Source organism: Streptomyces sp. NPDC059788, assembly GCF_042732265.1.
Classification (GTDB): domain Bacteria; phylum Actinomycetota; class Actinomycetes; order Streptomycetales; family Streptomycetaceae; genus Streptomyces.
In genome coordinates, this window is the sequence record NZ_JBHWHY010000064.1 from 1 (window position 1) to 55,771 (window position 55,771).

A 55,771-nucleotide genomic window follows, 5' to 3' on the forward strand; every position below is an offset into this window, starting at 1 on the left:
CGGCCCACCCACCCCGGAACGGGTGAGGGCCGCGCCCGGCCGGGGTATGACGGCGAGAATCTTCGACATGTGGGGTCTCCTGAGTGGGAGGAAGGGGACATCCGCACGGTTGCCCGCACCCCGCGGCGGGTCGACAACCGGTCCCGTCCCTTCACCCGCTTGGCACACGCCGCGCCGCCCGAATGCAGCAAGCGAGGGCCATCACCATGGGTGGGAAGGGGTACCCCGGCCGTCCTAGGCTGGAGCATGGACTTCGACGGCTCGGAACTCGGGGGCGCCCCCTCCGGTACATACGGCGACCGGGTCCGGCTCGACCCCGCGGAGCACGATCCCCGCTCCGGCGCCGCCTCCCTGTGCGCGGCGGGGCCGGTGGTGCCCGTCCTGCTGCCGGGCGGGGTGCCGGCCTGGCTGGTGACCCGTCATCAGGCCGGTCGGGCGGTGCTGGCCGACAGCCGCTTCGTCAAGGACATCGGCGCCTGGCGCGCCTGGCGCAGCGGGGAGGTCCCGCGCTCCTGGCCGCTGGCGCCGCTGCTGACCGTCGCGAACATGACCACCGCCACGGCGGGCGACCACACCCGGCTCCGCGCGCCGCTGGCCCGCGCCTTCACCGCCCGCCGCGTGGAACGGCTCCGGCCCCGGGTGCGGGAGCTGGCCGGTGAGCTGCTGGACGGCCTCGTGAGCCTCGCGAAGGACCGGCCCGGGGAGCCGGCCGACCTGCGTGCCGGGTACGCCCACCCGCTGCCGATACAGGTCATCTGCGAGCTGTTCGGCGTGCCCGACAGCCGCCGTGCCCGGCTGCGGTCACTGTGCGGCGCTCTGTTCGGCCCTCCTTCGGAGCCGTCCGGGGCACTGGCCACCCACCGCGAGCTGCGCGCCGCGCTCGCCGGCCTCCTCGGCGAGAAGCGCGAGCGGCCCGGTGACGACCTGACGAGCGCGCTCGTGGCCCCCGGCCCCGACGCGCTCAGCGGGGCCGAACTCGTCGACACACTGCTGCTGATGATCGTGGCCGGTCATGAAACCACCGTGAACCTGCTGGGCAACGCCGTACACGCGCTGCTCACCCATCCCGCGCAGCTCGCCCTGGCGCGCAGCGGGCAGGTGCCCTGGAGCGCGGTCGCCGAAGAGGCGCTGCGCTGGGACCCGCCGGTCGCCAACTTCCCGTTCCGCTACGCGCTGTGCGACGTGGACGTGGCCGGCCGGACCATCCGGGCGGGCGATCCGGTGATGCTCTCGTACACCGCGTTCGGCCGCGACCCGCGGCAGCACGGGCCCGGGGCCGAACGCTTCGACATCACCCGTACCCCCACCCGGCACCTGTCCTTCGGGCACGGCATCCACCACTGCCTCGGCGCGCCGCTCGCCCGGCTGGAGGCGGCCGTCGCCCTGCCCGCGCTCTTCGAACGGTTCCCGGAACTCGCGCTGCACGATCCGGGGCAGCCCCCGCCACGCCGTCCGTCCCTGGTCTTCAACGGCTTCGCGGAACTGCCCGTCGTCCTCGCGCCACGGGGCGGCCGGCGGCAGCCGCCGCGCCCGCGCACCGGCTCATGACGCCCGGTCCCGGTCCTCACCGCCGCACACGGACCGTACGGAGCGGGCCAGCGCCACCGTGTGCAAGGCGTCCAGATGCCGGTCGTGGCGTACCCGCGCGGCGGCACCCGCCAGCGAGGGGACGCAGCGCGACGACGCCCGCGCCTCCCCGGACGCGGCGATCGCCCGTACCAGCGCGTCGTTCACGCGGTTGATCTCCTTGCGCACCTCGCCGAGGTCCGGCCGCTCGACCGGAGCCTGCGCGGGGTACGCGTCCCACCGGCGGTGCAGCCCGCGCTGCACCAGCTTGTTGGCCTCGATCTGATCCCGGAAAATCCGCGCGGCCCGCCGTGGGTCGGTGCCCAGTTCCGCCGCCTGCCGCGCGACCGCGTCCAGCACCTGCTGCTCACGCACCGGGTCGTCGACCGGGCTGCCGGTACCCCACTTCGCGGCGGCCACCAGGTCGGCGGTGGCGAGGCGTCGGGCGGACAGGGCGGCGAGAGGACGCAGCGCTTCCGCTTCCCCGTCCGTGTGTCGGGACGCGGAGGCGGGCGCGGGTTCGGCCGGTGCCGAGGCGGTCGCCGGAGCGCCGGTGAGGAGGGCGGTCGCGGCGGCGCCCACGGTGAGCAGCCGACGCAGGGAGGAGCGCGGGTTCAGTGCCACAGTCAGCCCTTCCGGCCGCTCGGGTCCGGGGCCACGGGGCCCCGGTCGTACGGCGCTTGAGTCCGGCGAGGCCGGAGTCCGGCGCGTCCGGCGTGGACGCGCCGGGATGAGCCTACTGCGGGTGGCGGACGCGCGATCGTACGGCCGCGGCTGCCGACCGCGCGTCACCGGTGACCGGTGGCCCAAGACCGGCAACCGGTCACCGGTGGCCCGTCATCGGTCCCCCGTCACCCGACCCTCCGCATCGTCGAGTCGTAACCCCCGCCGCCCGGGTAGACCCACGCTCCGGACAGGGCGTCCCCGTCCGCCTCGAAGGTGCCCCTGAAGTACGCGGGCGAGCCCTTCTCGCCGCCCCAGATGGTCAGGGTGTCCCCCTCGATCTCGTACACGTAGTCGAAGGTGTGCCCTTCGCCGCCGTAGAAGCGGGACCTGATGTCGTCCCCCGGAGCTGTCGCGCCGAAGGGCTGCTCCCGGCCGATCACCTCGATGCCGGTGACCGGCCGTCCCTCCTGCACCAACTCCACCTCCTGCAACAGGAAGTGGCCGCCGTCCAGCCACCGGTAGGTGACGGTGCCTTCCGTACCTCCGCCGACCCGCCAGCGGCCCACGAGCCGCTCCAGCGCCCTGACCTGCTCGTCCGGACCCTCGATCGGTTCCGTCATGACTGCCCCTGCCCTTCGTCCACGCTCGTCGCGATACCTCGGCGCGCCCGGACCGTAATCGGATTGCCGTACGGCCGCGGCGCCTTACCGCTCATACGACCGGCGAGGCCGCCCGGAGGAATCGGCGGCCGGGAGTGACCCGCGTCACTCTCCGCTCCCTCGCCGAGGGCGTCATCCTCGTACGTCGGCGGGCGCCACGGTGGCGGGAAGGCCGAAGGCGGGCAGCACGTCCGGCGCGAAGGTGGTGATCTCCGCGATCCGGCCGTCCTCGATCCGCAGCACGTCGATGTTGACCGCGGTGTACGACGGCGCCCCGGGCAGCCGCACGTAGTTCGCCACGGCCGGCTGCCGGTTCGCGGACAGCGGTACGGCGTGCCAGTCGCCCCACGCCCGGTCGCCCTCCAGGGCCGCACGCCACATGCCGATGATGGCCGCGCGCCCGTCGAACACCAGGTGGGCGGGCGGCATGGTCTGCCGGGCGTCCTCGCGCAACAGGGCGGTCAGTGCGGCGACGTCGGCCGCCTGGGAGGCCGCGACGAACCGCTGGAGGAGCGCGCGCTCGGCCTCGCTCGGGCCGGTGGCGCCCCGCCCCCAGTCGGCGCGCCGCTCGGGCAGGTGCTCGCGCAGCGTGGCGCGGGCGCGTTGCAGCGCGCTCTTGACGGCGGCGACGCTCAGTTCGAGCGTCCCGGCCGTCTCCGCGGCGGGCAGGCCCACGATGTCGCGCAGGATCAGCACGGCCCGCTGTCGCGGCGGCAGGTGCTGGATCGCCGCCAGGAAGGCCAGTTCGACGGTCTCCCTGGCGATCACCGCCGCTTCCGGGCCGCCGTCGGCGGGGGCGGCCCGGTCCAGCAGGGCGTCCGGGTAGGGCTGCAACCAGGTGACCTCGGCGGGCGCGGAGCGCGTCGGCGCACCCGCGCTGTCGACCGCCACCGCGATCTCCCTGCTGCGGGCGGGACTGGCCAGCGCGTCCAGGCAAGCGTTGGTCGCGATCCGGTACAGCCACGCCCGGAACGTCGCCCCGCCCCGCGCCTCGAAGCTCCGCCGCTTCCGCCAGGCCCGCAGCAGTGCCTCCTGCACCAGGTCCTCGGCGTCGGTGAAGGAACCGAGCAGGCGGTAACAGTGCACCCGCAGCTCATGCCGGTAGCGCTCGGCGAGGCGCGCGAACGCCTCCTCGTCCCCCTCCAGGACCGCGTCCTGCGCCTGCTCGTCCACCCCGTGCGGCCCACCGGTCCCGCGCCCCCGCGTACCCATGTCCGCCCCCCTTCGCCCTCGCACCCCGCGCGCGCCGCCGCCCGGCCGGACGCGTGAGGGCCGGGCGGGCAGCGGCGGCAGTGACACCTGGGAGTATCCCCGTGAGCGAGTGGCGTGTGCCGACCGGGGCAGGGTCAGGTGCGGTCCGACACGCCGGTGACGCCCACGTTGGCGTTCTTGGCCAGCCCGTCGACCGGGAACAGGAACCCGCTCTTCGAGGGGAGTTGGGCGTCGCCGTGGCTCCCGGAGGCGGGGCGGTCCCCCGGCTCGTCGTCGGAGTCGGCATGGGCCACGGCGGGCAGGACCGCGCCGGACAGGGCAGCGGCGGCGAGGAGACCGAGGGCCGCCCGCGCGGTCGTACGAAGCGATGTACGCATGATGATCCTTTCAGGATGGTGGCGGTCAGCGCACCACGGAAAGGGGACACCGCTGCGGCATTGGGCCGCCCGTGGGCGCGCCCGGTGCTCCGTACGGGCGGGTCGGCAGCCCGCGCACCCGCATACCCCGCACGCTCCGCGTACGGAGGCGGCCGGGCGGCCCGTACCGTCGCTCAAGGCCCAGGAACGAGAAACTGCCGCACCGCGTCGAGGAACTCCAACGGACGCTCCTCGTGCACGAGATGCCCGGCGCCCTCGACCGTGACCAGGCGGCCGTCCGGTATCCGTTCGGCCATGTCCTGGAGCTGCTGTTGCGGGAGGTGGCTCGCCGGGCCGCCCGCGATCACCAGGGTCGGTGCGGCGACCTTCGCCAGGCCGCCCCACCACGCCGGGTCCGGCGCGTTGCGCTGCGCCACCACCGCGACCTTGGCCTGCCAGTCGAAGGCCGGCGGCCCCGGCGGCGGGGCGGGCACCTCCTGCGCCGGATCACCCTGCCGGGGCGGCGCCGCCTCCTCCAGCACCAGCCGTTCCACGAGGTCCGGCCGGTCGGCGGCCAGCAGCACCGCGACGATCGCGCCCAGCGAATGGCCGATGAGCGCGGCGGGCCCCAGACGCATCTCCTGGAGGAACCCGGCCACGTCGTCGCGCCAGCCCTCGAAGCTGTACGCGCCCGGCCAGTCGCTGTGCCCGTGTCCCCGGAGGTCCAGCGCGTACACCCGGTGGGTGGTGGCGAGTTGGCCGACCACGCCGCGCCAGTCCTCCCCGTCCTCGCCGAGGCAGTGCAGCAGCACCGCCGGGGGCGCGTCCGCCTCACCCCAGCACCGGTACGCCAGACGGACGTCGCCGACCTGCACCTTCTGAACGTCGCTCATGCGCTCGAAGCTACCCGGGTAGGACTTCCGCACTCCCCTTGACGCGTTCGCCGCCCGCTGATTACTTGGATCGCACTCGGCTACCGAATGATCGGTAGGGACACGGAACGGTGACGGACATGCCGGATGCGCGAAGCAGGGACGGGCGGCGGGGGCGGGAGACGGACAGAGGCGGGCGGCGAGGGCGCGGGACGGACGGGAATCCGGACGCCACCATGGACGGGGGCCCCGACGCGACCATGGACGAGGCCCCCGCCCCGACCACGGACGTGACAGCGGACGCGGACGCGGTGCGGCGGCTGTCCGGCGAGGAGCTGCGGGCCCGGCAGCTCGACCGGCTGCGCGCCTCGCTGCGCCACGCGTACGACAACGTCCCCTTCTACCGCCGGTCCTTCGACCGGGCAGGCATCCGCCCGGAGGACTGCCGGTCCCTCGCCGACCTGGCCCGTTTCCCGTTCACCGGCAAGGACGACCTGCGGGCCAACTACCCCTTCGGCATGTTCGCCGTGCCCCAGGACGCCGTGCGCCGCATCCACGCCTCCAGCGGCACGACCGGCCGCCCCACGGTCGTCGGCTACACCGAGCGCGACCTGTCCGTCTGGGCCGACGTCGTCGCCCGTTCGATCCACGCGGCGGGCGGCCGGCCGGGCCACAAGGTGCACATCGCGTACGGGTACGGGCTGTTCACCGGCGGCCTCGGCGCGCACTACGGCGCGGAACGGCTCGGCTGTACGGTCGTCCCGGCCTCCGGGGGCATGACCGCCCGGCAGGTACAGATCATCCGGGACTTCCGGCCCGAGATCATCATGGTGACGCCGTCCTACATGCTCACGCTCCTCGACGAGTTCGAACGCCAGGGCGTCGACCCGCGGACCACCTCACTCAAGACCGGGATATTCGGCGCGGAACCGTGGACCGAGGAGATGCGCCGGGAGATCGAGGAGCGCTTCGCGATCGACGCGGTCGACATCTACGGCCTCTCGGAGGTGATGGGTCCCGGCGTCGCGCAGGAGTGTGTGGAGACCAAGGACGGGCTGCACATCTGGGAGGACCACTTCTACCCGGAGGTGGTCGACCCGGTCACCGGCGCGCCGCTGCCGGACGGCGAGCACGGGGAGCTGGTGTTCACCTCGCTGACCAAGGAGGCCATGCCGGTGGTCCGCTACCGGACCCGGGATCTGACCCGGCTGCTGCCCGGCACCGCCTGTCCCGCCTTCCGCCGTATGGAGAAGGTCACCGGACGCTGCGACGACATGATCATCCTGCGCGGTGTGAACCTCTTCCCCGCCCAGGTCGAGGAAGTCGTGCTGCGCACCCCGGGCATCGCGCCCCACTTCCAGCTCCGGCTGACGCGCGAAGGACGACTGGATCAGCTGACCGTACGGGCGGAGGCCCGCGCGGACGCGACCCCGGAGGCACGCACCGCCGCCGTCGGCCGGATCGCCCGCGGCGTCAAGGACAGCATCGGCGTCACGGTCGCCGTGGAGATCGTCGACCCCGAGACCCTGGAACGCTCCGTCGGCAAACTCAAACGCATCGTGGACGCGCGCGACTGACACCCCGCCCCGGAGGCCGTCATCCGGGCGCCAGGGGCCGGGAGCCGTGGGAGACAGCGACATAGGCCAGCCCGTCGTACGCGTCGGCCGGAACGACCGGGCTGTGGTTGAGGCGGTAGGTCCAGCGTGGCACCACCGCGCCGAAATTCCGCGTGACGTGGTCGGCGTGGAACCACTGCCGTACGGCCGGCGGCGCGCCGGTCCCGTCGGCCGCGCCAGGGAGGTCACGGAGGTCACGGAGGTTGACGAAGTGGTCGCCCGGGTTCGCCGCGGCCAGTTGGGCCTCTATCGCGGCCGCGCGGGCAGGGCCTATCCGGTTGTCGACGACGGCACCGGCACGGGGCCGTAACCGCGAGCCCGGTCCCGTCCGGCGCGCGCGGAACGATCCGCTGCCGAACAGCAGGCCCAGTGCGTAGTAGGCGTCGCCGTGTCGCGCGCGCAGGTGTCGCCCCAGCGTCGGTACGGCTCCGCCGTGACAGCTCGTGGTGATGTGGCCGTTGTGAGCCCACAGGGCGATTTTGGCGGCCGGGTCGGCGAGGAGCTCATCGACGGCGTCGGCCATGTACCGGTCACGGGCGGCGAAGACGGACTGCTCGGTAGCCGGGTGCTGCGTATCCGGGTGAGGTAGATCCGGGTGAGGTAGATCCGGGTGAGGTAGATCCGGGTGGTGGGTGCCTGAGCGCGGTGTGTCCGGGCCCCGGGTGGCCGGGCGCGGTGAGTCCCGGTGCTGTGCGGAGCGGGTCACCAGGTCGGCGGCCCGGCTGAGAATCCGGGCGTGGCGCACCCCCTCGGCCGCTTCGGGGACACTCCCCAGGAAGGCCAGGAGCGCATCGACATCGTGGACCAGGCGCTGTTCGGGGTCGGGGTGCGATCCCGGATGCGCTGTGGCGAGCACGCGGAGCGGGTCGAGCAGTCCGGCCGCCCGAGCGGGGGCCACCCGCCGCAGCAGGGCGTCGAGCGCGGTGAGCGAGGGCCCGCAGCGTTGGGGGTCGATCCCCACGAAGCGCACCTTCCGGGCCTCCGGGCGCCCTCGGTTGTAGGCCCGCATCCACTCGATCACCGCGAGCACCTCCTGCGTATGCCAGGTCCAGAACCCGAGCCCGGCCAGCACCTCGGCGCCATCGCCCACGCCGTGGCGTACATAGGCGTCGACGGCCGGCCCCGCCGACGCGCTCGCCTCCATGGCCAGCACCGAGAAGCCCAGCTCGGTCACCAGGAACTCCAGCAGGCGGTGCTTGAGCTGGAAGAACTCACGCGTGCCGTGCGTGGCCTCCCCCATGCCCACGATCCGCACACCGTCGAGAACGCTCGTGAGCGGTCGCAGGTCGCCGGTGGAGGTGCCAGGCGTCAGGCTGTTCAGCCGCTGGGCGTTCCGGGCCAGCCAGCCCGTCACCGTCAACTCGTCGGGGGCGGGCTCGCGATGGGTCGTCGACATGGTCGTCGAGGCTACCCGTACGGAACGTGGCCACGAGAGCCCGAAGGTGGGCGAGAGTCCGAAGGCACCGCCCGGGCGGATACGGCGGCCGCGGAAACGGCCGCCGTGCTCCGCCTGGCCGGCTACCCCTGCCTGGGGCTCGGCGTGATCAGCGCGAACGGCGCGCCGAACGGGTCCACCAGCATGGCCAGCCTGCCTATGCCCTCGGCGTCCGCCGGCGCGATGACGACCGTCGCGCCGCGCTCCGTGGCGGCGGAGACCGTCGCGTCGCAGTCCTCGACGGCGAAGTACGGATGCCATTGCGACGTCGAGCCCGCGGCGCGGTTCTCCGGGGGCAGTTGCATGAGGCCGGCGTGGCCGGTGTTGCTGTCGGGGACCGTGCCGGCGGGCGAGGCGACGGTGTAGACCATGTTCCCGCCCATCTCGTTGTCGGCCGTCTCCCAGGCGAAGACCGTGCGGTAGAACTCCTTCGCGGCGGCCGCGTCGGTGGTGTACAGCTCGGTCCAGGACAGGGCGTTCGAGACGCCGATCGCCTCCAGGCCGGGCACGTCGCGCGGCTGCCAGACCGCGAACTCGGCGCCGGTGGGGTCGGTGAACCCGGCCAGCCGGCCGGCGGTGAACACGTCGCACGGGCCGAAGCGGACCGTGCCGCCGGCCTGCTCGACCGATTTGGCCAGGGCGTCCACGTCCGGGCTGTGGAAGTGGACGGTCCAGGCCGCGCCGGCGCCCTCCTCGGTCAGCGGCCCGGCACCGGCGACGGTCTTCCCGTCGAGCTGGAAGAAGCCGTACCCGCCGGCGTCGGGGCCGGCCGACTGGAAGGTCCAGCCGAAGACGCCGCCGTAGAACGCGACGGCCGCGTCGATGTCGGGCACCCCGATGTCGAGCCAGTTCGGCGCACCCGGTACGTACTGGGTCGTGAGCATGGTGATCTCCTCCGGCGTCCTGTCTCGCGTCCGGACGCGGGCGGCCGCCGAGCGAGCACGTACGCCCTCGTCACCGGGGAACGCGCGATGTCCCACCGCGTCTTCTCCCCGGCACTTTCAGCATGGCAGGGGGGTCTGACAATCGCCCTTCGCCGACGAACCGCACGGGCCCGAACGGGACCCCGGCGGGGCCAGGACAGCAACCCCGTACGGGATTCCGGACGGGGCCCCGGCCCGGAAACCCGACGGGAATCCGGCCGGGCCCCGGCCCGGACCGTTCACCCCCCGCCGGAGCGGAACCGGTCCCGCAGTTCCCGCTTGAGGATCTTGCCGGCGGCGTTCCGCGGCAGCGCGTCGACGAACAGCACCCGCTTGGGCACCTGGAACCCGGCCAGCCGCTCCCGCGCCGCCGCGATCAGCTCCGCCTCGTCCGGCGCCCCGGCCCCCGCGCGCAGGACGACCACGGCGGTCACCGCCTCGATCCACCGCTCGTCCGGCAGCCCGATCACCGCCGCCTCGGCGACCGCCGGATGCGCGTACAGCGCGTCCTCCACCCGCCGCGAAGCCACCAGCACACCGCCCGAGTTGATGACGTCCTTGACCCGGTCGACGATCGTGAAGTAGCCCGCCGCGTCCCGCACGGCCAGGTCCCCGGAGCGGAACCACCCGTCCCGGAACGCCGCCGCGCTCTCCTCGGGCTTGTCCCAGTAGCCCGAGCACAGCTGGGGCGAGCGGTAGACGACCTCCCCCGGAGTGCCGTCGGGCACCTCGATGCCCTTCTCGTCGACCACCCGCGCCTCCACGAACAGCACCGGCCGCCCGCACGAGTCCATCCGGCCCTCGTGCTCGTCCGGCCCCAGCACGGTGGCCAGCGGGCCGATCTCGCTCTGCCCGAAGCAGTTGTAGAAGGCGAGGCCGGGCAGGCGGTCGCGCAGCCGCTCCAGTACGGGCACCGGCATCACGGACGCGCCGTAGTACGCCTTGCGCAGGCCGCTGAGGTCGCGCAGCCCGAACCCGGGATGCCGCGCGAGCCCGATCCACACCGTGGGCGGGGCGAAGAGGCTGTCGGCCCGGCCCGACTCCACCAGTTCGAAGATCCGGTACGGGTCGGGGGCGTCGAGGATGACGTTCTCCGCTCCGACGGCGAGGTAGGGCATCAGGAACACGTGCAGCTGCGCCGAGTGGTGGAGCGGCAGGCTGTGCACGGGCCGGTCCGTCGCCTTGAGGTCGAGGGCGTCGATGGCGGACGCGTACGCGTGCACCAGTGCGCCGTGCGTCATCATCGCGCCCTTGGGCAGCCCGGTCGTGCCGGACGTGTAGAGGAGCTGGGCCAGTTCGTCGGAGTCCGAGGCGTACGGTCCGCCCGAGCCGCCTGCCCGGAGGAACGCGGTGCCCGCGGGCAGCCCCTCCCGCGCGCTCTCCAGCAGCGATCCGGTGGCGTCGCGCAGCGGCACGGTGCGGAGGCCGGGCGGCAGCCGGTGCTCCAGCGCGGGGTCGGTCAGGACGGTGGAGCTGCCCGACTGTTCGATGATGTAACGCAGTTCGTCGCCGGTGAGGTGGTGGTTGACGGGTACGTGCACCAGCCCGGCGCGGGCGCAGGCCAGGAAGCCGATCACGTACGCGTCGGAGTTGGGCCCGTACGCGGCGACCCGGTCGCCCGGTACCGCCCCGCGGTCCAGCAGGGCGCGCATGGCGGCCGTCACGCCGTCGTCCAGTTCGCGGTAGGTCCAGGACCGGTCACCGTAGCGCACCGCCGTGCGGTCGGGGGTCCGGTGCGCGCTGCGCCGCAGGACCCCGTCGACCGTGTTCGTCCGTACTCCCGTCATGGCGTGATCCTGTGCCCCGGCCCCGGGCGGGTCAAGGGCACGCGGCGGGGCGCGGCCCTACGGTGCGTTCCGAGCCAAAGGCGGGAAGGTGCGGGGCCGGTGGCGATCGATCGTGGTTATCCTCAACACCCTCTGCTCTCCCATGAGTTGACGTACGAGGCAGGTACGTCATCCGTCAGGACCACAGGGAGGATCATCCGATATGCGCGACCGACTCAGAAGGCTCGCCGTGGCCGGGGTGGTGCTGCTGTCCGGGGCGGGGGGGGGGGGGGGGCCCGGCCCGGGCGGGCCGCGCCCGCGGCCCCCCCCCCCGGGGGCGGGCGCGCGGCGACCGACTATCAGGGCGCGGTGGGGCGGGGGTGGTCGTGGTTCCCGGGGCGGGGCTCCCCCCCCCCCCGGGCGCGAGCGCCGCGGCGTCCCACCCGTCGGGCGGCGGCCTCGCGGCCGACATCCGCTATACCGAGTACGGCATTCCGCACATAGTCGCCGACGACTATCCGGACCTGGGCTTCGGCGTGGGCTGGGCGCAGGCCGCCGACCAGGTCTGCACCCTCGCGGACGGCTTCGTGACCGTACGCGGCGAACGGTCCCGGTACTTCGGCGCCGAGGGCCGTCCCGACGGTTCGCACTCCTCCGCGAGCACCAACCTGGCCGGCGATCTCTTCTTCAAGGGCGTACGGGAGGCCGGCACCGTCGAGAAGCTGCTGCGGCAGCCCGCGCCGGCCGGCCCGAGCGACGAGGTGAAGGACCTGATGCGCGGCTGGGCGGCCGGGTACAACGCGTGGCTGGCCCAGCAGAAGATCACCGATCCGGCCTGCGCGGGCAAGGACTGGGTCCAGCCGGTCACCGCGCTCGATGTGGCGGCCAACGCCTACGCGCTCGTGATCACGGCCGGTCAGGCCGACGTGGTGGACAACATCGTCGCGGCCGCGCCGCCCGCCGCCGGTACGGCGCACGCCCCCGCCGCCCACCGGCGGCAGAGCGCCGGCCGGGCCGTCGCCGCCGTGCGTTCCCGCCTGGCCCGCGGCGAAGGGAGCATGGGCTCGAACGCCGTCGCCTTCCGGGGCGACACCACCGCCAACGGCCACGGCCTGTTCCTCGCCAACCCGCACTACCCGTGGTCCGGCGGCCGCCGCTTCTGGCAGTCGCAGATCACCATCCCGGGCGAACTCGACACCGCGGGCGGCTCGCTCCTCGGCCTCCCCACGCCCACCATCGGCCACAACGCCCACGTCGCCTGGAGCCACACGGTCGCCACCGGCGTACCCATGAACTTCCACCAGCTCACCCTGGACCCGTCCGACCCGGCCTCGTACCTCGTGGACGGCAAGCCCGAGCGGATGACGCCGCGGACCGTCACGGTGCCGGTCAAGGACGGCCCCGACGTGCGGCGCACCCAGTGGTGGACGCGCTACGGCCCGGTCGTCACCGGCTACGGCGACCTCGACCTGCCGTGGACGAACCGCACGGCGTACGCGATCGGCGACCCCAACGCGGCACAACTGCGCATCTTCGACACCTCCCTGGGCTTCGGCAAGGCCCGTGACGTGGCGGGCGTGCAGCAGGCGCTGCGCCGGTGGCAGGGCATGCCCTGGGTGAACACGGTGGCCTCCGACTCCGCGGGCCGCACCCTCTACACCCAGTCACAGGTGGTGCCGCGCATCACCGACGAACTGGCCGGGCGCTGTTCCACCGCACTGGGCCGGGAGTTGTATCCGGCCACCGGCCTGGCCGTCCTGGACGGCGCGCGCTCCGACTGCGCGCCGGGCCGCGACCGGGACGCCGTACAGCCCGGCATCTTCGGCCCGTCCGCGATGCCCACGCTCACCGACGCGCCGTACGTGGAGAACTCCAACGACAGCCCGTGGCTGGCCAACGCGGACCGGCCGATCACCGGCTACCCGCGTGTCTTCGGCGACATCGGCACCCCGCGCGCGCTGCGCACCCGCGGCGCCGTCGAGGATGTCGCCGCCCTGGCGGACCGGGGCGGCCTGACCGTGGCCGGTCTCCAGCGCCAGCAGTTCGCCAACCGGGTGCCGGCCGGTGACCTGGCCGCCGCCGACACCGCGCGAGCCTGCGCCGCTCTTCCCGGCGGCACCGCGACCGGCAGCGACGGCAAGGCCGTCGACGTGTCCGAGGCGTGCCGGGTGATCGGCTCCTGGGACCGTACGGTACGGACCGACAGCAAGGGCGCCCTCCTCTTCGACCGGTTCTGGCGCCGACTGAACGGCAAGGTGTCGCAGACCGACCTGTGGAAGACGCCTTTCGACCCGGCCGATCCCGTACACACCCCCCGCACCCTGAACACCGCGGCCCCCGGCTTCGCGACCACGCTCGCCGACGCCGTAGCCGAGCTGCGCGCCGCCCGCATCCCGCTCGCCGCCCCGCTGGGCGAGCACCAGTTCGTCGTACGCAACGGCAAGCGCATCCCGGTAAGCGGCGGCGTGCACGGGCTGGGCGTCTGGAACATGACCGTGGGCCAGTGGAACCCGGCGGACGGCGGCTACACCGAGGTACTGCACGGCTCCAGCTACATCCAGGCGGTGGCCTTCACCGGCGGCGGCTGCCCGGTCGACGCCCGTACGCTCCTGACGTACTCGCAGTCCTCGAACCCGCGCTCGCCGCACTACAGCGACCAGACCGAGCTGTACTCGGCGAACCGGATGACGCGTTCGCGCTTCTGCGAGAAGGACGTCCTCGCCTCCCCGCAGCTGCGGGTGGTGCACGTACGCGGGCACTGAGGGCCGCTACACGGCGCGCTCCCGGCCCGTCCAGTACGGGTCGCGGAGCCGCCGCTTGTAGAGCTTTCCGTTGGGGTCGCGCGGCATGGCCGCGATGAAGTCGACCGACCTGGGGCGTTTGAAGCCCGCCAGCCGCCGCGCGCAGTGCTCCAGGATCGCGTCGGCGAGGTCCGGCCCCGCCGCGTAGCCGTCGGCGGGCTCGACGACGGCCTTGACCTGCTCGCCCCAGTCGTCGTGCGGGATGCCGAAGGCCGCCGCGTCGGCGACGGCGGGGTGGGCGAGCAGCGCGGACTCGATCTCGGCGGGGTAGATGTTGACCCCGCCCGAGATGATCATGTCGATCTTGCGGTCGCGGAGGAAGAGGTAGCCGTCCTCGTCGAGGTGGCCGAGGTCGCCCACGGTGAAGAAGTCGCCGATACGGTTCTTCCGGGTCTTGCCCTCGTCCTTGTGGTAGCGGAAACCACCGGTGGTCATCTTCATGTAGACGGTGCCCAGCGCGCCGGGCGGCAGGCGCTTCCCGTCGTCGTCGAAGACCGCCAGTTCGCTGATCGGCCAGGCCCGGCCGACCGTGCCGGGCTTCTTCAGCCAGTCCTCGGCGGTGGCGAACGCGCCGCCGCCCTCGCTCGCCGCGTAGTACTCCTCCACGCAGCTCCCCCACCAGTCGATCATCGCCCGTTTGACGTGGTCGGGGCAGGGCGCGGCGCCGTGGATCGCGTGCCGCATCGACGTCACGTCGTAGCGCGCCCGCACCTCCTCCGGCAGGGCGAGCAGGCGGTGGAACTGGGTCGGCACCATGTGCGTGTGGGTGCAGCGGCAGGTGTCGATCAGCCGCAGCATCTCCTCGGGCGTCCACTTGTCCATCAGGACGACCCGGTGCCCGATGTGCAGCGCGGCGCCCGCGAACTGCAGGACGGCCGTGTGGTAGAGCGGCGAGCACACCAGGTGCACGTTGTCGTCGAACGGCCGGATGCCGAAGATGCCGAGGAAGCCGCCGAGGTGGGACTCCTCGGGCGGTTTCCCGGAGAGCGGGCGGCGGATGCCGCGGGGGCGGCCGGTGGTGCCGGAGGTGTAGTTCATGACCCAGCCGAGGGTGCGGTCCCGCGGCGCGGTCTCCGGCTGTCCGTCGAGGAGTGCGTCGTACGGCCGGAATCCGGCGGCCTCGCCGACCGCGTACCGGTGCTCCGGCGGCAGTCCCGCCTCGTCGGCGGCGGCGCGGGCCGCGTCGGCGAACCGTTCGTGCGCGATGAGCGCCTTCGCGCCCGAGTCGGCGACGATCCAGGCGATCTCCGGGCCGACCAGATGGTGGTTGACCGGTACGAGGTAGAAGCCCGCCTGAGTGGCGGCCAGGTACGCGGTGCAGAGTTCGACGCCGTTCGGCAGCACCACCGCGAAGGCGTCGCCCCGCTCCAGGCCGGCGGCGCGCAGCCCGTGCACCAGGCGGTTGCAGGCGGCGTGCAGGCGGGCGGCGGTCCACTCCTCGCCGTCCGGGGCGGTCAGGACCTCGCGCCCCGGATCGGCGGCGGCCTGCGCCCAGAAACCGTTCGGGGGTGATGACGCCTTGGGTGCCGACATGCGTGTCCTCCTCGGCTCAGCCACGTCCGGCGATGCGGTTGATACGGTCCACGGCCCGCTCGAACCCGCGGGTGAGGTCGTCGAAGACCGCCTGCACCCCGCGTTCGGAGTTCATCTGCCCGACGATCTGGCCGACCGGCGTGCCGAGCAGCGGCTCGACCTCGTACTTCTGGATACGGGAGACGGCGTCGGCGACCAGCAGCCCCTGGAGCGGCATGGGCAGCGCCCCGGGACCCGACGGGTCGTCCCAGGCGTCCGTCCACGCCGTACGGAGCTGCCGGGCGGGCTTGCCGGTCAGCGCGCGGGAGCGGACGGTGTCGCCGGGGCCAGCGGCGAGCAGCTTCTCGGTGAGCTTGCGGGAGTGCAGCCCGGCTTCCTCGGTGGTCAGCCAGACGGAGCCCAGCCAGACGCCCTGGGCGCCGAGGGCCAGCCCGGCGGCGATCTGTTCGCCGGTGCCGATGCCGCCGGCCGCGAGCACCGGCAGCGGGTCCACGGCGCGGACGACTTCGGGGGTGAGCACCATGGTGGCGATCTCGCCGGTGTGGCCGCCGGCCTCGTAGCCCTGGGCGACGACGATGTCGATGCCGGCGTCCGCGTGGTGCCGTGCGTGCCGGGGGCTGCCCGCGAGGGCGGCGACGAGGATGTGGTGTGCGTGGGCGCGCTCGACGACATCGGCGGGCGGTGGGCCGAGCGCGTTGGCCAGCAGCTTGATCGGGTACTCGAAGGCGACGTCGAGCTGCGAGCGGGCCACCTGCTCCAGCCAGCCGGTGATGCGCCAGCCGGACGCCTCGCCCGGGGGGAGTTCGGGCACCTGGTGCGCGGCGAGGGTCTGTGCGACGAAGCGGCGGTGCTCGGGCGGGATCATCGCCTCGATGTCGGCTTCCGTGACGCCTTCGACCTTCTTGGCGGGCATGACGACGTCGAGGCCGTACGGTTTGCCGTCGGTGTGCCGCTCGATCCAGTCCAGGTCGCGGGCCAGGTCGTCGGCCGCCGCGTAGCGGACCGCGCCCAGCACGCCGAAGCCCCCGGCCCGGGTGATCGCGGCGGCCACCGCGGGGAACGGGGTGAACCCGAAGACGGCGTGCTCGACTCCCAGCCGGTTGCTCAGCTCCGTCTGCATGGCCGCAGGATGCCGCAGGGCGCCGTACGAGGGAAGAGATTTTCTGATGCTGCGTCAGTAAATGCACCGGGGGGTGCGCCGCGGGCGGCCGGGCTTCCGGGACGCGGCGCCGTCACCGCCGTCTGACGGGGCGGCGGCCGGTCAGTCCTGCTCAAGGACGGCCATGGCGGCGTTGTGGCCGGGAATCCCGCTCACCCCGCCGCCCCTGACCGCGCCCGCCCCGCACAGCAGCACATTGGCGTGCGCGGTCCGCACGCCCCACCGGGCTGGCGCGTCGTCCCCGTCGCCCTCTTCCCCGTACGGGAACGCCAGCTCGCGATGGAAGATGTTGCCGCCCGGCAGTCCCAGGTCGCGTTCCAGGTCGAGGGGGCTGCGGGCCTCGATGCACGGGCGGCCGTCCGCGTCGGTGGCGAGGCAGTCGGTGAGCGGTTCGGCCAGTACGGCGTCGAGCTGGGCGAGGGTCGCCGCGAGCAGGCGTTCGCGGGTGGCGTCGTGGTCGCCGGCGAAGAGACGGGCCGGGGCGTGCAGGCCGAACAGCGTCAGGGTCTGGTAGCCCTGGCGGACCAGGTCGGGGCCGAGGATGGAGGGGTCCGTGAGGGAGTGGCAGTAGATCTCCGAGGGCGGCGCCACGGGGAGTTCACCGGCCGCCGCCTGCCGGTAGGCGGCCTCCAACTGGCCGTAGCCTTCGGCGACATGGAAGGTCCCGGAGAAGGCCAGACGCGGGTCCACGCTCGTGTCGCGCAGCCGGGGCAGCCGGGTGAGCAGCATGTTGACCTTGAGCTGTGCGCCTTCGGCGGGTTCCGGGGCCTGCTCGCCGAGGAGTCCGGCGAGGGTGTGCGGGGCGGCGTTGACGAGTACGTGGCGCGCGGCGACCGTGCCCTGGGCGCAGGCCACCTCGGCCGTACCGCCGTCCGTGGCGATGCCGGTCACCGGGCAGCCGGTGACGATCTCGGCGCCGGCCTTGCGGGCGGCGTCGGCGAGCGCGTCGGTCAGCGCGCCCATGCCGCCGATCGGCACGTCCCAGTCGCCGGTGCCGCCACCGACGACGTGATAGAGGAAGCAACGATTCTGCGCCAGCCCCGGATCGTGGGCGTGCGCGAACGTGCCGATCAGCCCGTCCGTGAGCACCACCCCGCGCACCAGGTCGTCGGCGAACGCGGCCTCCACCGTCTCGCCCAGCGGCCGCTCGAACAGCGCCTCCCAGGCCGCCTCGTCGTCGATGCGGGCGCGCAGCGCGGCGCGCGTCGGCAGCGGTTCGGTGAGCGTGGGGAAGACCCGCTCCGCGACCCGCCGGGTCATGCCGTAGAACCGCTGCCAGGCCGCGTACTCCCGGTCCGAGCCGGTGATCCGGGCGAACGAGGCGCGGGTGGCGTCCTCGTCGGAGCTGACGTACAGGCCCGTGGGGCGGCCGCCCCGTACCGCGGGCGTGTAGGAGGAGACCGAGCGCTTGCGGACCGCGAAGCGCAGCCCGAGATCGTCCACGATCTTGTGCGGCAGCAGGCTGACGAGGTACGAGTAACGCGACAGCCGCGCGTCCACCCCCCGGAAGGCGCGGCTGGAGACCGCCGCGCCGCCGGTGTGCTCCAGCCGCTCCAGGACCAGCACCCGGCGCCCGGCGCGTGCGAGATAGGCGGCGGCGACCAGGCCGTTGTGCCCGCCACCGACGATGACCACATCGTACGAACTCTCTTGCAGCATGTCTCTTGGTAGCACGCGGTGATCGCCGCCGCCAGGTACGGAAGGCTGAATTCCGGCAGCCGCCCAGCGCGGCGCCTTGCCCCCCAACTCCTACGTTCCTACCGTCCGACGATGCGTTGAATCGGCCTGCCCCGTCCACCCGTGAGGTGCCCTGTGCGTGTTTCGTCGGTACCGCGTCCCCCGAGACGCACCCTGACCGGTCTGAGCGCCGCCGCCCTGTGCGCGGCGGGCGTCGTGTCCGCGGCCGCCGCCGGGCCGGCCGCGGCCACCCCCACCGCGGCGGGCGGGGACGGTGCGCGCGCCGCGGCGGCCTACCCGAACCTCACCCCGAAACCCCCGATGGGCTGGAACAACTGGTCGTACTACATGTGCGACATCGACGAGAAGGTGATCCTCGGCAACGCGCGGGCCCTGGTGCGGTCCGGCCTCGCGGCCAAGGGCTACGACACGGTCACCGTCGACGACTGCTGGATGCTCAAGCAGCGCGACGCCAGGGGCAACCTCGTCCCGGACCCGGCCCGGTTCCCGCGCGGCATGGCGTACGTGGGGCGCGAACTGCACCGGATGGGCCTGAAGTTCGGCATCTACGAGGACGTCGGCAACCTGACCTGCGAGAAGTACCCGGGCAGCCAGGGCCACTACCAGCAGGACGCCGACCTCTTCGCGAAGTGGAAGGTCGACTACCTCAAGATGGACGGGTGCAACCTGGCCACCGCCCCCGGCAAGACGAAGGAGCGCACGTACCACGACGCCTACCGGGCGGTCAGCCAAGCGCTGCGGAGGACCGGCCGGGACATCGTCTTCTCGGTGTCGGCGCCCGCGTACTTCCAGTACGACGGCGACCGCGTGTGGCACCAGGTCATCCGCTGGTCCTCGCAGGTCGGCAACCTGTGGCGGGAGGGCCGCGACATCGCGGTGGAGAAGCACAGCGGCGCCAGGAAATGGTCCTCGATCAAGTACAACTACGCGTACAACGCCAAGCTGGCGCCCTTCCAGCGGCCCGGCCGCTGGAACGACCCCGACTTCCTGCTCGCCGGTGACTCCGGGCTGTCGACGGGGCAGATCCAGAGCCAGATGTCGCTGTGGGCCATGATGGCCGCGCCGCTGATCTCCAGCACGGACCTGACGAAGATCTCACCGGCCGCCCTGAAGGTCCTCGGCAACCGGGACATCATCGCGGTGGACCAGGACCCGAAGGGCGTCCAGGGGCGCGTGGTCCAGCAGGGCCCCGGATACGACGTGCTGTCCAAGCCGCTGCAGAACGGCGACCGGGCGGTGGCGCTCTTCAACTCCGGCGACTCGGCGCGGACGCTCACCACCACGGCGAAGAAGGCCGGGCTGCCGCAGGCCGGTGCGTACGAGCTGCGCGACCTGGTCACCAAGCACGCCTCCCGCACCACGGGGAAGATCTCGGTACGCGTACCGGCACACGCGACGGTCCTCTACCGGGTGCACCCGAAGGGGTGAGCGGACGCCGGGCCGGGCACGGTCCGGGCGGGACGCGGTCCGGATACGGCGGGACGCGGTCCGGATACGGCGGGACGCGGTCCGGATACGGCGGGACGCGGTCCGGATACGGCGAGGCGCGGGCCGCCCGGCCTCGGCCCCGCCCTCAGCCCCGGCCCGGCGCGCGCCGCTGCCGCAGCTCGGCGACCCGGCGGTACAGCGCCACCGCTTCACCGGAGCGTCCGAGCTGCTCCAGGCACTGGGCCTCGTCGCTGCGGCTGGCGAGGGTGTCGGGGTGGTCGGCGCCCAGCACCCGTTCGCGGGCCGCGGCGACCTGCCGGTAGACGGCCAGCGCGTCCGGCCAGCGGCCCAGCCAGCCCAGGGCGACGGCGATCTCCCGGCGGCTGACGAGCGTGTCGGGATGAGCGGCGCCCAGCACCTGCTCGCGGAGCGCGGCCACCGACCGGGCCTCGGCCAGCGCTTCCTCCCAGCGGCCGAGGCGCCCGAGGTTGACGCCCAGGCCGTGCCGGGCGCGCAGCGTCTCGGAATCGGCCGGGCCCTGCGCGGTCGTACGGGCGTCGACAAGGTCCCGGTACAGCTCCAGCGCCTCCGCGCTGCGCCCGAGCCGCCCGAGGCTTATGCCGACCTCGTAGCGCGCGGCGAGGGTGTCGGGGTGGCCGGGCCCCAGCGCCTGGGCACGGTCGGCGGCGACCCTCCGGTAGGTCCGCAACGCCTCCGCCCACTGCCCCAGCTGACCCAGCAGGTAGGCGACTTCGAAGTGCGTCACGAGGGTGTCCGGATGTTGCGGGCCGAGCACCCGGGCACGGGCCGACGCCACGTCGCGCGCCATCCGGTACGCGTCCTCCAGCCTGCCGAGGCGGCTGAGGTTGAAGGCGAGGTTGTGCCGGCAGCGCAGCGCGTCGGGATGTTCCGGGCCCATCGTGCGCTCCCGGGCGGCGAGGACGGCCACGTACACCTGATGCGCTTCGAAGTGCCGCCCGAGCCGGCCCAGCGCGTAGGCCGTCTCCTGACGGGCGGCCAGGGTGTCCACATGATCGGGCCCCAGACTCCGCTCGCGTCCCGCCGCGACCCGCTCGTACTCGCGCAGGGCGTCGGCGGGCCGCCCGGACCGGCCGAGGGTGAAGGCCACCTCGAAGCGGCTGGCGAGGGTGTCGGGGTGGTCCGGGCCGAGCGCGTGCTCCCGCTCGGCGGCGACCGCCCGGTGCACCTCCCCCGCCTCCGCCCAGCGGCCCAGCCGCCCGAGGCTGAGCCCGGCGTTGTGGCGGGCGGCCAGCGCGGCGAGGTGCTCGGGCGAGGGCGCGGGGCGTTCGGGGACGTACGACGCCGGGGTGTCGCGGCTGAGCGGGGGCAGCCCGCTCGTCCACGCGCCGGTGAGCCCGGTGGCCCCGTCGGCACCGGACGCCCGCGACGCGCGGGAACCGGCCCGGGACCCGCTCGTCATCCCCTGGGTCCAGGACGGCAGGCGGCGTACGGCACGCGTCGGCGTCCGGCCGGCGGGCCCGGCGGGCAGCGTCTGCCCCACGGTGGGGTACTCCGGCGGCCGGCGGGCCGAGACGAGTCGTTTCACCAGCTCGGCGGCGTCCCGCGGCCGGTCCTCCGGAGCCTTCTCCAGCAGGTCCAGGACGATCCGCTCGTACGCCTCCGGCAGGTCGGGCCGGCGCTCGCGCGGCGGCTCCGGCGCCGTGTCACGGTGGCCGACGAGCACCGCCCAGGCATCGTCGAGGTCGAACGGCGGCGCCCCCGTCGCCAGCTCGTACAGCACACACCCCAGCGAATACAGATCACTGCGGTGGTCGACCGTACCGGCGCCGATCTGCTCCGGCGACATGTAGTGCGGCGTGCCCATCGCGACGCCGGTACCGGTCAGCCGGGCGGTGAACCCGATGTCGTGCCCCAGCCGGGCGATGCCGAAATCGCAGATCTTCACCGTCCCGTCGGCGATCCGCACGATGTTCGCGGGCTTGAGGTCGCGGTGCACGATGGACTGTTCGTGGGTGTACGCGAGGGCCGCCGCGACCTGCTCGGCGATATCGGCGAAGTCCGGCACGGGCAGCGGGTCGTGCCGGTTGTCCTCCAGCAACTGGCTCAGATTCCGCCCGTCGAGCAGCTCCATCACCAGGAACAGGATGCCGTCGTCCGCACCGAAGTCATGGACGACCGTGATGCCACGGTGCTGGAGGGCCGCCGCCACCCGCGCCTCGCGCCGGAAGCGCTCGCGCAGCACCCGCATGAAGGACGGATCGTGCCGCGGCCCGAGCGGCTTGAGGCACTTGACCGCCACCTGCCGCCCCAGGGACTCGTCGCGCGCCCGCCACACCTCCCCCATACCGCCGCGCCCGATCAGGTCGAGCAACCGGTAACGCCCCTGCACCAGCCTGCTCTCCACCATCGCCTGCCCGCGCCCCCGTCCCCACCGCGCCCGGCCCCCGCGGCTCCCCCTGAGTCCCCCGCCCGCCCAGTATGGCGTCGCGACGCCACGGCTTGTAGGGCGCTGGAGGGGCGTGGCGGGGGCGGGGCGGGCCGCGCGTCAACGCCGTACCCGGGGCATCCCCAGGCCGATCCACGCGATGATCTCGCGCTGGATCTCGTTGTTGCCGCCGCCGAACGTGAAGATGACCGCGGAGCGGTAGCCGCGTTCCAGTTCGCCGTGGAGGACCGCGCCGGACGAGCCGTCCTTCATGGGGCCGGCCGCTCCCGCCACCTCCATCAGCCAGGCGTACGCGTCGCGGCGGGCCTCGGAGCCGTAGACCTTGACGGCGGAGGCGTCCTGGGGGGTGAGCGTGCCGCGCTGGAGGGCGTCCACCATCTGCCAGTTGAGGAGTTTCATGGCGTCCAGCCTGGCGTGGGTGCGGGCCAGCCGGCCGCGTACCCAGCCGAGGTCGATGACACGGCGGCCGTCGGCCAGTTTCGTCCCGGCGGCCCAGCGCTGGACGTCGTGCAGGGCGCGGACGGCCATCGTGCCGTGGGCGGCGAGGGTGACCCGTTCGTGGTTGAGCTGGTTGGTGATGATGCGCCAGCCCTGGTTCTCCTCGCCGACGCGGCGGGTGAGCGGGACGCGGATGTTCTCGTAGTAGCTGGCGGTGGTGTCGTGCGAGGCGAGGGTGTTGATGCGGGTGCAGGAGTAGCCGGGGTCGCGGGTCGGTACGAGGAGCAGGCTGATGCCCTTGTGCGGCGGGACGCCGTCCTCGGCGAGGGCGGTGCGCACGGCGAGCCAGACCCAGTCGGCCGTGTCGCCGTTGGTGGTCCAGATCTTCTGCCCGTTGACGAGGTAGGCGTCACCGTCGCGTACGGCCTGGGTCTTCAGCGACGCGAGGTCCGTGCCGGCGTCGGGTTCGCTGTACCCGATCGCGAAGTCGATCTCCCCGGAGAGGATCTTGGGCAGGAAGTACGCCTTCTGCTCGTCGGTGCCGTAGCGCATGATCGTCGGGCCGACGGTGTTCAGCGCCATCAGCGGCAGCGGCACGCCCGCCTGCGCGGCCTCGTCGAAGAAGATGAACTGCTCCATCGGCGTCATGCCCCGGCCGCCGTACTCCTCGGGCCAGCCCACCCCCAGCCAGCCGTCCGCGCCGAGCCGGCGGATGGTCGCGCGGTAGAAGCGTTTCTGGGCGGTGGGGCCCGGGGCCGTGGCCTCTTCGCCGGGCGCGTCGGGCGATCCCGCGGGGCCGTGGAAGCGCGCGTACGCGTCGTCGGGCACCAACGCGGCGAAGTACTCCCGCAGTTCGGATCGCAGCTGCTGCTGTTCCGGGGTGTATTCGAGATGCACGGCCCCTCCTGGTCTGACCGGCCCGGCTCGTACGGTGACGCGTGCGCGCGCCCCGACGCACGGCGGAGCGCGGCCGGCCCGGCACGGTCGGCCGCGTTTCTGACGGGCCGTCGGGTAACGGGTCGTGGGCACAGTAGAACGTGTTCCATTGATACGGAAGGGCGCGGGGCGGAGCGGAGCCCGCCCCGCGCGCCCCGCGCTTACGCCGCGGCGAACAGTTCCCCGGTGACGCGGTGCAGCCGCCGCGCCTGCGCGACATCGAACCCGGGGCCGTCCGGATCGAGCGGCACACCCTTCACAAGTGCACTGAACAGCGCCGTCGGCGGGTCGTCCAGCACCGCGAGGATCGGGACGACGGCTGCCGCGACCGGCTCGGCGGTCCGGCGCAGGGCCTCGACCTGAGCCGCGGCTTCCGGTGTGTACTGCCCGGAGAAGCTGGTGCCGACGACCCCCGGCCCGTACACGACGTACCGGATCGCGGACCCCGGCCGGTGGTGCGGGAACCCGGCGCCGAGCAGGTCGTTGAGCCGTCCGCCGTGGGCCAGCGCGGCCCCGGCGTCGTAGTCCCGCGCGAACTCCAGGTCGTCCCAGCGGACCGGTCCGGCGTCGCCGGGCCCGGCGACGTTGAGGACGACCGGGCGGGCGGCGGCTTCGAGCGGACCGGCCAGCCCGTGACTCAGCAGGTAACGGCTCAGGTAGAAGTGCGCGAAGGTGTTCTCGAACCCCTCGGACGTCACCAGGCGCGTGGACCGGTAGTGCCGCGCGCACAGGACCAGCGCGTCCAGCTTCGGAAACCGGGAACGGAGCACGTCGGCCACGCGCCGGTTCTCGGCGATCAGGCTCAGGTCGGCCCGCAGGAAATGCGCACGCGCGCCCGCACCGGACCGCCGCGCGGCGCCGAGCCACGCAGCGCCCTTCGCGGCGTCGCGCCCGACGACCACCACCTCCTCCCCGCGTGCCAGGTACGCCCGGGCCACGGCCTTGCCGATGCCGTCCGTGCCGCCGGTGATCACAAAGGTTCTCGTCGTCATCGGCGTGCTCCCCGGCGGTCTCCCCCGGCCGGCCGCCGGCCCGCGCCCCTCACAGGAACCGGGCCGCGATCTTCTCCGGCGTGACGTGGACCGTCACCAGCTCGGGCAGTCCGGCCGCCGACTCCGGATGGTGTTCGGCGTACGGCACGCCGCTGTACTTGACGGCCAGCCCGTCCAGCCGCTCCCGGCTCCCCGCGCTCTCGAAGCGTGCGGTGCCACGGATCACGGCGTACGCGTACGGCTCGTCCCGCGGGTTGACGGCGATGCTCAGTCGCGGGTCACGCCGCAGGTTGCGGACCTTGATCTTGTCGACACCCGTCACGAAGAACAGGTCACCGCCCTCCCGGCCCACCCAGACGACGGACTGGTGCGGGCTCCCGTCGGGCCGGAGGGTCGCCACCGTGACGAAGACCCGGGAGTCGAGGACCTGCTGCAACTTCGGGGACAGTTCGGCCGTACGCACGGGGCGGCTCCTGAAGGCTGACTGAGGGCGGCTGAGGACCGGAAGAGTGAAGCGCCACAATGATGTGACATTTATAGCGGCATCCGCAACCCTGTTGCCGCACACCGCTGGGCGTTCGGTCTCGCCTGTGCGTATGCTCCGGGCACGATGAGAGCTGACGCGGCACGCAACCTGGACGCGGTCCTGCAGACCGGCGCACGCCTCCTGGCGCGCGACCCCGGCACGAGCATCGCCGCCATCGCCACCGCGGCGGGCGTCGACCGGCGCACCGTCTACCGCCGCTTCGACAGCCGCGAGGCGCTGATGGCCGCCGTGTACGTGGCCAAACTCGACGCCTGCGAGGAGGTCTTCGCGCAGGCCCGGCTGACCGAGGCACCGGTGCCGGTGGCGCTGCACCGGTACGCGGAGGGCACCATCGCCGTCAGCAGGCGGTGGCCCGTGGATCTCCGGCAGGCCGCGGACGGGACGGCCGCCGCCCGCCTGCGGCAACTCCTGGACCGTCTCGAAGCCTTCATGGCCCGCGCGGCCCGCGAGGGAGTCGTCCGCACCGGGCTGCCGGACGGATGGGCCCGCGCCCTGCTCGTCCAGCTCACCAACGTCGCCTCCCACGAGATGCCCGAACTCACTCCGGGCCAGGGAGCCGACCTGGTCACCCGGACCCTGCTGCGGGGCATCGGCACGGCGTCAGCGGTGACGGCGGCGCCGTGACGGCCGGGGACCTGCTCAGTCCCCCGCCTCCGCCAGGCGCCGCAGCAGCGGCCAGATCTCGGTGAGCCGGTGGATCTCGTCGGGCCGCAGCGAGGCGAGGCGCTTGGACAGCACCTCGGCCTCGCCGCGGGCGATGTCGGCGAGTGCGGCCGCGCCGCGCTCGGTGGCCAGGGCGCGACTGGCCCGCCCGTCCGTGGGGTCGGGTTCGCGGCGGATCAGGCCGGCGGACTCCAGGCCCAGTACGGCCGCGGTGGCGGTCGGCTGGGAGCAGGGGACCCAGGCCGCGATCTCGCCGATCCGGGAGGGGCCCCGCTGCGTCAGCATGGCCAGGACGGCGAGTTGCGTCGGCTGGATGCCGCCGGCCGCCGCTGCCCTGCGCAGACTTCGCGTCAGCCGGTTCAGGGAGATCACCAGTTGGAGTGCCGCATCGTCACCGATTGTCATCGCCCAGCCCATCGCGCCGCCCGGTTCGGGTCAGGAAAGCCTAAGGCGGGGCTGGTACATCTCCAACCACAGGGCCAGGTCCAACGTCTTTTCGAGGCCCTTACGGGACGCCTGGGTGATCTGGGGTGCGGCGTCGTCGACGGCCCGCTTGAGCCAGCCGCGGTCGACGATGTCGAAGACCGGGTGTGACAAGCGCGTCAGCAGGTCCTTGGCGTGCTGCTGGAGCGCGACCGCGTACTTGGGGTCCTGCGTCGACGGATAGGGGCTCTTGACCCTGTCGTACACGGACTTCGGCAGCACGTCGGCGGTGGCCTCGCGCAGCAGGCTCTTCTCGCGCCCGTCGAAGGACTTCAGCGACCACGGCGCGTTGTAGACGTACTCGACCAGCCGGTGGTCGCAGAACGGCACTCGCACCTCCAGGCCGACGGCCATGCTCGCGCGGTCCTTGCGGTCGAGGAGGATGCGTACGAACCGGGTCAGATGCAGATAGCAGATCTTGCGCATCCGGTACTCGAAGTCGCTCTCCCCGTCGAGGCGCTGTACGTCCTTGATCGCGGTCCGGTAGCCGTCCCGTACGTAGGAGCGCAGGTCCAGGGTGTCGGCGAGCGCGGGGATGAGGACGTCGCCGTCGTCGCCGAAGTGCTCGGCGAAGCGGACGAGCCACGGGAACGTTTCTGCGCGTCGGGCCTCCTCGTCGAAGAACTGCTTGTAGCCGCCGAACACCTCGTCGGCCGACTCCCCGGAGAGAGCGACGGTCGAGTGCTGCCGGATCGCCTTGAAGAGGAGGTAGAGCGAGGCGTCCATGTCGCCGAAGCCCATCGGTATGTCCCGTGCCCGGATGACCTTCGCGCGCACCTCGGGGTCGGCCAGGGCGTCCGAGTCCAGCACGATGTCCTGGTGGTCGGTGCCGGAGACGCGGGCCACGTCGTGGACGTACGGCGTGTCCGGGGTGGCACGCAGTTCGTCGGCCACGAAGTGCTCGGTCTGCCCGACGAAGTCGACGGCGAAGCTGCGTACCGTCTCCCCCACCTCGCCCAGCTGCCGGGCCGCCAGCGCGGTCATGGCGGAGGAGTCGAGGCCGCCGGAGAGCAGGGTGCAGCGCGGCACGTCGGAGATGAGCTGGCGGCGGACGATGTCGTCGAGCAGCGTACGGACCTGGGCGACGGAGGTCTCCTGGTCGTCCTCGTGGGCGCGGGTCTCCAGCGACCAGTAGACGTGCCGGCGCAGTCCGCCGCGGTCGACGGTGACCACCGTGCCGGGCTCCACCTCGTACATGCCCTCCCACACGCCGTGGCCGGGCGTCTTGACGAAGGCGAAGATCTCACGGAGTCCGTCGAGGCCGACCGTGCGCTCGGCGAGCGGATTGGCGAGGATCGCCTTGGGCTCGGAGCCGAACAGCACACCGTCGGACGTCTCGTAGTAGTAGAACGGCTTGATGCCCATCCGGTCGCGGACCATGACGAGCCGCTGGCGCTGCTCGTCCCAGACGGCGAACGCGTACATGCCGTTGAGCCGTTCGGCGACCGCCTCGCCCCACTCGATGTAGCCGCGCAGCACCACCTCGGTGTCGGAGCTGGTGGTGAACCGGTGCCCCCGGGAGACGAGTTCCTCGCGCAGCTCACGGAAGTTGTACGCCTCGCCCGAGTAGACGATGGCGACCGGGCTGCCGTCCGCCTTCTGCGCGGTCATCGGCTGGCGTCCGCCCGGCAGGTCGATGATCGCGAGGCGGCGGTGGCCGAGGGCGGCGGGGCCCTGTATCCACGTACCGCGGTCGTCGGGCCCGCGGCAGGACATCGTCTCCGTCATCGCGTCCACGGTCGCCTGCTCCGCGCGCAGGTCACGATCGAAGGAAAGCCAGCCGGTGATGCCACACATGCCATGTCCTCCTGTCCGACCCGAAGGGGCGGTCCGCCGGACGCCGGTGCACCGTGCGCGGGCACGACGGGGCCCGGCGGCTCGACACCCCTCGCGGGTCAGTTGTATCGAGCACCTATATAACGAGAATGTTCCCGAGGCCGCCGCTCCGTCAACCTGGCCGTAACACGCGCCGGCGCGCTCAACGGCGCGTTCCGCGGACGGAATTGAGCCCCCGTCGGAGCCCTGATCTGGGAGTTCGGCGCGCGGCGCGGGGCGGGGGAAGGCGCGGCGAACGGCTCCGGGCTTACGACAATGTGGGGAAGGCTTTACCTGGGGGGAGGTGGTGAGGGGGGGGTGGCGAGGGCGCGGGGCCTGGGCCGGGGCCGGGGTGGCGTCGACCTTGAACCCTTCGAGGCCTTCCGGTCCGCCGACGAGACAACCGACCGGTTTCGCGCGTGGACCGGCAACAGTGCGCTGGACGGGGTCGCCTTCCGGGTGTTCGGCCAGGGCGGCACCGGCGGGTACGCCGCGTTCTGGCTGGTCCGCCCCGGTCGGGAGCCGGCCGATCAGCCCGTCGTCTTCCTCGGGTCCGAAGGGGAGACCGGCGTCGTCGCGCGCGACCTGGGCGCCTTCCTGTGGCTGCCGGCCGCCGGCTCCGGTCCCATGGAGGCGGCCGCCCCCTACGAGCCCGACCAGGTCCCGCACCCGAATCGCGAGCTGACGGCCATCGCGGAACAGTTCGCCCCGGGCACCTGCGCGTCCGCGACCGTCGTGACCGAGCAGGCCGCACGGGAGTTCCCCGACTTCGACGACGCCATCATGAAGCTGTGCCGGTGAACCGGCCCGCCCGAGTCCGAGCTGAGCGCTACGGCCACAACTCCGGCTACGGCCATGGCCACGCACCCGATCTGCCGCAGGCGGCCGTGTCGCAGGCCGGCTCGCACGTCACCTGCGGAAGCGGCGCAGCCCCCGTCCCAGCACGGCGCCCGCCCCGCGGAGGAGTCCGCGCCGGCGCCGGGGCAGCGTGATGTCGGCGGCGGCGCGCCAGTCGGCCGCCTGTGCCACCATCGCCGTCAGGCTCCGGTAGAAGGCCGAGGACCGGTCGGCTCCGTCCAGGTCGGCCCACGTCAGTATGTGGGAGAGGACGCCGTCGTACTCGTGGTACGGGCGGGCCCGCATGTGGTCGGTGAGCTTGGTGCGGATCGCCCGCTGCCGCTCGGGCGGGAGCCGGGACGACGGCAGTTCGTCCAGCAGCCGCTGCACGTGGCCCACGACCAGGTCCACGAAGGCGTCACGGCGCCGCGCGTCCACCCGCCCCAGTCTGGCGTTCTGGTAGTCCTCCTCACGTCCCGGTGTCTCGTTCTTCACACGGTCGTCCTCGGCCGCGGACAGGTGCGGCGCCCGGAAGTTCAGCATCCGGGAGTCGTACGCCTGGTTGACGGCGACGTGTGTCAGCTCGTGGACCATCACCGCCAGGTGATCGCCGCGCGACATGCCCGGCGTGTAGGCGTAGGAGATGGCGTAGCGGCCCTGGCCGAGGTCACGCGTGTTGCCGCCGGTCGCGCCCGGCGTCCGCTCGAAGTCCGCCCGGTTGACGTGGCCGAGCAGTTCTCCCAGCAGGCGCTGGACGTACGGGTCGCGGGTCTCACGGGAGTAGTCCTGCAGCAGTTGCCGGTCCTGCGTCGTCGAGTCGTCCGCCACGATGCCCTCCGCTCGGTGTGACCTGGGGTGCGGTGGGCGGTGGCGCCGGCGTACGGGGCTGCCGCCGCCGTACCGCACCGGTGGCTTGCCACGGTGACGCGTGCTCGTGCTCGTGCGTCAGTCTGCTCAGTCCCGTCGGCCGTGCGGTATACGTAAACCCGCCTCACCGCCCGCCACTGCCACCACCCACGCCCCCCCGGCCCCCGGCCGCTGCGGCCCGGCCGCGGCGCGCCGCGTAGGTCAGACGCCCGTACTGCCGTCGATGCGCTCCCGTATGAGGTCGGCGTGGCCGCAGTGGCGGGCGTACTCGGCGGTCATGTGGGTGTAGATCCAGCGCAGGGTGACCCTGTTGCCCCGATACACACCGGTGTCCTCCAGCGCGCGGGTGGCACAGTTCTCGCGGGCGTGCTCGATCTCGGCCTGCCAGATCAGCCGGGACTTCTCGTACGTGGCGTCCTCGGCGAGATCGAATCCGCTGTTGGCGGCACTGGCGCCGCCGTCGGCAGCGGCGCCGAAGTTCAAGGGGGCGCCTTCCTGGGCGAGGACGTTGCGGAACCAGTACCGCTCGACGTCCGCCATGTGCTGGACGAGACCGAGCAGGGTGAGCGACGACGGCGCCGCCGACACCTCCCGGAGCTGGGGCTCCGTCAGGCCGTCGCACTTCTGGGCGAGGGTGGCGCGGTAGAAGTCGAGCCAACTCTCGGCGGTGGTCCGCGCATCGGCGTCCAGGGGAGGCAGGCTACGTTCAGGTGCGTTCATGTCCGTCATCGTGCCACGAGGGTCTGACAATGCCGCTGACCTGGGGATTCGGCGCCCGCCTCGTCCCGGCCCTCCGCACCCCGGCCCGGTGCTGCCCGCGCAGCTCAGGCACCGGGGCCGGGGCCGGAGTCCGGTGACCGCCCGTTCCCCGCCGCGATCGCCCGCAGCGCCGCCAGGTGCCGCCCGTAGACGGAGCGCCCCTCCCCCGTCAGCGCGAGCCAGGTCCGGGCTCGGCGGCCGGCCCGTCCCTTGGTCACGGCCACCCAGCCCGCCGCCTCCAGCGTCGAGACCTGCTTGGAGAGGGCGGAATCGGTGACCTCGACCAGGTCGCGCACCACGGCGAACTCGGCCCGCTCCACCGGTGCCAGGGCCGCCACCACGGACAGCCGTACGGGAGAGTTGAGCAGTGGCGCGAGAGCGTGCCTGGGGTGGCTGCCGGGCGGCCCGCCCTGAGCGCTCCCCGCCGTCACGACACCCGCCGCCACTCAAGAACTGCGCCCACGGCGAGCGGCAGCGCACACGCCGACGCCGCCGTGGCCGCGAACACCCGGCTGCCCGGAAAGGCCAAGCTCCCTAGGAGCAGCGCGGCGATGTAGAGGGCTCCCCAGCTGCCGATCAGCACCCCGTGCCGGGCCGCGAATCCGCGGCGCACGATCCGCTGCCGCGCCGCGTACACCGACAGCCCGGCCACCAGGGCGGCGTTGGCCGACGCGACCACCAGTGCCGCCACGGGGCCGTGCCACAGCAGGGCGGCCGGGACGAGCACGAGCTGCCCCGCGGCAAAACCCCATAGATAACGCGCGTACCAGCCACTTCGCGCCCGCGCGGCCTTCTCCACCGCCGCGGCCCGCTCCAACGCGCCCATGTCCTCGCTGCCCCCGCCGTTACCGTACACAGCCCCGCCCCCTCGTCCCGCACGTACCGCGGCGTCCAGCTTTCCGATCCGTCAACTACTTTCCAAGACGGCAAGTACGGGACCAACGATCGCCCCTCCCCCACCGAAAGACCAGCCGCGTTTCAGCCGTTCGCCGGTGACGGAAGGGGCAGTTCGGTCCATACCGTCTTGCCCTCCCGGGTGTGGCGGGCGCCCCAGCGGTCGGTGAGCTGGGCGACCAGGAGGAGGCCACGCCCTCCTTCGTCCGTGCTGTGCGCGCGTCTGAGGTGCGGGGCGGTGCTGCTGGGGTCGGAGACCTCGCAGATCAGTGAACGGTCGCGGATGAGCCGCAGGGTGATCGGCGTCCCGCCGTACCGGTACGCGTTGGTGACCAGTTCGCTCACCACCAGTTCGGCGGTGAACGCCAGCTCTTCCAGGCCCCACTCGGTCAGCTTGGCGGACGTCACCTCGCGTGCCTCCGCCGCGGCGGTCGGTTCGGCGGGCAGGTCCCACGAGGCGACGCTCTCCGGCGGCAGCGCATGCGTACGGGCGAGGAGCAGCGCGACATCGTCCCGGGGGTGGACGGGCAGCAGTGCGTCCACCACCGTCTTGCAACTCTCCTCCAGACGGCGGGCGGGCTGCTTCAGCGCTCCGCGCAGCAGTGCCAGCCCCTCGTCGAGGTCGCGGCTGCGCACCTCCAGCAGCCCGTCGGTGTAGAGGGCCAGCAGGCTGCCCTCGGGCAGGTCGAGTTCGACGGACTCGAACGGCAGGCCGCCCAGCCCGAGTGGCGGCCCGGCGGGCAGGTCGGGCAGGGTCATCCGGCCTTCGGGGTCGACCACGGCGGGCGGCAGGTGGCCCGCGCGGGCGATGTTGCAGCGCCGGGAGACGGGGTCGTACACCGCGTACAGGCAGGTAGCGCCGATGACCTGTGGACTCTGCGGCCCGCCGTCGGCCGACTCCTGTTCCTCGGCCAGGCGGTTGACGAGGTCGTCCAGGTGGGAGAGCACCTCGTCGGGCGCGAGGTCGAGGTTGGCCAGCGTGTGCACCGCCGTACGCAGTCGGCCCATGGTGGCCGCGGCATGCAGCCCGTGGCCGACGACGTCGCCGACGACGAGGGCCACGCGGGCGCTGGAAACCGGAATGACGTCGAACCAGTCGCCGCCGACGCCCGCCGCCGGGTCGGCGGGCAGATAGCGGTGGGCGACCTCGACGGCCAACTGCGCGGGCAGTTCGCGCGGCAGCAGACTGCGTTGGAGGGTCAGCGCCCCGTAGTGCTCCTGGGTGTAGCGGCGGGCGTTGTCGATACAGATGGCGGCGCGGGAGACGAATTCCTGGGCCAGTACGAGGTCGTCCTGCTCGAACGGCTGGGGCCGGTTCGCCCGCCACAGGCTCACCAGGCCCAGCACCAGGCCGCGGGCGACGAGCGGCACCACGATCAGCGAGTGGGCGCCCAGGCTCAGGGCCCGCTCGGAGCGTTCCGGGTCCTGGATGTACCAGCCGGTGCTGTGGGCCAGGTCCGGTTCGAGGATCGGCTGCCGCTCGGTGAGGCACTGGGCCTGCGGTGTACCCGGGGCGAAGCGGAACACCTCGCCCGCGGGGTACATCACGTCCAGCCCCTCCGGCACGACCGACCGTACGGCTGTACGGTGCACCGGCACGTACGTCCCCCGGGTGGGGTCCTGGCCGCGGGTGACCGGCTCCAGCAGGTCCACGGAGACCGCGTCGGCGAGGTCGGGGACCGCGACCCCGGCGAGTTCCCGGGCGGTCTGGGTCACGTCCAGTGTGGTGCCGATGCGGGCACTCGCCCGGTTGAGCACCGCGAGGCGGTGCTGGGCCCGGTGCCGGTCGGTCACGTCTTCCACCATTTGGGTGACGCCGAGCACCGCGCCGGAGGAACTGCGCATCCGGAACGCGGACACGGCCACCACCCGTTCATGGCCGGGGTCGGCCCGCAGGCGGCACGGCTGCTCGGTGAAGATCAGCGGTTCGCCGGTCTCCAGCACCCTGCGCAGCCGCCCCTCGATGGTGGCCACGTCCGCACCGATCAGGAAGTCCTCCATCCGCAGGCCCCGGTGCGCCGCGGCCGGGCGCCGGCTGATGCCCGCGATGGCCCGGTTGATACGGAGAATGCTCAGATCCGGGGCGTGTACGGCCAGGCCGATCGGGGAGCGCCGGAACAGGCCGTCCAGCACCGAGCGGTCGATCTCCCACTGGACGACCTCCGTGGCGGGTGCGGCGACGACGAACCATTCGTACCGGGAGTCGCCGCGTGTGACGGGGCGGACCCGCAGGCCCAGCTCGACGCGCCGCCCGGCGTGGTGGAGGACCGGCAGGATGCCGGACCAGCCCGCGTCGCGTCGCGCCGCCGCGACGGCCTCCGCGGCTGCGGCACGGTCGTCGTCGTGCAGCAGGAAGGCGTCCGCGCGCCGCCCGAGCGCCTCGCGCGCCGGGTGGCCGAGCAGGGCCTCGGCGCGCTCGCTCCAGCCCACGACGGTGCCCTCGTCGTCGAGCACCACCGAAGCGGCCCGGCTCAGCGCAAACGGGTCCTCCGGCCGCTCGGTGAACTCCGGCACCGGTGCGTCCATCGCTTCGCCCCTTCGACTCGCCGACCGGGCCCCGCACCGTCATCCCTACGGCGACTCCCCGGCGTGACCCCGCATTCATGGACAGACATGGACAGAAAAGGACAGGCATGGATAGAGCAGCTGAGCCCCAGTATCGTTTCGGCCCGCCCGGCCCGCGCCCCGGGCGGCGGGCGCGGCGCGGCTCGCTCGGCCGAGTGGGTGGGGCAGCGGGGCGGCGTGGCCGTACGGGGAGGGAACGTTCCTGTCCGTACGGGAGCGCCGGGCACCGGTGCCGGCTCCGACGCCGACCGCCCCGGCAGACAGTCAGCGGATCACTGCCCGGCCGCGCCCCGACGGGCGCGGTGGGCGGCGACGTTGAGCCGGTTGCCGCACACGGCGGGCATGCAGTAGCGGCGCCGGCCCGCCTTGCTGGTGTCGACGAACATCCCGTCGCACGCGGGTGAGGCACAGTGCCGGACGCGGTCGTGGGACAGGGTGCGCAGTACGCCCAGCAGGCCGATGCCGATCAGCGCCGCCAACTCCCCGGAGAGCGAAGCCCGCTGCCCGGTTCCGGCGTACCACTGCCACCGGCCATCCGGGTCCCGCTCCAGGGACGGTTCGACGGCCTCCCGCCTCAGCAACGCGTTGGCGCCGTCGGCGAATTCTTCCTCACTGCCGGATTCCAGCAGTTCCCGCAGCTCCCGGCGCAGCGCGAGGACCTGCTTCAGATCCTCCTCGGTCGGCCGCCGTACGCAGCCCGCGGCATCCGCGGGGATGCCGTGCTCGTCCAGGAAGCGGCCGAGGCCCTCCGGGTCCCGGAGCGTCTCGCCCGTGCTGCGGCGGACCTGGGCGGAGGTGTTGACGAGGTCGGTGGCGACGGCCGCCCCGAGCGCGTAATCGGAAAAGAGGAACTTCACGCCTTACTCCACGCTAGGGTAACCGGAGAACGTCGACTATACCGCTTACGCGCTGGGAGAGATCGGCATGCGCACACCCGCCACCACGAACACACCCGCCACAGACACCCGCCCCACCACCAGCACACCCGCCATGACGCACGCACAGACCCCGCCGTGGCGGCTCCCCGACCGGGTACCGGTGACCGGCGGCGAGGCTGCCACCGGCGTCTTCGGCGAGGGCCCGGCCGTCGTCCTCGTCCACGGCACCCCCGCCTCCTCCTACCTCTGGCGGAACGCCGTCCCCGTACTCGCCCGCCACCACACCGTGTACGTCTGGGACCTCCTCGGCTTCGGCGACTCCCGCATCACGCGGGACGCCGTGCCCTCCATCGCCCGGCAGGCCCGTACGCTCGCCGAACTCGTCGCCCACTGGGACCTCGACGCGCCCGCGCTCGTCGGCCACGACATAGGCGGCGGCATCGTCCTGCGGGCCCACCTCCTGGAAGGCGTACGGGCCTCCCGCCTGGCCCTTCTCGACGCCGCCGTCCTCGGCCCCTGGAACACCCCCTTCACCGAACACCAGCAGCGCCACGCCGAGGCGTACCGCACCATGCCGGCACCGGTCTTCGACGACCTCGTCGCGGCCCGGCTCCGTACCGCCTGCCACCGGCCGATGTCCGAGACGACCGCCGCCGCCTACCGCGCCCCCTGGGCGGGCGACGAAGGGCGGCGGCGCTGGCTCGACCAGGTGTGCGCCGTCAGCTTCGAGGACACGCGCGAGGTGGTGGCGCGCCTGGGTGAAGTCACCGCGCCCACCCTCGTGCTGTGGGGCGCGGAGGACCAGTGGCTGCCGCCCGCCACCGGCGACCGTCTCGCCGCCGCCATACCGGGCGCCGAGCGCGCCACCATCCCCGGCGCGGGCCATTTCCTGGCCGAGGACCGGCCCGGGGAAACGGGCGAGGCACTGGTGGAGTTCTTCGGACGGACGGCAGGCTGAGGGCAGACCGAGGCGAAGCCCCGGGGCAACGGAAAGGGAAGCGGGAAGGGGTAGCAGTGAGGGCCGGTTCGGTGACAGAGGGATCAATCGCGGCGGCTTTCACCGACCGCGCCGCCCCCTCAGCCGCACAGAGCCATCACGCGGCAGGCAGCGCCGCACCCTCCCCCGCCTCCGCCGTCCTGGCGGCCTCCGCGGGGAGTACGGAGCCGCCGTGGACCGGTGCCCCGGACAGCCCGGACAGTACGGAGTCGTCCTCGACCCGGGCGCCCGGCAGCCGGTGCCGGGCCGCGACCAGCGCGGTGTCGACGTCGCGGGTGCCGGTGGACACGCACAGGGTGTAGGCGACGTCGTCCATCCGCTGCCGGACCTCCGGGCTCCCGTCCGCCGCGTTCAGCACGCGCAGCGTCTCGTACTGCTCGACCAGGTCACGCAGCACCGCAGGGTGAGCCAGCAACATCAGGGGCCTCCTTGTTCGCCACCGTCCGTGAACAACTGCGCTCCGTGTACCCGGCCGCCCCACCCGTACGCCACCGACTTTCGCCGCCGCACGAACCCCTCGCACCCGCTCCGCACCGCCCCTCAGACGTCCACGGCTTCGAGGATCTTGCGGAACGTGGTGGTGATCACCGGCCGTGCGAGGCGCCGGGTCAGGAAGCCGCCGAGCAGCGGGACCCGCACCTCGGCGCGGGTCGTCCAGCACACCCGGGTGCCGCCGGCCACCTCGGTGAACGTCATACGGCCGAGTTCGTGCCGGGCCGGCGGCCAGCTGCGCTCGACGACGTACTCGGTGGCGTACGGCGGGTCGTAGCGCGTGATGCGTTCCCGGAACCAGCCGATCGCCCAGAGGTGGCTGCGCACCGCGCCGACACCGTACGGCGCGCCCTCGCCCTGCCGGGTCAGCCGGCAGCGCAGGACCAGGGGCGAGCGCGTGTAGTTGGTGGTCGTCGTGAGCCAGGCGAACACCTCGTCGATCGGGGCGGCGATCACACGTTCGACGGTCATGGTTTCCACGGCCGGGGTCCCTTTCTGTCGATGGTCCGCACCGCGTCGGCGTGGTGCAGCTTGTCCGGGTTGCGCATGCCGTAGAGGCCGGTGATCCGCCCGTCGTGGACCTCGAACGCCACCAGCCAGTCGAGGGTGCCGTCGCCGGTGACGAACCGCGCCGCGGACATGCCGTTGTACGTGGCGGGCTCGACGCGGACCGGGACGGCGCCGCTGCGGTACACGCGGAGGACGAACCGGGCGACGTCGGCGCGGCCGGTGATCGGACGGCGTGCCGCGACCACCTTCCCGCCGCCGTCGGAGATCTGCACGACGCCGGGCGCCAGCAGGTCCATCAGCAGCTGGACGTCGCCGGTCGCCGCCGCCCGCAGGAAGCGCTCGACGACCTCGCGCGTGGCCTCGGAATCCGGTTCGAAGCGGCGCCGCCGCGCGTGGACGTGCCGGCGGGCGCGGTGGGCGATCTGGCGTACGGTGGCCTCCGCCTTGCCGATCGAGGCGGCGATCTCGCCGTGCGCGTAGCCGAACACGTCGTGCAGCACGAACACCGCGCGCTCGGCCGGACTCATCGTCTCCAGGACGAGCAGCATGGCCATCGACACCGATTCGGCGAGGATCACGTCGTCGCTCGCCTCGGGGGCGGTGCGGATCGGCTCGGGCAGCCACGGGCCGACGTAGTCCTCGCGCCGCGCCCTGACCGTACGCAGGTGGTTGAGGGCCTGCCGGGTGACCACGCGGACCAGATAGGCGCGCGGATGCCCGACCGCGGCCGGATCGACCGCGCTCCACCGCAGATAGCTCTCCTGGAGGACGTCCTCGGCGTCCGTGGCGCTGCCCAGCATCTCGTAGGCGATGGTGAACAGCAGCGGGCGGTGCTCGGTGAAGGCGTCCTCAGCCACGGCCCGCCCCCGTCGTGAGCGCGCATCGCCGGTCCGGCGTCATGTCCGTCTCCTCTCCTTGGGCGACGACCATCGAGACACGTCGCGGGAGCGGAGCGTGACATGCCGCTGGAGTGATACGGGTCACGCGCGGCGGGGAGGGCGGCTCGGGCCGTGACCGCGCCGCCCTCGTACGTCCGTCCGCCCCTCCGGCATACTCACCCGGATGCCGGCCGGGGCGAAGCGGCTCACGGCACGGCTCCTGAGCAGGGGGGAGCGAGGGTGGACGACCAGGCGCCCGAACGGCGCGGGCAGAGCTGGAGCATGGAGGAGTACGGGCAGCTCGTCGCAGGCATCGGCGAGGGGCTGTCCCTGGACGCCCTGGTGGCCGGGCACCGGCGAAGCGCGTCCGCACTGCGCTGGGCGGCACGGCAGTTGGTACCGCCCGGGGAGGCGGACGACGGGGAAGCCGCCGTCGCATGGCTGGCCGAGCGGCTCGCCGGGGGCGAATACGACTGGCGGGCCACTCTCCAGGAGACTCGCCGCACGCGGACAGAAACCCGGAAGGCCAGGGCGGCGGCCGGAAACGGAAGACGTGAACGGCCGCGGCGGTGCGAGCCCGACACGGTCGTGGCCATGTGGCAAGAGGTGACGGCGCACCGCCTGACGCCCGAGCGCCACGCGGAATTCCTGGCCAGGAAGACCGTGCGGGCGCTGGCGTCCTGCGCCGAGGAGGCGTTGCGCCCGGTGGCACGGCGGTTGTGGCGCGCCGGCGGCCGACTCCTGCTCGACGAGTGGCTGCTGAACACCCTGTGCCCGGGTCATGCGGCGGCCGACCTGTCCTGGGCGGCGGTCGCCGAGGGGAACGACACCACGGCGACCGTACTCCGCGACCTCGCGGCCGTCGCCGTCGACGAGTTGCGCGACGCGCGGGCGCACGCGGTGCTGTGCCGCCGGCTGGGGCTCGACGGTCACGAGCCGCAGAGCCAGCAGGTCATAGGGCAGGAGTTCGCCCTCTCGCGTCAGCGCATCAGCCAGCTCCAGGCACGAGGCGTCACCAGAATGCTCGGCAGCCGCGAAGCAGGCACCCTGGCGCTGCGTGACGCGCTGGGCGCCCTCCTGAACGTGACCGGAACCGATGCGCCAGGGCCCGCCGAACGGCTGATGACCGTCGCCGAAGTGGCGTTACCCGGCGTACCGCGCGACCCCGCGGCGCTGCTGCTCGCCCGGCTCGCGGGAAAGAGCGGCGACGAGGCCAGGCTCCTGCTCGGCGAGATCGTCGCTCTCCTCGCCCGCCGCCGACGGACGGAGCAGCAGGAGGAACGGCGGCAGCAGAACCTCGCCGGTCTCGCGGAGCGCGCCACCGCGCGGTGGGCGGACCTGGCCGCGGAGACGGACTGGTTCGGTGTACCGGGCCCCGCCCCGGACCGGGCGCGGCTTGCCGCACAGCGCGACGTCAACCCGCGCGAACACTCCGGCCTCTGGTTCAGCCCCAAACTCGGGCGCGAGGTGCAGTACGAGTCGACGACCGAATTACGGGTCCTCCACCTTCTCGACCGCGCCGCCCAGATCGCCTACTTCCAGGAGCAGCCGCTCAGCATCGGCTACACCCACGAGGGCCGCCGGCGCTCCTATTTCCCCGACTTCCTGGCGGTCACCGCCGACGGACGCACTGTGCTGATCGAGGTCAAGCCGCAGTGCGACATCGCACTGGCGATCAACCAGGCCAAGTACGCGGCGGCCACCGCGCTCTGCGAGAGCGAGGGCTGGGGGCTGCTCGTCACCGACGGCAAGCGCACCCGGGCGGACCTCGTACGGCACCCGGTCGATCCGGAACTGGCACGCCGGGTGCGAGCCGCGCTGTCCATGGGAGAGCTGACCTGGCCCGACCTGCGCGAGATCGCCGGCGAGCTCCCCTTCACCTCCCTGGACATGGCTGCACTGGCCCTGCGCAACCGGTGGCACTGGGAGTTGGGGCCCTACCGCATACGCCGCTGACCGAGGACGGCCGGAGGGCCCGAGCGCCCGGCCCTCGGCGGGCCGGGCGCCGACGGAGACGCAGGTGCCGTTACGACCTGGCCGCGCGCCGGCAGGCCTCACCGGCCACCACCGCGGGGACATAGTCCCGCCGCAGTTCGGTGTAGCAGGCCCGGAAGCTCTCCTGACCGCCCTTGGCCCCGGTGCGACACGCGCGTTCGACCACCTCGGTGGCGGCCTGCGGATGCTGCTCCAGCACGTAGTAGAAGCAGGCCTGCGGGGTGGCCTGGGCAGCCGGGGCGGCGGTCACGGCACCGCCGAGGGCGAGGGCGAAACAGCTGAGGACAGTGGCAAGACGCTTGGACATCGCGGTTCCTTCCGGAAGAAATCCGAGCAGACAACTCGGATGGGCAAAACCGCCACGGATCTACCCCGCGCCCTTCCGGACGACGCGGTGGGCCCCGGGGCGTACGCAGCGAACGCCGGGCGCGCGAGGCGCACTTTGCGGCGGACCGGCCCTTTCACCCCTGAAGGACCGGCGCGGACCAGGGCGGCCTTCACGCGGAACACCGGGTTGTTGTTCAGCAGGTCGAAGTCGGCCCAGCTGTAGCGCGGCGCGGAGGGCCCGGTCCAGTACACCCACTTCTGTTTCGCGTCGTAGCCGTGCAGGCCACCTGGCGTACCGCCCGCACAGCGGCCGGGCTTCGACGCGGAATCAGCAGAGTGACGGTGACGGCACCACCACGCGTTCCACGGTCCTAACTCTCCTCCCCCGCCCCCTGGGGCCCCACCAGTTCCCCGGCGATGAGGTCGCGCATGACCTCGCTCGGGCCGGCGGCGATGGTTGCGGCGCGGGCGTCGCGGTAGGTGCGGGCGGCCTCGGAGTCCTCCTCGTAGCCTGCGGAGCCGTGCAGTTGGAGGCTCGTGTCGGCCAGGCGGCAGGCCAGTTCGGTGGTGTGGAGCTTGGCCATCGCACACGCGGTGAAGGCGATGTCTCCCTGCTGGACGCGCCAGGCGGTGTGGTGGACGAGGTGCCGGGCCGCCTCCAGTTCTGTGGCCAGGTCGGCGAGGCGGTGCCGGAGCGCCTGCATTCCGGCGAGCGGGCCGTCGAACGCCCGGCGCGCGCGGGTGAAGCGCAGGGTCTGTTCGAGACAGCGGTCCATGCCTCCCAGTGCGAGGGCGGCGGCGGCGAGCCGTTCGAACGGGAGCCCGCGCATCAGGTAGTAGAAGCCGCTGTCCTGCCGCCCGACGAGGTTGCCGACGGGCACGCGTACCTGGTCGTACGTCACCTTCGCCGTGTCGGCCGCGCGCCAGCCGAGGGTGGGCTGCGGCTGCGCGGTGACACCGGGGGTGTCGGCGTCGACGACGAGGAGGGAGAGGCCGGTGCGGCCCCGGTTCCCGCCGGGCGCCGCGGGGGTGGTCCGGGCCGCGACGATGTGGAAGTCGGCGGTGGTGCCGTTGCTGACCATGCTCTTGGTCCCGTGCACCACGTAGGCGTCTTCGTCCCGTACGGCAGTGGTCGTCATGCCGGACAGGTCCGATCCCGCGCCGGGCTCGGTGAGGGCCAGTGCCGCGACGCGTTCGCCCCGTATGCAGGGTGCCAGGTAGGCAGCGCGCAGCGCGGGGCCGCCCACGGCCGCCAGGTAGTGCGTCGCCATGTAGGCGTGGACCGCGACAGCCGCGCGGAGACCGCCACAGCCGGTGCGGCCCAGTTCCTCCAGAAAGACGACCGAGGTGAACAGGTCCTGGCCGGTTCCGCCGTCGTCCCGGGCGTACCGGAGGCCGAGGAGGCCGTGGTCGGCGAGGGTCTTCCACAGCCGGCGCGGCAGGCGGCGCTCCCGTTCCCACTCGGCGGCAAAGCCGGCCACCTCGGCCTCCAGTACGGCACGCACGTGCAGGCGGAAGGCTTCGTGTTCGGCGGTGAAGTACGGGGAGGTCAAGCGGGAGGTCATCGGCCGTCCTCAGTCGTTCCGGGCGGGGGCAGGGGCGGAGCGGGCAGGGGGTACGGTCAGTTCGCGGAGCAGCAGGGACAGGAAGGTTTCGCTGTCCTCGTGGAGGGCGAAATGGCCGCCTGTCAGGTGGTGCGCGCGCAGGCCCCGCCGGGCGTAGCGCCGCCAGCCGGTGACCGCCGCGGGCGGTGCCATGGCGTCGTCGCAGGCGTCGAACGTGGTGAGCGGTACGGGGAGCGGGACCGGTCGGCTCCACGGCCACGTCCGGGCCAGTTCCAGGTCGGCCCGCAGCATGGGCTCCAGCATCCTCAGCAGCCTGCGGTTGCGCATGACCTCGGGCGGTGTCCCCGCCAGTGCGGTGAGTTCGGCGGCCAGCCCGTCGGCGGACGAGGTACGGGAGGCGGTGCGCGGCGGTGGAGCGTCGGGGGCACGGCAGCTCGCGAGGATCAGGCGCTCGGGCGGCGGGTGGGGGGCGGAGGGGCCGGTGGGATTCGTGGTGGGGAGCGCCGCCGTGGTCAGCGCGTAGGCGAGCATGCCGCCCAGGCTGTGCCCGAACAGGACGTACGGCGTCCGCACTTCCCGGGCCAGGGCGTCGCGTACCGCGTCCACCAGGGCCGCTCCCGAGGTGAAGGGGCGCTCCCGTACGCGGTTCTCGCGGCCCGGCAGTTGTACGGCGACGAGTTCGACGGCCGGCGGCAGATGCTCCGCCCAGCCCCTGAACACCGAGGCGCCGCCGCCCGCGTGGGGCAGGCAGACCAGCCGCAGGGCGGCGTGCGGGCGGGGGCAGGGCCGCTGGAAGAGGGTGTCCGGCGGGCGCGCGGGGGCCGGTGGCCCGTTGCCGCCAGGCGTGGGCAGCGGCCCGTCGGCAGTGGTCACGGGGCCCCGGGCGGCTGGGAGGGCACCGTGCCCGCCGGGGCGCCCGGCGTTCCCGCCGCCGGGACGTCCGTCCTTCCCGCGGCCCGGAGGGCGGCGTCGAGTGCCGCGGCGAGTTCCGCCAAGGTCTCGGCGGTGAAGATCAGGTCCGGTTCCAGTATGTCCTCTCCCAGGCGGTCTTCGAGCAGCCCCAGCAGGCGGACCGCGGTGAGCGAATTGCCGCCGAGCGCGAAGAAGTTGGCGTCCGGGCGCGCCGTTCCGGCGCCGAAGACCTCGGCCCACGCCTCGGCCAGCACGGCGTAGCCCGGGCCGTGCGCGGCCTGTGGTGCGCCGGTGTTCTCGGTGCCGGTTCGGCGCCGCACCGCCGCGAGGTCCTGTACGGCGACGAAGCGTCCGGGCGCGGTGTGGCCGGGAGCGTTCCGGCTGAGGAGAGCCCGCAGCTCCCTTTCCAGGACCCGCAGGGTGGGGCCGAGCCGGCGGCCGGGGCCGAACGGGGACGCCGCCGGCGGGTGCCCGGCGCGGGCCTGCGGTGCGCGGGCGTAGACGTTGTGGCAGGGGGTCTGTGCGAGGCGTGGGTCCTGGTCGTGATGGACCTCGAATCCGCGGGCTCGCAGCTGGGAGACGATGTTCCGCAGCCGTCCGCCGATGTCGTGCACTTCCATGGCGATCCGGTCGATGCGGGGCCACAGCGCGTCGTCGATCCCGGCCAGGACGTCGGCCTCGGCCTTCTCCACGTCGATCTTCAGCAGATCGATCCGGTCCAGGCGCTGTTCGGCCACCACCTGTGTGAGGGTGCTGACGGCGCAGCGGCGGGTCTCGGCGGCCATCCGGCCGACGGCGAGTCTGGCCAGCCGCTGCCCGTGCCCCTCGGTGCCGGTGCCGGTGCCGAGGTAGCGCCGCAGGACGTCGATGTCCTCGTCGGACCGCGCGAACCGGCCGGACATGACGCTGTTGCCGGGGTAGTAGGTGAAGTCGGTCTCGCCCTCGGTGCCGCCGAGGGCACACTGCAGCACGGTGACGTCGAGTCCGTAGAGCCCCGCGTTGCGGGCGAGCGCCGCGGCAGGTTCGGCGGCGGGTTCCACGGCGATGATCCGGGCGCCGGGGCTCACCGCGGCGGCGCGCAGGGCGAACATGCCGATGTTGGCTCCGACGTCCACGACGGTGGCCCGCTCCGGCACGGTCAGGCCGTGCCGGAGGTAGGCGTTGTCGAGGAAGATCTCCCGGTACAGGAAGTCCGTCTCCGTACGGTTGACTCCCGCGACACGCAGGTCGTCGGCCGGTTCGTGCCACTGCGGCCGGTCCTGCTCCCCGTCGTCCGCCGGCTCGGCGGACCGGTGCAGGAGAGCCGCGGTCTCCGGTTCGGGCACGAAGCAGACGGTCGTTTCCCGGTCGTCGAGGATCTCGGCGTCCAGGACGGCGGGGTGGGCCCGCAGCGCCTTCGCCAGGGCGTGCCGGGCCACGGGGTCCTGGGCGGTGGGGCCGGGGCCGGCCGGTCCGGTCATGCGCCCTCCTCGGCTCGTCCCGTGAGCGGCGGCGCCCCGGTGAAGTCCGTCAGGGCCCGTACGAGCGCGGGTGCCGCGTCGAACGCGGTCAGGTGGTTCCCGTGCGGCATCATCCGCAGGGTGGCGCGGGGCAGGTGCTCCGCGACGTGTACAGACCCCTCGGGGTGCGCGGTCGTGTCCAGGTCGCTGGAGACGACGAGCGTCGGCTGCCGCACCTCCTTGAGGAGCGGTCGGCAGTCCGTGTTCATGATCACGCCGTTGAGCTGTCCGTAGCGGTACATCAGTTCCGCGGAGGCATAGGGGTGCAGGAGGTGGTGGGCGATGTCGGGGCGCAGGGTGTCCAGTGCCTGCGGCCGGCGCATCATGCGGTGCAGGGACAGGGCGTGCCGGGGGCTGCGGCTCGCCATCGCCAGCAGGTTCTGCACGTCGTGCTGGTGGGGTGTCTTCGCGGCGTCCCCGCCCAGTTCGTAGTCGCCGTGCCACAGGCTCAGGGAGGTCACGCGCGGCGAGGCGGCCGCGGCGGCCAGGGCGATGGCCGCACCGCCGCACAGGCCCATGACGTGCGCCTCGTCGATCCCGAAGCCGTCGAGCACGGCCAGGACGTCGGCCGCCTGCGCCGCGAGGTCGTGCCGGGCCGGGGGAGGCGGCCCCGGCGTGTCGGCGCTCGCGAACATGCCGCGGCTCTCCCAGGTCACCACCTGCCGGACACCGGCCAGCGCCCGCAGCCAGGGGGCCGCCAGGCCGACGGGCATGCCGACGGCCGGTACGACGACGACGGCCGGCAGGTCCGCCGCTCCGGCCCGGTAGCCCCGCAGCGGGGTGCCGTCGTGCGCGTACAGCAGGACCGGGTGGCCCGGCGGGGCCGCGCGCGTCGCGCGTACCGCGTGGTCCGCTTCTTCGGTGTACGTGCCGAGGGCCGCCGGTGGGGGCGCCACGGTCAGGTCGCGGAAGAGGCGCTTGCCGACGGCCAGTTCGACGGACCAGAGTCCGTCGTCGGAAGCGGCGACGGTGAGCCGCGGGACGCGCAGCCGGTCCGTGAGCGCGTCGATCGCCGCCTGCAGCGCGGGGCGGGCGCCGGAGGCGAGCTCCGGGGGCGGCGCCACCCGCAGCGGCTCGGTGACCACGCCGAGCAGCGGTTCCAGTTCGGTCAGGGCAGCGGCCAGCACGCGGATCGGGGCGGCGTCGGTGGGCCCGGCCGGCGCCGCCTGCGCCGCCCCCGGTGCGGTGTCCGTCATCGGGCTTCCGGACGGAACGGACGGCCGCGCGTGGTGTGCGTCGCGATGCGGTTGTGGTCGTAGGGGTTCTCGCCGTGGACCAGGACCGCGCCGTAGCGGTCCAGGCTCACCCGGCCGCCGTACTCCTCGATGGCGTCCGTGCCCGGATAGATCTGTACGGAGGCGGGGACGTAGCGGGCGGCGAAGCCCATCCGCATGTCCCGGCTGCGCCCGCTGTGCGGGTGGGAGGCGTGCATCATGGTGGACCAGAAGACGATGAACTGCCCGGCCCGCATCTCCATGTTCACGGCCCTGGACTCGTCGGGCGTCCAGTCCTCGTCGATCTGGAGCTCGCGGTAGTCGTAGCCGAAGAACCCGCGGCGCACGCCGTCCTTCTCCACGGAGTTGACCTGGTCCGGGGCGTAGTGCATGCGCTTGGTCTCGTCGTAGAACATGGTGCGGTGGGTCCCGGGGATGAACTGCAGACACCCCATGTCCACGCTCGCCTCGGAGAACGCGCACCAGACCGTGATGGTGCCGCCGAAATCGGAGCCGTCGGGCCACCGGATCTGCGGGCTGCCGGAGGCGTTGGCGAAGGTGTCGGCCTGGTGCCAGTCGGTTCCCTCGTCGCCCGGGTACTTCGGGAAGAACTCGGTCCGCCAGCACAGCACGTCGGGCCCGAGGATGCGGCTGACCCGGTTCACGATCTCCGGCCTGGTGATGTGGCCGGCCAGGAAGTCCGAGTCCAGATGGCGGTCGTAGTTGGCGATGTTGGTGGTGCCGGACACCGCGGCGTCGTCCTGGTAGACGGCGGCGCTGCGGTCCAGCAGCCGTAGCCGTTCGCGCCGCCAGATGGCTTTGATCTCGTCCGGTTCGTAGAGCGTGAACGGTCCCGCGTAGCCGCGGGCGTGGAAGTCGGCCAGCTCCTTCGCGTCGAGTGTGAAGTCCTCGGCCTGCGACGTCATGCGCGCTCCTCGGTCCGTGGGCGGGTGGCGTCCGGCGCGGCGGCGTCCACATGGGAAGCGAGGCCGGCGACCGTCGCTCCCTCGATCAGGACCGCGATGTCCAGGTCCGTACCGAAGGCCGTGTTGACCTGCTCGAACATCCGCAGCAGGGTCAGCGAGGTGCCGCCGAGGTCGAAGAAGTCGGCGTCGGGCGCGACCTCCTCGACGTCGAGGACGGTGTGCCAGATCGCGGTGATGCGCTCCTGTGTGGTGGCGTGCGGGGCTGCCGGGCCGCCGGCCCGGCCGGCGCGCCGGTGGCCGTCGCGGTCGAGGACGAGCAGCGCGGCGCGGTCGACCTTCCCGTGGGCGGTGAGCGGCAGGGCGTCCAGCCGCTCGTAGGCGGAGGGGCGCAGGTGGGCGGGGAGTGTCCCGGTCAGGTCGCGCAGTTCGCCGACGAGTTTCTCGTACGCGCCGTTGGCGGCCGCCTCGGCCGGGACGACGTAGGCGATCAGCCGGACGTCGTCCTCTCCGTAGTCACGGGGCAGGACGGCGGCGGACGCGACCAGGGGATGCCCGGTCAGCACGGTCTCGACCTCCCCCGGTTCCACCCGGAAGCCCCGGATCTTGATCTGGTCGTCGGTGCGCCCCAGGTAGCCGTACTGGCCGTCGTCGAGGCGGACCACGCGGTCTCCGGTGCGCAGGACGGGGTGTCCGGCACCGCCGCTGGAGAATCGTTCCCGCGTCAGCTCGGGCCGGCCGAGGTAGCCGCTCGCCACACCGGGGCCCTCGATGTACAGCTCCCCCGGCTGCCCGTCGGGCACCGGCTCGCCGTCCGGGCCCCGTACGTGGAAGGTGAGGCCGGGCAGCGGGACTCCGATGGGGCTCGGACCGCCCGCGTCGAGGTCCACGCGCCGCACGCGCCGGTAGGAGGCGTGCACGGTGGCCTCGGTGATGCCGTACATGTTGACCAGCCGGGGCCGGTCGTCGCCGTACCGGCCGATCCAGTCGCGCAGGCTCGCGGGATCGAGCCGTTCGCCACCGAGCACGACCGTGCGCAGGTGGTCCAGCGCCAGCCCGGCGCGGGCGTCCGCGGCGGCCAGCCGGCGGAAGGCGGAGGGTGTCTGGTTGAGGACCGTGACGCGCTCGCGGCGGAGCAGTTCGTGAAAGGACGCCGGAGAGCGGGCCACATCGCGCGGTACGACGACCAGCCGCCCGCCGTGCAGCAGGGCGCCCCAGATCTCCCACACGGAGAAGTCGAACGCGACCGAGTGGAAGACCGTCCACACATCGTCGGGGCCGAAGCCGAACCGGTCGCGGGTCGCCGAGAAGAGCCCTGCGACCTGCCGGTGCCCGACCGGGACGCCCTTGGGCTCGCCGGTGGAGCCCGAGGTGTAGATGATGTACGCCCGGTCGGTGCCGCCGCGAGGCGGCGGGTCGGGGCACGGCGCTTCGCCCGAGGGCAGCAGGTCCAGCCGGACGGTCGGCACATCGGTGCCGGCGACCACCGGGGCGAGGTCCGACGAGGTCACGACGGCGGCCGCGCCGCTGTCGCGCAGGGTCCACCGCACGCGCTCGGCGGGCAGGTCGGCGTCCATCGGAACGTATGCCGCGCCACATTTCACAATGCCGAGCAGACCGGCCACCATGCCGGATTCGCGGGCGACGCACAATCCGACATGATTTCCCGGGACCACCCCGGCCGAAATGAGCGCACCGGCGATCGCGTCGGATCTCGCGTCGAGTTCCTGGTAGGTGAGTTCGCCGTCTTCGGCGGTCACCGCCACACGGCTCGGATGCGTCCGGGCAACGGCCTCGAACAGCCTGGGCAGGGAAATGCCCGATTCATCGGAAGAAATGTTTTCGACCGCCGTTTCACGCCGGTCACGACTTGCTCCGCTGATGGTGCTCACACGGCCCCTTGAGAAATTCGGGATGCGTATCGGGATCACACACAGAGCACTTGACAACCTGGTAGGCAATGCCGTCGAATTAGGCTGCCATTTTCACTCGCGGAACGTCAACCCCGTGCCGAACAGCGAACGGAATTGGCCGGTATTTACGGGGCGGACGACTCCCCCGTCACAGGAGCCCCAACAGCCCCTGCGGTCGAGCGCGGCGCCGGTGTTCCGGGCCGGGCAGGCCCGCCGCGCGGGGGCGCTGCCCGGCCGCCCCGCTCAGCCCCTGTGGCGCAGGGCGGTACGCACCAGGCCCTGGGCGTACAGGCGTTCCTCAAGTGCCAGGACGGCTTCCGCCGCCTCCTGCGGCTCCCGGCTCGCGACGGCCACCAGACCCCAGCGGGACGGCACCGAGGTGATCGCCCGGGAGTGGTCTCCGGCGCCCGCCTCGGCTACGGCGGCTTTGAGCCTGGGCAGATCGGTGCCGGCGGTGGGCCGGACCACCTTCGTGGCCGCGTGGACGCCCGCCCCGCGGACCTCCCGGGCTTCCCTGAGGAAGGCCCTGACGTACTCCGCCCCGTTGGACGACAGGTTCAGGTCCTGCATACCGACCACCGGCCGGTTCCCGAAGCGTCCGCCGATCCGGGCGATGGCGAAGTCCACTCCCCCCTTGACGAAGCCGAGGCCGCGGCCGTTGCCCTCGAAGGCGTCCAGCAGGCTCCGCATGCCCTCCCGCACGAACCGGAACTGCTCCGCCGTGACGCCCAGGTTCCGGCAGCTTTCCTCGTCGATGTACACGCTGCCCTCCCACACGCTGCCCCGCGTGATCTGGAGCGTCGCCCCGTCGGCCAGCCGTCCGGCGACGACGTGGGTGGACGGCGCGAGGATGAACTCGTAGCCGTCGACGGCGTGCCGCAGGTAGTCCGTGTGCGCCTCCAGGACGTAGTCCTCCTCGGTCTCCATCGCCTGGCGCGCCAGCGCTTCGAGCGCCTGGTCGTCGTCCAGCGGGACGCCGGTCCGGATCCTGCTGCCGGTCAGCCCCGTCGCCGGTTTGAAGCAGCCCTGCGGCAGGCCGTACCGCTCGCGCAGCAGCCGGGCGGCTCCCGCGACACGCGCCGCCACCTCCGCCGGGGACGCTCCCGACCGGCTGATCGAATAGCCGGGGACACGGGGCAGGGCGATGCCGAACTCCCGGTGGAAGGGCGTCAGCCGCGACTCCGCCGCGAGCAGTTCGCCGGGGTCGGCCCCGGGGTCGCCGTCGGGCATCCCCTCGGCCTCGGCGACCGTCGGGTACAGCGTCGTCTTGTGGTTCCACCGGCGTCCGATCTCGGGCCCGTTGGCGTCCACGCGCAGGCGGTCCAGCCCCGCCGTACGCCGCAGCCAGACGAGCAGCAGCTGCGCCTCCAGATCGAGCGCGAAGAGGCGGACCACGGTGTGGGGCGCCTCCCGCAGCCGGCTCACCACCCGCCGCAGACCGGCCGAGGGCCCGGACGTGGCGTACGCCGTCGCCTGGGTCAGCAGGGCGTGGGTGAGGTAGTAGAACTCCAGGCCCGGCACCTCGACGGCTTCCACGTCGGCCTCGGCGACCGCCTGGCGCCACGGTCCGGTGCGGCCGACGACGAGGTCGCCGGGGGCGGCCAGGTACACCGCCCGTGCCTCGTTGTACGCGGCGAAGTCGTCCGGTGACGTGCCCTGGACGACATGCGCCACATCGGCCTCGAAGCACGACTTCAAGCTGGTGGCCGCGCCGATGACGACGGCGGGCACCTCGCCCCGCAGGGCGCCGTACGGTTCGAGCTCTCCCGCGGCGGCCGCCGGCACCTCGGACAGCCCGAGACCGAGCAGCCGACGGGAGATCTCCGCCAGCTCCTCCCGGGACAGCACAGCGGGGCCGGTGCAGAACCCCTCCCAGGGCACGGTGCGGCCGTCCGGGGTGACGGCCTTCGCGGAAGCGCCGGCGGACGGCGGGGCGGCGGGGCTGGTGTGTGCCTGCAACGTGGTCTCCAGACGGAAAGTTGGCGAGCGCGACCGGCCGGCTGCCGTACGGGGACACGGCCGAAGGGACAACAAGTCCGTACCCGCATGTGTCAACGTGTCCCACCCCCACGCCGTCACCCTCGGCCACCTCGCGCGAACGGGGGTGAACCGGTGTTCGCGATGTGCTGCCCGGCACCGGGTGCCGCTGAACGACGGCGGGTGGTCACAGAATTTCTCTGTGACCACCCGCCGGGAACGGTCAGCCCTTGCCGAGAACCTCACTGGAGAGTGCCGGCCAGGGGACGCGTACTCCCGTCGGCCGGCCCGGCCCGTGCGGCTCTACGCTGTCAGCCGGCGGCCAGCCGCTGAAGTTCGACCATCATCCGGTCCAGCGTTGCGACGTAGGCGTGGAACTTCTCCTTGAGCTGCCGCTCCTGATCCGTTTCGGTGCGCACCGAAGCGAATTCGCTCAGGAGGTTCTTGACTTCGCGGGCGTGCTCGTCCAGATCCGGGATGTCCGAGGCGCTCAGGTCACCGTTGTCGACCTGGCCCGCGTATCCCGCGATCTGGTAGTCGATGCCGAGCAGATCGGAACCCAGATCCTGCAGTTTCCCGGATTTCGGACGGTCGGGGTAGGGCATGGCGCGGAACTCCTTATAGGCGTTCCGGAAATCGGAGCTGCCCGTCAGTCCCACCATGTCACGATCTTCCCTTCGTCGGTGTAGATGCCTTCACCGCTCCTCCAGTCCCCCTTGATCTTCCAGCCCGGCTTGCCATGGCCCACCGTGACGCGAATACGGTCCTTGGCCGGTGTCTTGTCCCAGAGGGCCTTGGCCTCCTTCGTGTATTCCGCGAAGGTTCGCCCCTTGCCGTGCTTATCAATGTGGTACTTGGCGCTCTCCTCCACGCTAACGCTTCGCCCCTTGTCCCACTCCTCCATCGCCTTGAGGTCCGCGTCGCACCACTTGTTGTCGTTGTGGACGAGCACAGGCCGGTCGCCGGCGAGCACGTAGTAGGTGTGCAGATCGGCGACAGTCAGGTTGTGGACCCGCTGGGCGGCCACGGTCCACGCCTTGGCGGCGTTGACCGGCACCGGTGTCCCGGAGCTGCTGAGCAGCTTCATGCCGGGCTTGAGCTGTGCGGCGTCGAGCCATGCGCCGTTGCTGCCGGCTTCCCAGAAGAGGTGCTTGTCGGTCGCGACGACCGTGCCGCCGGACTCCGCGCCGGAACCGGGAACGGCGATGCCGACGAGGTTCTTCCTGCCGCTGCCGGTGATGGTGTCCTGGACGGCCTTCGCCTCGGTGCGGCCGGTCTGCGGGTCCGTCGCGATCACCTGGTCGCCGACGCGGACATCTTCGATCGGCCTGGTCCGGTGATCGGCCATCAGGACCCGGGTGCCCGGGACGAAGCTGTTGGTCCGGCAGGCCTTCTTGAACCCCTTCAGCGCCTTCAGCTTGAGAGCGCTCATCGCGAGGTCCGGAAGGCACTTGACAGACTTCTTCTGGAGGCACTGCTCGATTTCGTCGGCACCTATGTACCAGGCGATCAGCCGGTCCAGATAGGTGGTGGTGATACAGCCCATGCCGCCGGCCCCGTCGCCACCGCAGACCAGGACCGTCTCGCCCGGCTTCAGATCACCGTCCTTGAAGGCATCGTGACGGAACTTGAACAGGCGCTTTTCCAGGGAAGCGCGAAGCTCCTTGTCCGAAAGCGGCTTACTGGGCTTGAGGGCCTCTTCCTGAATCTGGGCCTTGAGCTCCTCGACCAGCTTGTCGGCCGCAATCTTCAGTGCCTCGGTGGACGCCTTGGCAGCCTTGGCGGCGTCCTTGTCGGCGGCCGCGGCGGAGATACGCGCCTGATAGGCGGAGGTGTTCGCCTGCGCCGAGTAGTGCGAGGCACGAACCGCGGAATGCTGCGCCTGCTGTGCGGACCGGTCCGCGGCCCGTGCGTCCTTTTGCGCGGCCGCGGCAGCGTTACGGGCCGTCCTGGCGGACGCGGCGGCCCGCTCGGACGATTCCTCCGCCTGGTCGGCGGACTTGTCGGCCTGCTGGGCGTACTTGGCCGCATCGTCCGAGGACTTCTTCGCCGCGTTCTTCCACTTGACGGCCTCGGCGGCCTCGTCGCGGGCATGCGCGGCCACCCGCTGGGCCTCGGCCGCGTCCTTGTGTGCGAGGGCTGCCGACCGGTCGGCAGCCGCCAGCAGCGTGTCGATCTCGGCGATGTGAGCGGCCGCGTTGGCATCGCGCTGCTGCGCCTTGTACCGGCCGACCTGCAGGAAGGACCGCAGTCCCGCCGCAGGTCCCGACAACGCCGCCTGAGCCGCCGACTTGACCTCGGGACCGCCGTCGGCCATGACCTGCGCGGCGGCGACGCGGTCGTCTGCTTCGCGGGCCGTGTACTGCCCGGCCTCCAGGAACCGGTGCAGGTCGTCCGCGGTGCCGTCGAGGGCCTTGTTGGCGGCGGCCTGCACGCCCGGACCGCCCGTGGTCATGATCTGCGAGACCGTGATGCGGTCGTCGTGCTCCTTGCCCGGGTAGGCCCGGGTGCGCAGAAACTCCCGTACCTGGTCGATCGGCTTGTCCACCACGGCCACGGCGGCCTGCCGCTGCTCGGTCTTCTCGGCGGTGGCCGCGATGTGCGCCACGCTGGCGCGGTCGTCCTGCTCCAGGGCGATCGTCAGCCCGGTGCGCACGAACTCGGACACATCCTCGTCGGTGCCCTCCAGCGCCATTTCGGCATTGCCGCGGACCCAGGTCCCGCCGGAGTTGAGGAGGTTGACCGCGAGGTGCCTCCCCTTGACCGCGGCGGCCTTCGGGTCGGTGGCGGCTTCGGCCTCCTTGCGCAGCTCCAGCGTCTCGGCATTGAGCTGGTGGATCCGCCCGGCCTCCCATTCGGCAGCGGCGGTCTCCGCGTCATGGGCCTTCTTGGCCTCTTCGGCCGCGAGGATGTTCTCGTCTTCCTGTTCGGCCAGCCGCTCGGCGTCGGCCTTGCGCGCCAGCGCGGCCACGCTCTTGGCCTGCTTCGCGGCGGACTGCGCGTTGCCGGCCGCGGTGGTCGCGGCGTCGGCTGCTTCCTTGGCCTGCTTGGCCGCGTTCACCGCCTTGCCGGCCTCGTCCGCGGCCTTGTCCGCCGCCTTGGCCGCGGCCTCGGCGTGCCTGGCGGCGTCGTTGGCGGCGTCACGCGACTGCCGTGCGGCCTTGGCGGCGTCACGGGCATTGGCCTCCGCGGCATTGGCCGCACGCGTGGCCTTGTCGGCCAGTCGCTTGGCCCTGGCCGCCGCGGCCCTCGCCTCGTCGGCCTTGCCGCCGGCCTGACCGGCCCACTGGCCTGCCTCGGCTGCGGCCGCGGCGGCCGCGGCGGCATTGGCGCCCGACCGTGCCGCGGCCCCCGCCGCGACTGCGGCGTTCTCTGCCGCCACTCCGGCGTGATCCGCGGCATCGGCTGCCTTCTTGGCGCCTTCCGCTGCTTTACGGGAGTTCTCCGCAGCCTGACGCGCCTCCTTGGCGCGGTTGGCATCGCCCGCGGCCGCCGCTGCGGCCGATCTGGCCGAGGCCGCGGCATTGCCGGCCCGGCTGGCGGCATAGGCCGCCTGGGCCGCGGCGCTGGACGCCACACGGGCCGCCCGGTTGGCGCCCGCGGCCGCGGACACCGCGGTGCGCGCCGACTCCGCGGCCCGGTCGGCCGCGGCGGCCGCTCTGCGGGCGGCGGCCGCGGCCTCCTGTGCCGAGGACTTGGCCTCCTTGGCCTGGCGGGCTGCTTCTTCGGCTGCCTTCTTGGCCCGTGCGGTGGCCTTCTCGGCCTTGGCCGCTTCCTCCTTGGCCTTCTCGGTCAGCTGCCCGGCCCGCTTCTGGGCCTTGTCGGCAAGCTGCGCCAGCTGGGATATGGACAGCTTCTCCTGGTCACGTGCGGCAGCGACCTGCCACCCGTTGTCCAGGAACTCCTGGATGTCTTCGGCGGAGCCGTCCAGGGCCTGCTGGGCGAGCTTCTGCACATTCGGGCCGCCCGCCACCATCAGCTGGGAGACCTGGACGCGGTTGTCGTCCTCGGCCGGCTTGAGCTGCCCCCGGTTGATGAATTCGCGCCAGTCGTCAGGGGTGCCGTCCAGCGACTTGCCCGCTGCCTCCTTCACGCCCGGACCGCCGGCGGACATGATCTGCGCGACGCGCACGCGCAGATCGTCGTCGTACGGCTTGACGAGTCCGTCGTCCAGGAAGTCCTGGAGCTCCTTCACCCCGCCGTCGAGTGCGGTGTTGGCGGCTTCGCTCACCCCCGGGCCGCCGATGGCCATGATCTGTGCGACCTGGACGCGCAGGTCCTGTTCCTCAAGGGCCGGGAGGGCCTCGGCCATGAAGGTGCGGATGTCCTCGTCCGACCCCTGCAGGGCGGTTTCGGCGGCCTGACGTACTCCGGGGCCGCCGGCTCTCCATGCCTCCAGGACGTCCGAGCGGTCGTACGCCGGTGTCTCCGCGGCCGCAGCCGACGGCGCGTCCATTCCGGCGGCCAGCGTCAGGCCCAGGACCGCGGCCACGACGCCCCGCCATCCGGGCGTGCGTCTGGATCTGGTTGCCAATGTCTTCTCCTTTATCCCATGAATGGGCTGAGGTGCCTTCTGGTCCCGACAGGCCGGCTAGGGATTCCTGCCTGCCGAAGAATGTGCCGAGGGATCATTTGCCGGCGCAGTAGCCCTGCCGCCACTGGAGAAACCCGTCCGGGCGGTTGGTTATCATTCCGTCGATCCCCCACGACATGGCCGACTTCCAGTCGATTTCACGGTCGACCGTCCAGACGAACGTCTCGACACCGGCGGCTCTGAGCTGGTTCACCACGGCCGGCCGGGCCGAGAGTCCCTTGAATCCCACCGCATACGCGCTGAGGTTGAATGCGCGGGCGGTCGCCACAGGATCCGCATCCAGCTTGGAGCGCAGCAGCGCCACCTTGAATTTGTGGGGAGAGGCGGCCGCGTGGCGCACGATGCCCTCGTCGAAGGACTGCACCATGGTGCGCTCGGCCATGCCGGCTTCGGCGACGGCCGCGAGTGCCCGGTCGAGATCAGCCGGAGGCTGGGGCCCCTTGAATTCCAGAAGGAGCCGTACGGACTTGACCTTGGGCGAGGCCAGTACCTGTTCAAGCGTGGGAACGCGTCCCCCGCCCTTCACGGTCAGCTCGGCGACCTCCGCGGCCGTGAGTTGATCGACGCGGCCCTTGCCGTCGGTCATCCTGTCCACGGTGTCGTCGTGCATGATGACGGGCCGGCCGTCCTTGGTGAACTGGACGTCGGTCTCCACCCAGTCCGCGCCGTGATCGACCGCCGCCTCCAGGGAGGCGATGGTGTTCTCCGGCGCGAGCTGGGGAGCGCCGCGGTGCCCAACCGTTTGGGTGGGAGAGCAGTGGGCGGTGGGGCCTTCTGCCGAGATACGGATGTCGTCGACGGTTCCGGCGGCGTGCTCCTGCCAGGAGCTCTTGTAGAAGAGCCGGCCGATCTGCAGACCGCCCTTGGCCTGCCACGGAGTCGTGAACTTCACCGACTGCTGAAGGCGGCCGTTCACGGCCAGCGACACCGTCTGCTTGGCGGCGTCGTACGTGCCCGTCAGCTGCGTCCATTCGCCGGCTCTGGCTGAGGTATTGCTCATGGCGCGGACGATTTTGGTGTCGTCGGTGTCGGTGGCGTGCCGGTTGAAGACCCACTTGTCGTAGGCCTTCGAGTAGTAGATCTGGAAACCGCTGGCGTGGTCACCGGCCTGCGACAAGAACGTGTAGTTCCCGTCCTTGTTGTCCAGCTTGACCCACGCCGACACCGAAAACGACTTCGCCGT

45 protein-coding genes are annotated in these 55,771 nt (G+C 72.7%); 8 read left to right on the plus strand and 37 right to left on the minus strand.

Annotation, left to right across the window (positions count from 1 at the left end):
- Positions 1-246 precede the first annotated feature (246 nt).
- Positions 247-1,548 (plus strand): cytochrome P450, encoded by a 1,302-nt coding sequence (locus ACFV57_RS37800; RefSeq protein WP_385242144.1) that lies wholly within the window; start codon positions 247-249, stop codon positions 1,546-1,548.
- On the opposite strand, the gene ACFV57_RS37805 is transcribed toward ACFV57_RS37800, so the two are convergent.
- From ACFV57_RS37805 to ACFV57_RS37825, 5 genes are all read right to left on the minus strand, one after another.
- Positions 1,543-2,190 carry a chorismate mutase gene (locus ACFV57_RS37805; RefSeq protein ID WP_385242147.1) on the minus strand — a complete coding sequence of 216 codons (648 nt, stop codon included), beginning with the start codon at positions 2,188-2,190 and terminating at the stop codon, positions 1,543-1,545. The genes ACFV57_RS37800 and ACFV57_RS37805 overlap by 6 nt on opposite strands.
- Before the next feature lie 227 nt (positions 2,191-2,417).
- Complete coding sequence (locus tag ACFV57_RS37810; RefSeq protein ID WP_385242150.1) at positions 2,418-2,852, minus strand: hypothetical protein; 435 nt, start codon at positions 2,850-2,852, stop codon at positions 2,418-2,420.
- A gap of 171 nt (positions 2,853-3,023) precedes the next feature.
- Positions 3,024-4,103 carry an RNA polymerase subunit sigma-70 gene (locus tag ACFV57_RS37815; protein WP_385242152.1) on the minus strand — a complete coding sequence of 360 codons (1,080 nt, stop codon included), beginning with the start codon at positions 4,101-4,103 and terminating at the stop codon, positions 3,024-3,026.
- A 134-nt stretch (positions 4,104-4,237) separates the two neighbouring features.
- Positions 4,238-4,480, minus strand: coding sequence for a hypothetical protein (locus tag ACFV57_RS37820; protein WP_385242154.1), 243 nt, complete (start codon positions 4,478-4,480; stop codon positions 4,238-4,240).
- Between the two features lie 173 nt (positions 4,481-4,653).
- Entirely contained in the window at positions 4,654-5,352 is a 699-nt protein-coding gene (locus ACFV57_RS37825) for an alpha/beta fold hydrolase (protein ID WP_385242157.1), read from the minus strand.
- A gap of 239 nt (positions 5,353-5,591) precedes the next feature.
- Here ACFV57_RS37825 and paaK point away from each other — a divergent pair, with 239 nt between their 5' ends.
- A complete protein-coding gene (gene paaK / locus ACFV57_RS37830) occupies positions 5,592-6,908 on the plus strand; it encodes a phenylacetate--CoA ligase PaaK (protein WP_385242266.1) in 1,317 nt (438 codons plus the stop codon).
- Positions 6,909-6,927: 19 nt separating this feature from the next.
- Here paaK and ACFV57_RS37835 read toward each other — a convergent pair whose 3' ends face one another.
- The 3 genes from ACFV57_RS37835 to ACFV57_RS37845 all read right to left on the minus strand — a co-directional run bounded on the left by ACFV57_RS37835 (position 6,928) and on the right by ACFV57_RS37845 (position 11,092).
- Positions 6,928-8,343 (minus strand): erythromycin esterase family protein, encoded by a 1,416-nt coding sequence (locus tag ACFV57_RS37835; RefSeq protein ID WP_385242160.1) that lies wholly within the window; start codon positions 8,341-8,343, stop codon positions 6,928-6,930.
- A 122-nt stretch (positions 8,344-8,465) separates the two neighbouring features.
- On the minus strand, positions 8,466-9,266 hold the full coding sequence (locus tag ACFV57_RS37840) for a VOC family protein (protein ID WP_385242163.1): 801 nt from the start codon (positions 9,264-9,266) through the stop codon (positions 8,466-8,468).
- A gap of 278 nt (positions 9,267-9,544) precedes the next feature.
- Positions 9,545-11,092 carry a fatty acyl-CoA synthetase gene (locus tag ACFV57_RS37845; RefSeq protein ID WP_385242166.1) on the minus strand — a complete coding sequence of 516 codons (1,548 nt, stop codon included), beginning with the start codon at positions 11,090-11,092 and terminating at the stop codon, positions 9,545-9,547.
- 365 nt (positions 11,093-11,457) lie between these two features.
- On the opposite strand from ACFV57_RS37845, the gene ACFV57_RS37850 reads away from it, so the two are divergent.
- Positions 11,458-13,833, plus strand: a complete 2,376-nt coding sequence (locus ACFV57_RS37850) for a penicillin acylase family protein (protein WP_385242268.1) — start codon at positions 11,458-11,460, stop codon at positions 13,831-13,833.
- 6 nt (positions 13,834-13,839) lie between these two features.
- Here ACFV57_RS37850 and ACFV57_RS37855 read toward each other — a convergent pair whose 3' ends face one another.
- The 3 genes from ACFV57_RS37855 to ACFV57_RS37865 all read right to left on the minus strand — a co-directional run bounded on the left by ACFV57_RS37855 (position 13,840) and on the right by ACFV57_RS37865 (position 18,223).
- On the minus strand, positions 13,840-15,405 hold the full coding sequence (locus tag ACFV57_RS37855) for an acyl-CoA synthetase (protein WP_385242169.1): 1,566 nt from the start codon (positions 15,403-15,405) through the stop codon (positions 13,840-13,842).
- 16 nt (positions 15,406-15,421) lie between these two features.
- On the minus strand, positions 15,422-16,525 hold the full coding sequence (locus tag ACFV57_RS37860; protein WP_385242171.1) for an NAD(P)H-dependent flavin oxidoreductase: 1,104 nt from the start codon (positions 16,523-16,525) through the stop codon (positions 15,422-15,424).
- A 141-nt stretch (positions 16,526-16,666) separates the two neighbouring features.
- Positions 16,667-18,223 (minus strand): phytoene desaturase family protein, encoded by a 1,557-nt coding sequence (locus ACFV57_RS37865; RefSeq protein WP_385242173.1) that lies wholly within the window; start codon positions 18,221-18,223, stop codon positions 16,667-16,669.
- A gap of 153 nt (positions 18,224-18,376) precedes the next feature.
- Between ACFV57_RS37865 and ACFV57_RS37870 the strand changes: the two genes are divergently transcribed.
- Entirely contained in the window at positions 18,377-19,690 is a 1,314-nt protein-coding gene (locus ACFV57_RS37870; protein ID WP_385242176.1) for a glycoside hydrolase family 27 protein, read from the plus strand.
- 145 nt (positions 19,691-19,835) lie between these two features.
- Here ACFV57_RS37870 and ACFV57_RS37875 read toward each other — a convergent pair whose 3' ends face one another.
- The 4 genes from ACFV57_RS37875 to ACFV57_RS37890 form a co-directional block, all read right to left on the minus strand.
- Complete coding sequence (locus tag ACFV57_RS37875; RefSeq protein WP_385242180.1) at positions 19,836-22,079, minus strand: tetratricopeptide repeat protein; 2,244 nt, start codon at positions 22,077-22,079, stop codon at positions 19,836-19,838.
- A gap of 138 nt (positions 22,080-22,217) precedes the next feature.
- Complete coding sequence (locus ACFV57_RS37880; protein WP_385242183.1) at positions 22,218-23,453, minus strand: acyl-CoA dehydrogenase family protein; 1,236 nt, start codon at positions 23,451-23,453, stop codon at positions 22,218-22,220.
- Positions 23,454-23,653: 200 nt separating this feature from the next.
- Positions 23,654-24,484 (minus strand): SDR family NAD(P)-dependent oxidoreductase, encoded by an 831-nt coding sequence (locus ACFV57_RS37885; RefSeq protein WP_385242186.1) that lies wholly within the window; start codon positions 24,482-24,484, stop codon positions 23,654-23,656.
- Between the two features lie 49 nt (positions 24,485-24,533).
- Positions 24,534-24,947, minus strand: a complete 414-nt coding sequence (locus ACFV57_RS37890; protein WP_385242189.1) for a PPOX class F420-dependent oxidoreductase — start codon at positions 24,945-24,947, stop codon at positions 24,534-24,536.
- A 147-nt stretch (positions 24,948-25,094) separates the two neighbouring features.
- Here ACFV57_RS37890 and ACFV57_RS37895 point away from each other — a divergent pair, with 147 nt between their 5' ends.
- Positions 25,095-25,655, plus strand: a complete 561-nt coding sequence (locus tag ACFV57_RS37895; RefSeq protein ID WP_385242192.1) for a TetR family transcriptional regulator — start codon at positions 25,095-25,097, stop codon at positions 25,653-25,655.
- A 15-nt stretch (positions 25,656-25,670) separates the two neighbouring features.
- Here the strand turns inward: ACFV57_RS37895 and ACFV57_RS37900 are convergent, their stop codons facing one another.
- Both ACFV57_RS37900 and asnB read right to left on the minus strand, forming a co-directional pair.
- Positions 25,671-26,099 carry a MarR family winged helix-turn-helix transcriptional regulator gene (locus ACFV57_RS37900; protein ID WP_385242195.1) on the minus strand — a complete coding sequence of 143 codons (429 nt, stop codon included), beginning with the start codon at positions 26,097-26,099 and terminating at the stop codon, positions 25,671-25,673.
- Positions 26,100-26,129: 30 nt separating this feature from the next.
- Positions 26,130-27,974, minus strand: a complete 1,845-nt coding sequence (gene asnB / locus ACFV57_RS37905; RefSeq protein ID WP_385242198.1) for an asparagine synthase (glutamine-hydrolyzing) — start codon at positions 27,972-27,974, stop codon at positions 26,130-26,132.
- 336 nt (positions 27,975-28,310) lie between these two features.
- Here asnB and ACFV57_RS37910 point away from each other — a divergent pair, with 336 nt between their 5' ends.
- Positions 28,311-28,793, plus strand: coding sequence for an SMI1/KNR4 family protein (locus tag ACFV57_RS37910; protein WP_385242201.1), 483 nt, complete (start codon positions 28,311-28,313; stop codon positions 28,791-28,793).
- 108 nt (positions 28,794-28,901) lie between these two features.
- Here ACFV57_RS37910 and ACFV57_RS37915 read toward each other — a convergent pair whose 3' ends face one another.
- The 6 genes from ACFV57_RS37915 to ACFV57_RS37940 all read right to left on the minus strand — a co-directional run bounded on the left by ACFV57_RS37915 (position 28,902) and on the right by ACFV57_RS37940 (position 34,771).
- Complete coding sequence (locus ACFV57_RS37915; protein ID WP_385242204.1) at positions 28,902-29,657, minus strand: hypothetical protein; 756 nt, start codon at positions 29,655-29,657, stop codon at positions 28,902-28,904.
- Positions 29,658-29,897: 240 nt separating this feature from the next.
- On the minus strand, positions 29,898-30,416 hold the full coding sequence (locus ACFV57_RS37920; RefSeq protein WP_385242207.1) for a DinB family protein: 519 nt from the start codon (positions 30,414-30,416) through the stop codon (positions 29,898-29,900).
- Between the two features lie 104 nt (positions 30,417-30,520).
- Positions 30,521-30,886 carry a winged helix-turn-helix domain-containing protein gene (locus ACFV57_RS37925; protein ID WP_385242210.1) on the minus strand — a complete coding sequence of 122 codons (366 nt, stop codon included), beginning with the start codon at positions 30,884-30,886 and terminating at the stop codon, positions 30,521-30,523.
- Positions 30,883-31,311: a hypothetical protein gene (locus ACFV57_RS37930; protein WP_385242213.1), complete on the minus strand. Its 429-nt coding sequence runs from the start codon at positions 31,309-31,311 to the stop codon at positions 30,883-30,885. The genes ACFV57_RS37925 and ACFV57_RS37930 overlap by 4 nt, the downstream gene beginning before the upstream one ends.
- Positions 31,312-31,433: 122 nt before the next feature.
- Positions 31,434-33,875 carry a SpoIIE family protein phosphatase gene (locus ACFV57_RS37935; protein WP_385242216.1) on the minus strand — a complete coding sequence of 814 codons (2,442 nt, stop codon included), beginning with the start codon at positions 33,873-33,875 and terminating at the stop codon, positions 31,434-31,436.
- Between the two features lie 311 nt (positions 33,876-34,186).
- The gene (locus ACFV57_RS37940; RefSeq protein ID WP_385242219.1) at positions 34,187-34,771 is read right to left on the minus strand and encodes a CGNR zinc finger domain-containing protein; all 585 of its coding nucleotides are present in this window, start codon (positions 34,769-34,771) and stop codon (positions 34,187-34,189) included.
- A 67-nt stretch (positions 34,772-34,838) separates the two neighbouring features.
- Between ACFV57_RS37940 and ACFV57_RS37945 the strand changes: the two genes are divergently transcribed.
- On the plus strand, positions 34,839-35,750 hold the full coding sequence (locus ACFV57_RS37945; RefSeq protein ID WP_385242222.1) for an alpha/beta fold hydrolase: 912 nt from the start codon (positions 34,839-34,841) through the stop codon (positions 35,748-35,750).
- A gap of 136 nt (positions 35,751-35,886) precedes the next feature.
- Here ACFV57_RS37945 and ACFV57_RS37950 read toward each other — a convergent pair whose 3' ends face one another.
- From ACFV57_RS37950 to ACFV57_RS37960, 3 genes are all read right to left on the minus strand, one after another.
- Positions 35,887-36,207, minus strand: coding sequence for a DUF5133 domain-containing protein (locus ACFV57_RS37950; RefSeq protein ID WP_385242226.1), 321 nt, complete (start codon positions 36,205-36,207; stop codon positions 35,887-35,889).
- A gap of 122 nt (positions 36,208-36,329) precedes the next feature.
- On the minus strand, positions 36,330-36,761 hold the full coding sequence (locus ACFV57_RS37955; RefSeq protein ID WP_385242229.1) for an SRPBCC family protein: 432 nt from the start codon (positions 36,759-36,761) through the stop codon (positions 36,330-36,332).
- Positions 36,749-37,648, minus strand: coding sequence for an RNA polymerase sigma-70 factor (locus ACFV57_RS37960; RefSeq protein ID WP_385242232.1), 900 nt, complete (start codon positions 37,646-37,648; stop codon positions 36,749-36,751). The genes ACFV57_RS37955 and ACFV57_RS37960 overlap by 13 nt, the downstream gene beginning before the upstream one ends.
- Before the next feature lie 261 nt (positions 37,649-37,909).
- Here ACFV57_RS37960 and ACFV57_RS37965 point away from each other — a divergent pair, with 261 nt between their 5' ends.
- Positions 37,910-39,625: a TnsA endonuclease N-terminal domain-containing protein gene (locus ACFV57_RS37965; protein ID WP_385242235.1), complete on the plus strand. Its 1,716-nt coding sequence runs from the start codon at positions 37,910-37,912 to the stop codon at positions 39,623-39,625.
- A gap of 70 nt (positions 39,626-39,695) precedes the next feature.
- Here ACFV57_RS37965 and ACFV57_RS37970 read toward each other — a convergent pair whose 3' ends face one another.
- The 11 genes from ACFV57_RS37970 to ACFV57_RS38020 form a co-directional block, all read right to left on the minus strand.
- Positions 39,696-39,971, minus strand: coding sequence for a hypothetical protein (locus ACFV57_RS37970; protein ID WP_385242238.1), 276 nt, complete (start codon positions 39,969-39,971; stop codon positions 39,696-39,698).
- A 391-nt stretch (positions 39,972-40,362) separates the two neighbouring features.
- A complete protein-coding gene (locus ACFV57_RS37975) occupies positions 40,363-41,556 on the minus strand; it encodes an acyl-CoA dehydrogenase family protein (protein ID WP_385242241.1) in 1,194 nt (397 codons plus the stop codon).
- A gap of 9 nt (positions 41,557-41,565) precedes the next feature.
- Positions 41,566-42,429 carry a thioesterase II family protein gene (locus ACFV57_RS37980; protein ID WP_385242244.1) on the minus strand — a complete coding sequence of 288 codons (864 nt, stop codon included), beginning with the start codon at positions 42,427-42,429 and terminating at the stop codon, positions 41,566-41,568.
- Positions 42,426-43,928, minus strand: coding sequence for an FkbM family methyltransferase (locus tag ACFV57_RS37985; RefSeq protein ID WP_385242247.1), 1,503 nt, complete (start codon positions 43,926-43,928; stop codon positions 42,426-42,428). The genes ACFV57_RS37980 and ACFV57_RS37985 overlap by 4 nt, the downstream gene beginning before the upstream one ends.
- Positions 43,925-45,163 (minus strand): alpha/beta fold hydrolase, encoded by a 1,239-nt coding sequence (locus ACFV57_RS37990; protein WP_385242250.1) that lies wholly within the window; start codon positions 45,161-45,163, stop codon positions 43,925-43,927. The genes ACFV57_RS37985 and ACFV57_RS37990 overlap by 4 nt, the downstream gene beginning before the upstream one ends.
- The gene (locus tag ACFV57_RS37995; RefSeq protein WP_385242252.1) at positions 45,160-46,107 is read right to left on the minus strand and encodes a chlorinating enzyme; all 948 of its coding nucleotides are present in this window, start codon (positions 46,105-46,107) and stop codon (positions 45,160-45,162) included. Before ACFV57_RS37995 ends, ACFV57_RS37990 begins: the two co-directional genes overlap by 4 nt.
- Positions 46,104-47,942 carry an amino acid adenylation domain-containing protein gene (locus tag ACFV57_RS38000; protein ID WP_385242270.1) on the minus strand — a complete coding sequence of 613 codons (1,839 nt, stop codon included), beginning with the start codon at positions 47,940-47,942 and terminating at the stop codon, positions 46,104-46,106. Before ACFV57_RS38000 ends, ACFV57_RS37995 begins: the two co-directional genes overlap by 4 nt.
- 318 nt (positions 47,943-48,260) lie before the next feature.
- Positions 48,261-49,976, minus strand: coding sequence for a hypothetical protein (locus tag ACFV57_RS38005; protein WP_385242254.1), 1,716 nt, complete (start codon positions 49,974-49,976; stop codon positions 48,261-48,263).
- A 329-nt stretch (positions 49,977-50,305) separates the two neighbouring features.
- On the minus strand, positions 50,306-50,656 hold the full coding sequence (locus ACFV57_RS38010) for a hypothetical protein (RefSeq protein WP_385242257.1): 351 nt from the start codon (positions 50,654-50,656) through the stop codon (positions 50,306-50,308).
- Complete coding sequence (locus ACFV57_RS38015; protein WP_385242260.1) at positions 50,644-54,528, minus strand: polymorphic toxin-type HINT domain-containing protein; 3,885 nt, start codon at positions 54,526-54,528, stop codon at positions 50,644-50,646. Before ACFV57_RS38015 ends, ACFV57_RS38010 begins: the two co-directional genes overlap by 13 nt.
- Positions 54,529-54,622: 94 nt before the next feature.
- On the minus strand, positions 54,623-55,771 hold a 1,149-nt coding region (locus ACFV57_RS38020), incomplete at its 5' end, for a glycerophosphodiester phosphodiesterase family protein (RefSeq protein WP_385242263.1).

Bases quoted from the DNA above. Each gene is read 5' to 3' on its own strand.
- ACFV57_RS37800 (WP_385242144.1), top strand. From the start codon at position 247: ATGGACTTCGACGGCTCGGAACTCGGGGGCGCCCCCTCCGGTACATAC.
- ACFV57_RS37810 (WP_385242150.1), bottom strand. From the start codon at position 2,852: ATGACGGAACCGATCGAGGGTCCGGACGAGCAGGTCAGGGCGCTGGAG.
- ACFV57_RS37815 (WP_385242152.1), bottom strand. From the start codon at position 4,103: ATGGGTACGCGGGGGCGCGGGACCGGTGGGCCGCACGGGGTGGACGAG.
- ACFV57_RS37820 (WP_385242154.1), bottom strand. From the start codon at position 4,480: ATGCGTACATCGCTTCGTACGACCGCGCGGGCGGCCCTCGGTCTCCTC.
- ACFV57_RS37825 (WP_385242157.1), bottom strand. From the start codon at position 5,352: ATGAGCGACGTTCAGAAGGTGCAGGTCGGCGACGTCCGTCTGGCGTAC.
- paaK (WP_385242266.1), top strand. From the start codon at position 5,592: ATGGACGAGGCCCCCGCCCCGACCACGGACGTGACAGCGGACGCGGAC.
- ACFV57_RS37835 (WP_385242160.1), bottom strand. From the start codon at position 8,343: ATGTCGACGACCCATCGCGAGCCCGCCCCCGACGAGTTGACGGTGACG.
- ACFV57_RS37840 (WP_385242163.1), bottom strand. From the start codon at position 9,266: ATGCTCACGACCCAGTACGTACCGGGTGCGCCGAACTGGCTCGACATC.
- ACFV57_RS37845 (WP_385242166.1), bottom strand. From the start codon at position 11,092: ATGACGGGAGTACGGACGAACACGGTCGACGGGGTCCTGCGGCGCAGC.
- ACFV57_RS37855 (WP_385242169.1), bottom strand. From the start codon at position 15,405: ATGTCGGCACCCAAGGCGTCATCACCCCCGAACGGTTTCTGGGCGCAG.
- ACFV57_RS37860 (WP_385242171.1), bottom strand. From the start codon at position 16,525: ATGCAGACGGAGCTGAGCAACCGGCTGGGAGTCGAGCACGCCGTCTTC.
- ACFV57_RS37865 (WP_385242173.1), bottom strand. From the start codon at position 18,223: ATGCTGCAAGAGAGTTCGTACGATGTGGTCATCGTCGGTGGCGGGCAC.
- ACFV57_RS37875 (WP_385242180.1), bottom strand. From the start codon at position 22,079: ATGGTGGAGAGCAGGCTGGTGCAGGGGCGTTACCGGTTGCTCGACCTG.
- ACFV57_RS37885 (WP_385242186.1), bottom strand. From the start codon at position 24,484: ATGACGACGAGAACCTTTGTGATCACCGGCGGCACGGACGGCATCGGC.
- ACFV57_RS37895 (WP_385242192.1), top strand. From the start codon at position 25,095: ATGAGAGCTGACGCGGCACGCAACCTGGACGCGGTCCTGCAGACCGGC.
- ACFV57_RS37900 (WP_385242195.1), bottom strand. From the start codon at position 26,099: ATGACAATCGGTGACGATGCGGCACTCCAACTGGTGATCTCCCTGAAC.
- asnB (WP_385242198.1), bottom strand. From the start codon at position 27,974: ATGTGTGGCATCACCGGCTGGCTTTCCTTCGATCGTGACCTGCGCGCG.
- ACFV57_RS37920 (WP_385242207.1), bottom strand. From the start codon at position 30,416: ATGAACGCACCTGAACGTAGCCTGCCTCCCCTGGACGCCGATGCGCGG.
- ACFV57_RS37935 (WP_385242216.1), bottom strand. From the start codon at position 33,875: ATGGACGCACCGGTGCCGGAGTTCACCGAGCGGCCGGAGGACCCGTTT.
- ACFV57_RS37945 (WP_385242222.1), top strand. From the start codon at position 34,839: ATGCGCACACCCGCCACCACGAACACACCCGCCACAGACACCCGCCCC.
- ACFV57_RS37950 (WP_385242226.1), bottom strand. From the start codon at position 36,207: ATGTTGCTGGCTCACCCTGCGGTGCTGCGTGACCTGGTCGAGCAGTAC.
- ACFV57_RS37970 (WP_385242238.1), bottom strand. From the start codon at position 39,971: ATGTCCAAGCGTCTTGCCACTGTCCTCAGCTGTTTCGCCCTCGCCCTC.
- ACFV57_RS37975 (WP_385242241.1), bottom strand. From the start codon at position 41,556: ATGACCTCCCGCTTGACCTCCCCGTACTTCACCGCCGAACACGAAGCC.
- ACFV57_RS37985 (WP_385242247.1), bottom strand. From the start codon at position 43,928: ATGACCGGACCGGCCGGCCCCGGCCCCACCGCCCAGGACCCCGTGGCC.
- ACFV57_RS37990 (WP_385242250.1), bottom strand. From the start codon at position 45,163: ATGACGGACACCGCACCGGGGGCGGCGCAGGCGGCGCCGGCCGGGCCC.
- ACFV57_RS37995 (WP_385242252.1), bottom strand. From the start codon at position 46,107: ATGACGTCGCAGGCCGAGGACTTCACACTCGACGCGAAGGAGCTGGCC.
- ACFV57_RS38010 (WP_385242257.1), bottom strand. From the start codon at position 50,656: ATGGTGGGACTGACGGGCAGCTCCGATTTCCGGAACGCCTATAAGGAG.